The sequence below is a fragment of the Ornithinibacillus halophilus genome, assembly GCF_900129485.1.
In the GTDB taxonomy this organism is placed as follows: Bacteria; Bacillota; Bacilli; order Bacillales; family Amphibacillaceae; genus Ornithinibacillus; species Ornithinibacillus halophilus.
On the sequence record NZ_FQVW01000021.1, the window covers coordinates 1 to 51,935 of the forward strand.

A 51,935-nucleotide genomic window follows, 5' to 3' on the forward strand; every position below is an offset into this window, starting at 1 on the left:
CCCCCTCGAGGTCTTAAGTCAATCCTCTCTGTGGCAAAGAACGCCACGCCGAGGCTCGACTTAAGCTTGTCGGGGGTGACCAAGGCGCTTGCGCTTTTCTTATTTGTTCAACAATTTGTCAAAAATGACACAAAGTGTATCAAATATCACACTATAATGTGATTTGTATCACAGGACTGAAATTCATTCTCAATTATTATGTAGTTAAGAAATCATTAAGGGGGTTAAACAAATGGAAAATAAAAAAGTTAACCGTGAAGAAGAACAAGTAGAAGAACATTCTGCAAAAGGAGCATTAGCTTCGTCATTGATATTTGTCGGAGGTTTTATCTTTGCATTGTATATAGCAATCTATTGGTTATTTATGGTTAGAATTGACCTTTAAAAGGGAGGAAGAGGAAAATGCATCGTCATGAAAAAATATGGCTAACATTAAGTAGTTTAATGATTATTGGATTTTTAGTTTTAGCAGGGTACCAAGCATTCGCATTAGAATTGGGACCACCAAGTCACAAGGAAACAATCGATCCACAAAAAGTGGATGAAACTGCTCCATTTAATGAACCAGGAGTTTACCAAACTGGAGAAAATGAATATGAAGTAGTTATGATTGGTCAAGTATTTAGTTTCAATGCTGGAGGAGATGAACTAGTATTTCCGGCAGGATCAACAGTTACTTTTACAATGACATCTAAAGACGTGGTACATGGATTCCAAATAGCAGGTACAAACGTTAATACGATGGTAATGCCTGGATATGTTCAAAAAGTTACACAAACCTTTGATTCACCAGGTGAGTACTTAATTTTATGTAACGAGTATTGTGGCTCAGGTCACCAATTAATGGCAAGCACAATTACGATTGAATAAGGGAGGGAAATTAGATGGCTTTAGCACAAACAATTAAAGAGAAAGCAAATAACGCATTGGGGGTAAATCCTCTAGATGCTAAAATAACGAAATCATATTTTATAGTAACATTTCTAGCATTATTAATCGGTGGTTATTTAGGATTAATCCAAGGATTAAACCGTGCAGGAGTATTTGAATTACCATCCTGGTTAGACTACTATCAAGTTTTAACAGCACACGGACTATTACTAGTATTAGTATTTTCATCATTCTTTACAATTGGATATTTCTATGCAGCAATGTCCAATACACTAGGTGGATTACTACCTAAGGTTAGAAAGATGGTATGGATCGGCTTCTCAATGAAGATTGTCGGTTTTGTTATCGCAGTTATCCCATTAATTATGGGTGATGCAAATGTAATGTATACTTTCTATCCACCAATGGCAGCATCAACATGGTATTATGTAGGATTAGTATTTATCGTATTAGGTGTATGGATGGCAGCTTTCGGAGCATTTATCCAAGTTGCTAACTGGAGAAAGAACCATAAAGGGCAACACCTTCCAATTCTTTCATATTTCGCAACAGGTGTATTCGTACTATTATTCTTTGGTACGTTACCAGTAGCAATTGAAGTATTTATGATTATTCCTTGGACACTAGGATGGATTGAAACACTTAACTCAATGTTAGCACGGACGCTATTCTGGGCGTTTGGTCATACATTAGTTAACATTTGGTATTTAACAGCAGTATCTGCATGGTATGTAATCGTACCAAAAGTTATCGGTGGTCGTCGCTTCAGTGACGTATTAACTCGTGTAGTAGTTATGGTATTAGTAATTCTAAACATTACAGGTGGATTCCACCACCAAATCGTTGACCCAGCAATTTCTGAACCAGTTAAATTCATGCACGTATTCATGAGTTTATCAATCGGGTTCCCATCATTAATGACTGCATATGCAATGTTTGCAGTATTTGAAAGAACAGGTCGTGCCAAAGGAGCAAAAGGATTATTCGGATTCTTCAAGAAGCTACCTTGGGGAGATGTTCGTTTCCTTGCACCATTTATCGCGATGGCAGCATTTATCCCAGCCGGTGCTGGTGGTATCGTTCAAACAACATACCAGTTAGACCAAGTAATTCATAACTCATTATGGGTTGTAGGGCACTTCCACTTAACATTAGGGATGTCAGTAGCATTAACATTCTTTGGAATCAGTTACTGGTTAATTCCACATATCTCTGGAAGAGTTCTAACGAAGAAAATGAACAAAGTTGGTGTCATTACAACAATTATCTGGACAATCGGTATGTCCACGATGTCAATAGCAATGCACTTAGTAGGATTATTAGGATCACCAAGAAGAACATCATATACAACTTATGGTGATAACGCAACAGCTCTAGGATGGGACCCATATCTTATCTTCCTAGCAGTTGGTGGTACATTCTTAATCGTAGCGGTAACAATGCAAGCATACAATGCGTTCCACTTAATGTTCCTTGCACCTAAAGGGGAAGAAGAATTCCCAATCGCTGAAGAAGAAGAGAATGCAAGTAAAACACCATTCTGGACTGAACGTTGGAGCCGTATCATCCTAATTATGCTTGTTGTAGTTGCAATGGCATATGTAATTCCATTAGTAGACTTCATCGGTGACCCAGGATCAATTCCTTGGAGAACGTGGTAATTTTGAAAAATAAATAGCAGTGAGTAATATACTAGGGCTATAACCCGGACTCTACTGTCATGTTAACAAAGAGATAGCTCCAACGAATGAGCTATCTCTTTTAATTAACTGTACTTTCTAAGAACAAAGTCAAATGTATGTTAGGACGTGATATCCGTGATCAAAAATAAACATAATACAATAGCAATTATTTTCGTTATCCTCTTTGGTTTCAGTCTATTTTTCTTTGGTACGGATGGATTTCAGGCTTTTACTGCTGAATCAGCAAGAACAAATAAATTGATAGAAGAAAAACCAAAATTTCCAGAAGTAATACTTGAAGATAGTAATGAACGAACATATCCAATTTCTGAATTTGAAGGAAAGTATATATTTATTACTTTTATGTATACTGCCTGCACAGATGTTTGCCCAGAACTAGAAATGAATATGTTAGGGGTTTATAAACAAATACCTGAAAAATATATTGGGGAAGATATTGTATTCTTAAGTATTAGTTTTGATCCAGAACGCGATGATCCAGCTACATTGACTAAATATAGAGGGTACTTCGAAAGTGATGGGGAAACGTGGCGAATGGCAAGAATCAATGACCAAGAGCAACTAGATGAATTATTAGAAGAGTTTGGTGTCATCGTCATTCCTGATGAATATGGGAACTTCGCACATAACTCGGCATTTTATTTAGTTGATCGTGAAGGGTATTTAGAAGATGTCATGGATTATAAAAATATTGATGAAGCTGCAGATAAAGTGAATCGTATTCTTGAAAAAGAAGCGGGGGAATAAATGATGACACAACCAATAATTGGATTAATTACCTTACTATTTATGATGATTCCCCCAGTGGCTGAGATAATGGAATCCATTATGATTTTGCACATGCATATGCAAATGCCAATGATTGTTATCGCAGGATTTTTAATGGCACCATTTTTTACGAAGAGATTTCCCAACTTTTTTAGTAAATGGAATCAAACTGGAATACCAGGGATGTTACTTTTTATTATTGTTATGTCTTACTGGTCTATACCAAGGGCGATGGATGATGCTTTAACGTATCCTGCAGTAGAATTATTTAAATTTATTAGTTTAGCATTCTTAGTTGGGGTTCCATTAAGGGATAGTTGGAAAAAAATATCTAATCGCTGGCAAAATGGTGTGTTAATATTTTTCTTCCTTCAATTTACAGGATTAGGAATTCTATATATTGCTGCACCTGGTCAATTGTGTAATAACTATATCCAAAGTGAACAGGTTACACTAGGTTGGGGCTTCTTAACGATTGCTATAGCTATACTGGTTTATCTCGTTCAATTAATTTTTATTAATCCGGCAGATTATGAATAATACAACAAAAAAAGAGTGGTCCAATTTAATGGGGCACTCTTTTTTAAATATTAGTTTTAAATTCAAAGATTTCTAGCTCTTAACGTTCTAGGCTATGCATTTCCTGTCATGTTCTGGTCACTTATATCTGGATCAAATGGATTTGTGGAATTGATTCCAGAATTCGTATTAATAAAATCACCTGTATTTAGTGCTCCAGAACCTGCATTTGTTTTTGACGTACTTTTTGGAGATAAATAGAATGCATCCCCAAAGTTGACAACGCCGCCTCCAACACTATTTATTTTAATTGGTCCAACAATGGATGGCATATGAAAACACCTACTATTAATTAGTATATAATACAATATGAATGAACCACGTAACTTGTGTGTGAACATTACTCCTCTTCTTGAATCCATCGAAAATGTTTAATTCGTGCATCCGCATCAATTTTTCCAATACTACCAATTTGAACGATCGATGATTGACTAGCAGCTATTACCGACACATTTTGAACATTAATATCTCGGTTATGGTGGTAATTTTGTAGATTAACAGAAGAGGGCTCATTTATCCATTTTGGTTGTAATTTAAAAATACGATAGTCATCAAATTGTAAATCATCTTTACTGTTAAAAAGAGCTCCTTCTTTTTGCATTGCAATCGCTCGATTTGTAGGGGTTGCTATTGCTGTATCACCAATATTTATTATGGAAGAAAACGCAAGAGAATTAAGGCGAAATCGATCCACATTTGCTAGCCTTTTCTTCATTTAATCTACCTACTTTCTATGCAACTGGTGGAGCTAATGGAATTAGATTACCAACAGTATAAGATTCAGGAGGTGTATCATAAAATGATGAAAGTTTAATTTCTTCATTGTCACCAATCAAAAAAATGGATGAGGAGCCGATTGCATCTATTTGTACATTTTCGACATTTAATCCCCAGTTGTGAACTTCTAAATTCATTGATGATCACCTTCTCCACCATTATTATTTTTCATATACGTTTCAATAGAGTGGGTAACTTCCTTTTGTATGTGTTCAAAGATATAATTTGGAACATTATTATTAGGAATCTTTTGATCATGAGCACGTGTTTCATAAAATTGTATTCTTTGAGGAAGTTGTTTTTCCATATCTTGTATTAATAATTTCTCAAAATCAGAATCAACCGGGTGGTTATTCTTTTTTGCTAGGTTTTGTATGAGCTTCGGTCCATCTTCGTGTAAATATTTGTTCAACCGATTGATTAACGAAGGGTGTCTTCCAGCAGCCGGAGGGACTGGTGGAATTTTGTGAATAGGGTTTGAAAAGGCGCTATTTTGTTGTCCTAATCCTAAATCCTCTATATTTGCTAAATCACTTGGTGAAAGTCCCACATGAAGAGTGCCTTCTAAATGCTCCACTTTTAACTGGTCAAACTTGTATTCTATTTTTTCGATATTCGTTGACTTATTTTCCTCCAATTTTTCTTCCATTTCGTTTATACGATTCTCTAATTCTTGTATCTTTTGTAATAGGTACTGATTCGATTGATTGAGTTCGTATAAATAATTATTCCAATCATACATACTCATATAAAATGGCTCCTTTACATGGGCGAATACCTAATCTATTGTATGCAGGAAGAATGAAGGTGTTAACGTAATGGCTGTGTTAATGTAATTACAGGTGGAACTTCTGCACCAATGGCTTCGGCCTCTTGGGCTGTTTCTGTAAAACCACCAGTATTTTGCAATTCTGTATGAGCTTGAATACTTCCAGTTGTACCAATCTGAAGAACAGAAGAGTTTGTAATGGAGCCGACTTTTAACATATGAATGGCTATTGTTTGATTTACCGTGATATTCACGTTTTATCACCTCATTAGGTAAGTGGTTGATCTATTTTATCTGCATCATGAACAAATGTGTGGGAATGGTCTAATTCAATGTGAATTTTATCCCCCGTATTGAAGGAACCACCACCAGCATAGGTTTTTGCACTACTTTCTGGATTCATTGAATAGACGTCACCAATATTGAAAATACTGGATGCGGATACACTTATCACTTTTACTGCTCCTACTTTTGCTGGCATTTGCACCCTCCTCATCATAGTTTATGTAAAATTTGTGAATTGTTGAAAAAGATATAAGAAAGTATGGTATTTTAGTGGTATGGAAAAGGAACGGAGGATTACGTATGAATAAGAATAAACTGTCCGAAGAAGGCAAAAAGTGGGTCGCAAAAGATATTATAACGGATGATCAACTTGAACAAATCCTCGGACTATATAAGAAAAAAGATGCTAATTATATTATTATCTTATTTGCTGTTTTGTTGACAGGGATAGGAATCCTAACTTTTATTATGTCAGATTGGGCTAGAGTTCCTCATTTCTCACGTGTACTAGTTATTATAGGTGCTTTTATTGGGTTATATATGGTTGGTGATTTTCTGCACCGAAAGCGTTCGGAATTAATGGGGATTAGTTTTATTATATTGGGTTATATCGTGTTTGGTGCTGGCATGTTATTAACGATTTCAATTTATTCTGTTGAGATTTATAGTGCTTGGCCATTTATCATATGGTCACTTGTTGGATTGGCTCTTTATTTTGTTTATGAACACAAATTAATATTCGTGTTAGGTATGATCGTTACAACAGTGGGACAATTTTATAATGGATTAGAGTTTGGTTCATTTAACTGGATTATATGGATTGTATTGTTGGTAGGGTATCTTCACTTTGTGTATCATCATGCTAATTATTTGTTTGGCTATTTGTTTGGAATAAGTATTTCCTTACAGATGATTGTACTAGTGATGGCTAATCAGCAGGAATACTATTGGCTTGTGCTTTACTTTTTAATTTTTTATCTAGTAGCTGGTTTGTTACCAAAAGAGTCTTTAAAAATTTCACTGAAGTATACAAGTTTAATTAGCATTTTTATATTTAGTATGTATGAGACCTTTTTCTTGCAAGAGGAATTTTGGCATGGAAACATTGAACACCAACTTAGCTTTATTATCCTTTGGGGAGTATTAATCGTAGCTGGATTGATTATCAAAATTCGTACGAAGAACACAATAGAGACAATTGATTTACTCTTATTCTTGCCAATATTTTATTTGCCTTTTTCTTCACTTGTAAGCTTAATTAGTATGTTTTTATTCTCTTTGTTGTGGCTACTTATTGGATATCGTAAAGAGGATAATGAAAAAGTATTGCTCGGTACAGTTGCCTTTTTATTAACGACATTTACAGCTTACATTCAATTTGCATGGGATGCCATGAATAAATCATTATTCTTCCTTGTAGGCGGATTATTGTTATTCATTTTAAGCTTCTTCCTCGAAAGACAAAGACGTTCGATGTTGGAGACGAATAAAGGGGGAGAGGAATGATGAAACGAATCCTTTTTTATAGCATTCTTGTAATCCAGGTTGTCGTCGTTGGGGTAATTGGTTGGCAATATTATTTAGTTGAGGATTTTGGAATGGAGATTAAACTACTTAGAGAGAAGCCCGAACTAGGTAAATATGTGCCGTACTATGAGTATGGGAACATGCATGTTGACTATGAAATTAATGCGATCGATGAAGATAAATGGGAGGCTCCAGATTCCATTCATTATAAGGAGAAAGTATATGTACTTCTAGAAGAAGGGGATGATGGAATCTATCATGTTGTAAGGGCATCTGATAAAAAATTAGAAGAGGATTCCGGTCAAGTCGTGTTAAAGGCAAGGTATCGATATTCTGCCGATCATATCAAGAAGTACTATGTGGACTACGGCATTGAAGATATTCGAAACGGTGAAGATTATAGATACCTAGACGCTGAAAAACAATGGATAGTTACCGTGAAAATTGCACCATGGGGGCAAAAACGGATTATAAATATTGAAAACTAGAGGGTTCAATAAACAAACACACGAGCTTCAATAAGAAACTCGTGTGTTTTCTATTACCCTTTTAAAACGTCTTTAATATGGCTTAATGCCCAATCTAAATCTTCTTTTTCAATGATTAATGGAGGAGCAAATCGGATGACATTCTCATGTGTTTCTTTACATAATAATCCTTTTTCTTTTAATGCTTCACAGTAAGGACGGGCAGATTCTGTTAATTCTACACCAATAAATAGTCCTCTTCCACGAATCTCTTTAATTTTTGGATTATCAATTTTGCTTAGTTCATCCATCATGTAATTTCCTAGTTCTAATGAACGGTCAGCCAGTTTTTCATCGACAAGAACATCTAAAGAAGCAATCGAAACAGCACAAGCTAGTGGGTTTCCTCCAAATGTTGAACCGTGAGATCCAGGATTGAATACACCTAAAACATCTTTATTAGCAACAACACATGAAATTGGCATAACGCCTCCTCCAAGTGCCTTTCCTAGAATAAGCATATCAGGTGTTACATCTTCCCAGTCACATGCAAACATTTTTCCAGTACGGGCTAATCCTGCTTGAATTTCATCAGCAATGTAAAGGACATTATTTTCCTTACATACATCGTAAGCTTCTTTTAAAAACCCTTCTGGTGGGATGACGATTCCTGCTTCCCCTTGAATTGGTTCAAATAAGAATCCCGCCGTATTCTCGTTGATTGCGGCTTTAAGCGCTTCCACATCACCATATGGAATTAATTTAATCCCAGGTAGCATTGGACCGAATCCACGCTGGTATTCTGCTTCAGACGATAAGGAAACTGCCGTCATTGTACGACCATGAAAGTTCCCTTCACATGCAATTATTTCTGCTTTGTTCTCAGGAACGCCTTTTACATCGTAAGCCCACCGACGTGCAGCTTTAATTGCTGTTTCTACAGCTTCAGCTCCAGTGTTCATCGGAAGAGCCATCTCTTTGTTGGTAATCTGGCAAATCTTTTCATACCATGGACCTAATTGGTCGTTATGAAAGGCACGAGAAGTTAACGTTACATTATCAGCCTGTTGTTTTAAGGCATCAATTATTTTAGGGTGACGGTGACCTTGGTTAACTGCTGAGTACGCACTAAGCATATCCATATAGCGATTTCCTTCAGGGTCCTCAACCCAAACACCTTCTGCTTTTTTTACAACCACTGGTAGTGGATGGTAATTCTTCGCTCCGAATGTTTCTGTTTGATCAATAATTTGTTGACTATGTACCATAAAATCCCTCCAAATATTGAAGTATAATTCATACCAATTAATATAAATAATTCGTTACCGTTATTATAACAGTTTTTAAGAAATTTGTTAGGGTGTGGTGTCGCTTAATTATGTGTATTTTTTTGTTTTACGTGGTATGATGTGGTATATGTTATGATTTTAGTTACATTTTAGGAGGAATTACAATGAATACACATCTTCATATTACATCATGGGTGTTGGCTTTTGTGTTATTTGCTGTTGCTGTAATTTTACATAAAAAAGGAAATGCAAAAGCTGGTAAAATCGTTCAAATGATTTTACGTCTTGATTATTTATTAATTTTATACTCTGGAGGGCACTTACTTGGAGGATACCTTGGAAATGCTACAGGTGGCACTTTAGGAGAAGTTATTGTTAAAGGGATTGCAGGTATTTGGGTAATTGCAGCGATGGAAATGATTGCAGTTAAAACTGCCAAGGACAAGCCTACAAAAGGCTGGTGGATTCAGTTTGTAATTGCTGTTTTATTAACATTAATTTTAGGATTTATGCGCCTTGGATATGGTGTATTAATTTAAATTCAGTAGAAACGGGAAGCTGATTCTGGAACTACTCCTGAAAAAAGGGGTAGTTTTTTTGTTTTTTACTATATTGACTTTGGAAATATGAAGTATTTTCAACAATCTTTATAAATGCATTGACTATTAGTATGAAAGGGTAATAATAGTACAAGAATGATTAAAAAAGCATGGGGGTATAGCATGAGAAAGATTGGATTTTTATTAGGAATTATTATGATCTTGATATATACATATTCCGTACCGAATGTACAGGCAGAAACGGAATCTGTGATTAACCAGGAAATCATGTATGATATGCTGATTGATCGCTACAATAATGGCAACTATGAGTTGGATAGTCAAGTAGATATTGATGATCCATTTGCCTATCATGGTGGAGATATTGAAGGAATTACCAAAAAATTAGATGACATACAATCACTTGGGATAACTACGATTATTTTATCTCCAATTATGGAAAACACGGATAATGGCTATCATGGGTATTGGATTGAAGATTTCTATCAAGTTGAAGAACAATTTGGAACGATGGAAGACTTGCAAAACTTGGTCTCTGAAGCCCATGAGCGTGAAATGAAGGTTATACTAGAATTTGTTCCTAATTATATTGCAACTACTCATCCATTTGTAGAGGATAACTCGAAGACCGAGTGGATCGACGATAGTATTGATTTTAATAGTATCGACGAGCCTTGGGTAGATCATGTCGTTAAGTTAAATCAAGCAAATGAAGAGGTTGTAAGCTATTTAATAGATGTAGCGGAGTTTTGGATTAATGAAGCCAATATTGATGGTTACCGAATTCACCATGCGGACCAAATGTTGCCTTCGTTTTTAGAGACTTTTGCTGCACAAATAAAAGAACAGTATCCTGATTTTTATTTAATTGCTGATCTAGTGGAAGATGATAATGCTTTGATTTATGATAATCCTAATATAGATATTATAGAAAATGAAAAATTAAATGAAGCTATTGCTGAAGTGTTCAAAAATGTAGATACACCTGTTTCAGATATCTATGAGGTATGGGAAGAATCAGCTAATAAAAATTCAATTCTTTATGTAGATGATAAATGGACGAAGCGCTACACACAAGTATTTTCGGAAAATGGTCGAAATGCTCAAACGGTTTGGCAACTGGTAATGACATATATGTATACAACTCCAGGTGTGCCAGTCATTTTCCAGGGTTCGGAAATACCGATGTATGGAGAGTTTCCTCAGAACCAAAGACTGGTTGACTTTAACAGTGGTGAACAAGATCTAAAAGAATTTTATACTAGAATATCTTCATTAAGACAAGAATTTCCAGTCTTACAATTTGGAGATTTTGAGCTGGTCGATTCGGATAGAGGAATGAGTTTATTTAAAAGAACGTATCAAGATGAGACAATATATATCGCGATAAATAATGATAGTGAATCTCGTATTGTTTCAATTAATGATTTAGAATCGGGATATCAGCTTAGAGGGATACTAGGTGATAATATTGTACGAGAACTGGATAATGGGGAATATAGAATAGGGATTGATCGAGAAGCAGCTGAAGTATTTTTCATTGAGGAAAATACGGGCTTGAATTGGGCCTTTATTTTACCAATCGTTGCTGTATTTATTATATTTGTAGTTGCTGTAATCTACATGACTAAAAAGCAAAAGAAAAGAGAGCAAGTTGAAGGGGAAAAATAAACCCTAATAATACAAGTAGAGAAGCTATAAGCAAATTAATAGCTTCTCTATTTTTCGTTTAATACTTTTCAACTTTTCTAAAAGTAATGGATACTTCATAAAATACTTATGGTAAAATGATGGTAAAAGATGATGCTTAATTAGGGGATTGTTCAATGAAGATGAACGTTTCAGAGTTAATAATAAGAAAATTGATGGTAACCTTTGTAACGACATTAGTTGTTTCTTTAATATTGTCAGTAATTTATGTAGGAATACCAGAGCATCCATATAATCTGGGGAACCAATTTATTGGGTGGTCATTTTTTTACTGTATGTATGTGGGCGCAATAATTCTTATTTATGGAAATTTCGTATCAGTCATTCTGGAATTTGCGATGAATAAGTGGTTTCCTGGACGAAATTCGATTTATGTCTTGCTCCATGGACTATTCGGAAGCGCTAATATCATATTATTTATGGGAATGTGGAGTTTGTTAATTAGTGGTGTGTTTGCGGCAATATTATATGCATTGATTGACCGATGGATCCATTATCGATTTAATCAACAAAAAGGTGTAAAAGTTTTAATAGCTTCCCCAGTTATTATTTATGTTCTGATGTGGGGGACATTGCAAATACTATCTCCTTCATTACCACCATTTACGGAGGAGGATGCTGTCGAGTTTGCGACTTCTGGAGAAGGGACTGTAATTGACAATTTTCCAGAAGAGATTGATACTTGGTCTGGTCAAAGTGGTGACTACCAAGTTGTAAGGGAAACATCCGTAGAAGAATGGAAAAAAGAGGAATATATAGTTACTTTCACAGAATCCTGGAAGAACAACAATGAAAATGGCTCATGGTATCTGTCATATATTGTTAAAAGAGGATCATCAACATTATATGATCAAGGTGGAGAGGCACCACTATATCAAAAATAACGAATGGAGGGGAAATAACATATGTATCTATATCTAGGTTTAGCTCTTGTTAGTGTGGTTTTTATAATATATTACATTGCAAGTTCTAATAAAGATAATCCTGGCCAAAAAGTACTGGCATTCTTGTCTGTATGTGTACTTTTAGGATCTGGTGCATTTATCCTGTTATTTATTATTCTGTTTACGGGTCAAACGGAATTTTACTTGCCATATCTTATTTTTGTTACTCTAGGTATTCTATTCTTTATAAGTAATGCTATTTTTCGTTTTTTAAAATCTAAAGTATGGAAGATTAGTTTTTTGGTCTTTTTAGGATTAAGTATTATCTCTGTTGGGGTTTATGAAGGATTCCAGATATATGAAAGATCAATCACAATGGATAATCATGAAGTAAATCTAACTGAATATCAACCTTTCACTGATAGTGATAAAATAGCTAGATTAAATGATTCTGCAAGCTATAGAATGGAAGGGGATTTGCTACGCCTAGATGGAGCTACAGCATTATACCCAATTTATTCTGCATTTACTGAAGCTACCTATCCAGAAGGAGAATATCAACCTTATGATTTTGGATATGGGAAAGTTATCTCTACGAAAACACCAAATGCATATAAAAATTTACTTGACGGAGAAGTAGATATTATTTTTGCTTTAGGGCCATCCGAAAGGCAACTTGCAGATGCAAAACGAAAAGGTGTTGAGCTAACTATGACACCGATTGGGAAAGAAGCATTTGTATTTTTTGTTAACTCTAAAAATCCAATTGAAGATGTTAAGCTAGATGAGATAAAAGGAATTTACTCAGGAAAGATTCGCAACTGGAAAGAAATTGGAGGAAATGATGAAGAAATTCAAGCCTTCCAACGTCCGGATGATAGTGGTAGTCAGACAGCGTTAGAACAACTTATGGGTGATACACCAATCATGGATGCACCGACTGAGGATATAGTTACTGGAATGGGTGGAATTATTGAAGAGACTTCAGATTACCGCAACTATAAAAATTCGATAGGATATTCTTTCCGTTTCTTTTCTATGGAAATGGTCGAAAATAATGCTATTCGTCACCTAGCAATCGATGGGGTTTATCCTGATAAAGACACAATCCGTACGGAGGAATATCCAATAACATATGAATTCTATGCAGTTACGGCTGGTAGTGATAACCCTAATATTGAACCTTTCTTAGACTGGATCCTCTCTAGTGAAGGACAGGAGCTAGTAGAAAAGTCAGGTTATGTACCAGTACAGGATTGGGAGTAGAAAAGGAGTTTTTATTAATTGAGAAAACTAATAGTTCTAGCAGTATTTTTAGTAATTCTTACAGCATGCCAGCAGCAAGAAGAAACATTTGACGCTGTAGCTAAAGAAGCTGAATTAATAGATTTTGAAATAAGCATGGTCGATATTTCAAGTGATAGTAGTTTTGTTTACGACCTTGAGTTAAACAATGAAGCAATTAATAGTCTTCATAAAACAGTAGAGTACTATGAAAATGGGGAATTAGTTAAGACAATTGTCGACAGTAGTACAAGAATAACTGATTATGATAAGGAAGATGACTATAGAGTAGTTGTGTTACAGAATAATGTTACAGAAAAACAGCAAAACTGGACTTCAGCCTTCTTTTCTAATAGTGGTTCTGCAGTAACAAAAGCTAATCTGGTTAGAGAAAGTGAATTCAATTCTAGTTTACACAGTGGGGTGTCTCCAGAAATCAACCTCACTATAGGAGAAAAAACACCGATAGCTTTTATTATTGAGACGAATAAAAATAGTATCTCTACAAACTCCGAACAACCTATTAATCATTATATTGATCGCTATGAAGCAGTTTATGTCTTTTCGATTGAATTAAATTAAGGTGGGAGTGGTGAGCAGTTGGCTCCTTGAGAATGCATTATCATTTGCATTTTTGCATGCGATTTTTCGCTGTCACAGTCTTCTGGTCTGCGAGAAAAAGTATGTGTCTTTTACACCAAACCTAAACTCGAATAGATATTTGAGTTTAGGTAATGGGGTTTTAGTATGGCCACAGCCCAGTTAACGCTTCAAATACAACGGAAAAGTTATTACCCATTAACAATTGTCCCACCATTAACGTGAATAACTTGCCCCGATACATAACTCGCATCTTCACTTGCTAAATAAACATAAGCAGGAGCTAGTTCCATAGGCTGGCCCATTCGTTTCATCGGTGTGTTAGAACCAAATGTATCCACTTTTTTAGCATTGAATGTAGATGGAATCAACGGCGTCCAAATAGGACCAGGTGCAACTGCATTTACTCTTATTCCTTTTCCTACTAGTGATTCTGATAAAGAACGAGTAACCGTAGTAATAGCTCCTTTTGTAGCTGAGTAGTCTATTAAATCTTTATTCCCCTCATGAGCAGTAATTGATGAAGTATTAATAATTGAACTTCCTTTTTGTAAATGGGGAAGAGCTGCTTGTGTCATATAAAAAGTACCAAAGACGTTTGTTTTAAACGTTTGTTCTAATTGCTGTTGAGAAATTTTTGTAATATCACTTTGTGGATGCTGTTCAGCAGCATTATTAATTAAAATATCTAGTTTCTTAAAATGATCCATTGTTTCCTTGACCGCTTTCTTACAAAATTCTGGGTCGCCAATATCTCCTGAAATTAAAAGGCACTTCTGCCCTTCTTCCTCCACTAATTTTTTTGTTTCTTCAGCGTCTTTATGCTCTTTCAAGTAGACAATAGCAACATCAGCACTTTCTTTTGCAAAATGGACACATATTGCTCGTCCAATTCCGCTATCGCCTCCTGTTATTAGCGCTACTTTATTTTTAAGTTTGTTACTGCCTTGATAATTTTTTCGTATGTATTCTGGTTCAGGATACATGTTGGATTCAATTCCGGGTTGTTGTTTTTGCTCCTGAGGTGGTGGGGTATTAGGGGTTTTTGAATCTGACATTTTAATATCCTCCTTTTAGAAAAGGTATGAGAGTATAAAATTTAAAGTTGTCTAGCTCCGAGTGCCTGCGACTAGCGAGACTTCCTTCGCCTCCGTACGTCGCAAAGCGGGCACTCAGCGCTTTTCCTTAGTCTAACCCCATTTTTCCCATTTCATTAAAAATCATTAGCCAAAAAGAAAAAAGCCCATAATGGACTTTCATAATTAAACATATTCATGAGCAGAGGTTGCCCCTTGTTGGTGAAGAAAATCATAAATTTCTCGGTAATCTTTAACATCAATTTCACCGGTGATGTATTTTTTTTGGTAGTAATCTAGTAAGTCATTTAATGTATTTGGTTCTTGGTTTCGTTCTCTTTGATATTCTGTTACTAATTTTTGTATTAGCATGTAGAACCTCCTTCATATCGGTTAGGTACATGTACCATTTATAAAACTATATGATAGGACTTATCTAAACATGCTAATCATTTTTTTCGGAGTAAGAGACCCATAGCACAACTATACTAAGTAACAAAATACCACTAGCTATTAAAAGCAAATGAAAATAATAGGGAATCATAGCTAAGTTTAACCAGTCTAATAGGGTTTGTATAAATAAAAGCATTTCATTCAACATAAATCCAATGAAAAAAACAATTAGACCGACTTTACTCATCATACTATTTTTTAATAGGTTCGTCATTAAGTATTGGGTGAGAATGAACATACTAATAAATCCTAATAACGTTAAATGCAAATAGCCAATGATTACTGTTCTAGTTTCATAAACTAGTGTTGCTAGGGATGGAATGATTAGTCCTAATTCCATAGTGCTTTTTATAATTAAAAGGAATAACGTAATCCAAAGCATAGCCTTTGTCGTGTTTGAAAAGTATTGTGTTACCTCTCTCCATAAACCTTTCACTGCATAGAGTAGTAAAACAACAGCAATCCATTGCCCAATACTACCAAAAGCTGCTAGTACTTCACCAGTTGGACCAATATTTGCCCACTGGACGTTTGTAAAATAGCCAGGGAATAAGGAAATAAAGTAGATCCAAAAACTGATTTTCAATAAAGGCTGTGAAATCGTTATGTTTTTATAATGTAAGATCATTAAGAAAGTTCCTACTAATAATAAGTAGAGCCATCCATTATATTGAAAATGCAAATAAAAATAGATTGCCATATCGAAAATAGCATGTTCTTTTAATCCATTAGCTGAAATAAATCCAAGTGCATAAGGGCCAATAGAAGATATTATTAAGACAACTAGGGCTCCCTTTATATAGAGAGAATGTAGATTGTAGTCATTCTGTGTTTTTAGTTGTTTGTAGATAAATACAGCTGTCCAATATTCAACAAATATATGTAGGGTGGACATGACAATGGAAAAAACTGCATAGCCTTGATAGAAAAACGCGATAAACATAACCAAAGAAGTAATAAATAATGAAACAACAATTACAATGGCTTGTTTCTTAGCCCTTATTTTTTTCCAGTTAATTGAAAGGAAAATAACGAAGGCGCCAAGGAACGTCCATCCTAAAAGAGCAAGATGAGAGTGTCCATGTAGTACGTTCTCATATGGGATTGATGTATTTGAATTAAAAGGAAAGTATCTCATCCATACCCCTGATAATGCCGTTATGATGAAAAAGAAAAATGTAAAATGAATAAAAACTCTGGGCATCCTGAATCCCTCCAAAACTATTTCTATTTTATCATGAATGGAATTTAGGATAGATTCAATAGGGGAAGTACAAGTGTCAAAAAAAGATAATAAAAATGTGACAGATTTATTAATTAAATAGGAAGTTATGGGGTGAATATGGTATTATATTCTATATATTAAATTTTCAGAAAAAATAATAAGAGGTTAAAAGGAGAATAGTAATGAAACGGATTATTTTTGCACTCCTAATCATAAACTGCATCATTTTACTATCTGCATGTCAAGCGACTATAGATGAAATAACGATAACAGATGATTTGAAATTAACGATAGATGATTATCTAAGTAAGGAGATCATTACTCCTGGCTTTGATGGAGAATTATTTGTAGCATATGACATATTGGATCATCATACAGATGAGGTTTATGTTTGGGCTTATATTAGTGAGTATTATTTAAATGGGAAGCAATTAGAGCAGGGGACGGCAGTGTCATTACCAGTTGTATTAATATTTGGTTTAGATGAAAGGGAGAATCTAATCATAAAAAAGCATCAAATCCCTCGAGATGGAAGCTTTTATACAGATGATATTAAGAAATTATTCTCAAAGAAAGCTCAGCGAAAGATTTTTGACATATCTAATGTAAGGTTACAACAATTTACAGGTGAAGTAGAAGAGAAAGCGAAAGAAAAATTAAGAGATTAATAAGGGAATTGTACTGTAGTAGACAAATCACATAAAGATAGCAAGCGTCTAATAGTGAGACGCTTGCTTATTACTTGTTTTATTAATAATGTCTTTGCATTCTTGGCAATTCGATTTGTTCTAATACTGATTTTCGATCGACATCATAGACTTTTATTTTATCAAAAGAAATGGTGTAGATTTGGTCTCCGATAGAAACAATTCTCTTGATTTCAGATTCCCAATCTGGGTATTCTTTCATTTGTTCTTGGTGTGTAATATTGTCTTGGAATGTGATACCACTATCTGGTGAAATTTCATACAGTAGAGCACCTTCAAATAAGAGTTTTTGATCTTCATAGGTCATGTCGCCACGTTTCACCATTGTTGTTTCGAATAAGGTTGCCGGAAATCCGAATAAGTTACGGTTCGGATGTTTGTATAAGGCCTTATGGTTGTGATTTAATTCTGTATAAGAGAATCCTTGCCCAATCACTTCACTATATTTTTCAATCGGGTTGGTTAAGTCAGTTACATCAAAGACAGATATTTTCAAGCCATCTGAACGGACAATCGGTTCAGAACCATGTGGGTTTTCCTCTAATTTCGTATTTTGACCAAATCCAATCAAATGGTTTTCATCAAGAGGATGCAAGTAATTGCTAAAGCCTGGTATCTTTAATTCACCGAGTACTTTAGGTTGGGTTGGTTCTTTTAAATCGATGACAAATAATGGATCAATTTCTTTAAAAGTAACCATAAACGCGGTGTCTTCCATAAACCTTACACTATAAATTCGTTCCCCTTCTGCAAGGCCCTCCACTGAACCTAATGGATTTAGATTAAGATCAAATGTGTACAAATTATTAGTCGAAGGTTTATCATCATCCCATGCGGATCCTTTTGTTGTTGCTACACGGAATGTATCCTTTTGTTCATCCATCGCAAATTGATTAATTAATGTCCCGTTCACTACTGTTGATGAATTGTATGTGATTTGCCCCTGGTCTACTTTAAATTGTGTTATTTTTGTATTTGCTGCCTGTGGATTCCAAATCATCAGTTCTGTATCACTAGCATTAGAAGTGTTATCGCTATCATAATTTCTTACGGCTACATATAAATGCTCTTTAGACATGTAGATTTCATTGGAAGCCCCGAGATAGGTGTCTACAGATGCTTCTTTTTCAAGGTCATTAAGGTTTACTGATGCTAAGATCATGAATGTTTCATCCTGACTCTCTGGAAAAAAGTACATATCCTCAAAGTCAACTGGGATTCCTTCAGTGCTTACAGCTGAGTCTTTTACAAATGGTCTTACCTCAGTTTCCTCCTCTTCTAAAATTCGGTAGGGTGGACGCTCATTGGCGATTAAATATAGATAGCCGTCCATTAGTCGTGAAGAGTTATAGGAACCTTCAAAGGATATTTCTCTAACGTGTTTAGGTTTCTTACGATCAGAAATATCATAGATGTGTACAGCTGTTTGGCTAGAGTATATTGGTGGATAAATAGCAATATCTTCAGTAATTCTTTCCTCTGGTTCCTTCGTTTCTTTTAGGTCCCTTATAGGTTCATTTGAATATCCAATACTGATTAGTAAGTCATTATGAAGGTAAATTTCGTTTGGAAAGAAATTCTTTTCTTCTATATGACTTACAATGGTACTGTTTTCTATTTCAGTTGAAGCAATAATTATATCTGTATCCCTGGCGAAATAGATGAAATTCCCATCTGTCTTTACTTGATCGCCTTCATCAATGCCTGCAACTTGCACATTTGTTTCTGACGTATCATTTCCTGATGACTCCGTCGTTACAGCAGAGTCATCAGCTGCTCCATCCATATCGGATGCTTCATTTTGCATAGAAAACAGATTACGTTCTTTTTCTTTCTTTTCCATGCGTTCCTTTAATAAAGTAACTAATTGTTCTTTGTCATTTATTTTCGGTAGCTCATCTACTGCAGTAAATCGATGTGTGAAGGCTTCGGATAGATTGCTTCCTTTTGCAGTTTTAGCGGATGAAGAAACAGAAATTTTATAGTCTTGATTTAGTTGATATCCGTCAACTGGTGAATGTAGAGTGAGAATGGTTTTTGATTCATTCCAAACCAATTCGATCGGTACAGTGTTCCCATCCTTATCTGTTACCTGAACGATGTCAGGAGTAAAACTATCCGGGTCCATTTTCTCTGAGAAGTAAATTGACCAATCTTTAAACGTAGGTGCAAAACTGGAAGCAGATGGTATATCAGCAGTTATTTTATTATTATTAAACAAGGTAAATACGATTACGGCCAAACCTATTGTTCCAAGAATACTAATTAACCCTAATTTCTTTTTCACTTTTTTCACCTCATAGAAGGATTATTTGTAAGTAAGACGTAGGATACGTAAAAGTTGTTTCAGTAATGGAAAAATAACAACCGGGACCCCACCATTTCTCCATAAAAAAACTGATTCAACAATTAGTTGAATCAGTTCGAGTTTCTTATTTAGAGATGTCTAGCTCCAAGCGCCTGCGTTTTTTTTAGAAATCCTTATTTAAGAAGAATAGGGAGATGGTTCCTGGTCCAGCATGTGCACCAATAGCAGAACCAACCATTTCAATTTCGATATTTTTAGGACCAAATTTCTCGTTAATCATATCTGCTAGTTGTTGTGCACGCTCTAGGTCATCACCGTGACTAATCCCAATGGTTTGATTTTCAAAGTTGCCACCACGTTCTTCCATTAGTTCTAGCATGCGTCCGAATAATTTTTTGGAACCACGTATTTTTTCTAGTGGGATTAGTTTTCCGTCTTCTACATGTAGGATAGGTTTAATTTTAAGAAGTGTTCCAACAAATGCAGCTGTTTTTGTTACACGACCGCCACGACGTAGGTATTCTAAGTCATCTACTGTAAAAATATGTTCCATATGTTTTGCACGATTAGTAGCATCAGCTATGATTTCATCTACCGATTTACCTTCTTTGGCCATTTTTGCTGCTTCTAGTACGACTAATCCGTACCCAATGGATGCGCATTTCGTATCAATAACGTGAATGTTTGCGTCTGGGTAGGTTTCTTTTACTTCTTGTTCCATCATTTTAGCCGTTTGATATGTACCAGATAGCTCTGAAGAAAATGCTAAATAGATGAGGGGTTGTTTGGATTCTGCATACTCCGTGAAAATATTTTTAAAATTTTCTGGTGAGACTTGTGAAGTTTTTGGTGCTTTTCCTTCTCGCATAGCATCATATACCACTTTAGGAGAAATTGTTTTTCCGTCTTTATAATCTTTTTCGTCTAAATGAACAGTTAATGATACCATTTCAATGTCATATTCGTTATAATGAGTTTCTGACAAGTCGGAAGCTGAATCAGCAAGAATTTTAATTGTCATTTCTTCACCTTCATTTCTATTAATAATTCTATTATGTTTAGTTTATAGCTATAAGGGAAGATAGTCAAAGTATAATTCTTAAATATTAATAAAAGTTTGGAAATATTTAGACCGTTCTTTTAAAATAAGTGTTTGATTATTTTCGATTATTTTAGAAATCATATAGATAACAGGTATGTTGAGGGAGGTAGCCATGTTTTTATTTGAAGCAAAACGTATTGCAATTGTTATATTTGGCGCATTATTAAATGCTATTTCACTGAATTTCTTCCTAATTAGTGCAAATGTATATGCTAGTGGTTTTACTGGAGCAGCACAGTTAATTTCAAGTGTCTTTATTGATTTTCTTGGCATTGGTATCAGTACAGGGATTTTATTATTCCTACTTAATATTCCAGTGGCAATACTAGGTTGGAAGAAGGTAGGAAAAGGATTTACGATTTATAGTGCCATTTCTGTATTATTTACCACCATATTTTTAGAATTTATTCCTGTTATTGCATTATCAGAGGATATTATACTAAATGCTGTTTTTGGTGGGGTAATCGCTGGTGTTGGAGTAGGGCTTACACTGAAGTTAGGTGCCTCTACTGGAGGGATGGATATTGTAGCGATGGTATTATCGCGAATGAAGGATAAGCCAATTGGTGTTTATTTCTTATCATTAAATGCAATTATCATTTTCCTGGCAGGTATTTTATATGAGCCAGAAAATGCGCTTTATACGTTAGTAACTTTATATGTGACGACTCGTGTAATCGATGCAATCCATACTCGTCATGAAAAACTAACTGCCATGATTGTTACAAGAAAACCTGATGATTTGCAAAAAGAAATACATAATACGATGGTGAGAGGTATTACAATTATACCTGCAAAGGGAGCTTATACGAAAGAAGATAAGCATATGCTCTATCTTGTTATTACACGATATGAATTGTATGATTTAGAACGAATCATTAATGAAGTGGACCCACAAGCATTTACAAATATCGTGCAAACAACAGGCATCTTTGGCTTCTTTAGAAAAGAGTAGAGCTATCAATCAAAAACCGAACCATTCAACTTAGTGAGTGAATGGTTCGGTTTTATTTACGTCGTGATGCGGGCAATCATCAGAGATGTCTAGCGCAGAGCATCTCTAGCTTTTCTTATGTATTAATATCCGTATTTCTCGAATATTTCCATGACTTGTGGGGTTACGTTGTCCCACTCTGCATCGAATTCTTTGTTTACGGTAATGAAATTCTGATAACCGAAAACTGTATCGACACCTTCTAATTTCATTAGTTCATTTAGTATCTCATGTTCACTAGTTTCTCCAGCTCTAACTGAGATACTGTTTGTTCCTTCAAAAATCAGTTTATCTGTTGTAAACTTTAAAGCATTTGGATTTGGCGTAGCTTCAGCTCTAACTCCCATTGCGATTCCTCCTTATAGCACTTATACCCTCATATTAGCAGATTTAACCTAAATAAAAAAGCAAAACGAAATGTAAGAGGACGAACTAAGAAAAGAGACTACCCTAAGTGGGTAGTCTCTTCACACTATGCATGCTTAAAGCAATGCCGTTTCATTAGTAAATGAAGTGGTCAGTTCCCATCACATACATAGTCCGCTCGTCTTAGAAATGTGTGCGGAGGTTTTAATTAGCTAAGTTGATGTTGTTGCAATTGTTGCTCAAGCTGTTGTAATTCTTGCTTTTCCTCAGGGGTAGTCGCGTCATTGTATGCTGCTTGAATCGCATTTTGTGCTGCTTGTTTGTCCTGGTCACTAGCTTGGTTGTTGTTCGTTATACGATTCATTGCATCTTTTGCTTGTTGCATTAGGTTATTTGCCATGTTCGCCATCTTAAAACCCTCCTAGCGTGTGGTGATCTGCTTCTTCTTGTTTACGTTCAGCATCTGAAAAACGTGAACGATACGGGAATTTCTCATCATGTTTCTTTACAGAATCGGCACTTTGCTGACTAAATCGTCTAGATTTACTCCTTTTGCCCAAGATGATTCCCTCCCAACAAATAAGTGAACGTAATGGATACGTTCACTAAGTAGTATGGGTAGATTAAGTTTATTTATTGAAGGAAATATACGGTATTATAGGATAAAAAACTTATATTAATTTTGATTTTAGTTGAAGGTATTCCTCTAAGAATGTACCTATTCCGCTTTCCTCATTTGATACGGTTACATGTTTGGCAATGGATTTTAACTCATCAATGGCATTATCCATGGCAACACCAACACCTGCATATTCAATCATCTCTAAATCGTTATCTTCATCTCCAAAAGCAATAATACGTTCTTTTGGTATTTGATAGTAGTGGGCTATTTTTTGTAATCCAACCGCTTTGTTCATTCCTTTTTTAACGATTTCAATGATGTTCCATGGCGCACCCCATTTACGATGCTCAATTAACTCAGCATGAAAATCATCTAAGTGTCCACGAACTTCAGCGATATGTTCTTCTCTAGGATAAATTAGTAAAGATGTAGGGTCATCTTTTAATTGTGATTTAATACTACCAATTGTAAATGGATTACTGTCATTATTATGGGCAAATATCTCCATAATTTTTTCGTCATATTTGTCTAAGTAGACATTATCCATAACTTCGGCCATTAAATTTTGTACATCCAAATCATAGCAAGCTTCAGTAATTGATAATGCTGTTCGTTTTGGCATTGGATTATGCAATGCATCCCATTTCTTGTCGGTTGGGTGGTGAATAAGTGCTCCATTAAAATTAACCATAGGGGTTTTTAAACCTAGCTGATGATAATAGTAGATACTGGAACGGTGTGGGCGACCAGTTGCAATTACAACTATATGTCCTTGTTTCATTGCTTGTAATAAAATGTTCTTATTCTTTTCACTTATTTCTTTTTTGTCGGATAACAATGTGCCATCCAAGTCTAAAGCTATTAAATGTTGTTTATTTTCCATCTATTTCACCTCGTATTAATATAGTGTATAAGGAATGAAAGAAGTTGTAAAGGACAAATTATTTTGCCAATTATTAAAAACATACTATTATATAGTTAGATACAGAAAATGATGAGAGGATTTTCGATATGATCGGTATTTATAAAGAGAAGATTGCTTCTATTCCTTCTTTAGTTGTTGTTGATTCAAGAAAGAAAGAGGAGGCACTTCCTACAGTTACTTATTTTCATGGATTTACTAGTGCGAAGGAACATAACTTACCGCTTGCGTTTCTTTTGGCTGAAAAGGGATTTCGTGTCGTACTACCAGATAGTCAATATCATGGTGAGCGAGAAGCTGACGTACCAGAAATTAAAAAACAAGTTTCCTTTTGGAATATAGTAATGCAAAATGTCAATGAGTTACAGAAGATAAAAGAGGCTTTAGACAAACAGGGGTTAATTGAACAGGATAAGTTTGGGGTAGCTGGTACGAGCATGGGGGGAATAACAACCTCTGCAGCATTGACACAATACCCTTGGATAAAAGCTTCGGCAATCCTAATGGGATCACCTAAAATAACTACGTATGCTAAAACATTGGTAGCTAGCTTCAAGAAAACTGGGAATTTACCAATCACTGATGAAGAAATTGACCAATTGTATGGGTTGTTAGAGGACTATGACTTATCAAAGCAACCTGAGAAATTAAATAATCGCCCACTCTTATTTTGGCATGGTGATAATGATCCAGTCGTTCCGTTTGATCATTCTTATACGTTTTACGAAAGCTCAATGGAATTATATAAGAATAAAGAGGATCTTCGCTTTATTAAAGAAACAAATCGAGGGCATAAGGTTAGCCGTTTAGCAATATTAGAAACAGTAGAATGGTTTGAAAAATACCTTATAGGTAAATGATACATGGAAAAACGTGATTTAAATCATTTCAAAACGAGTAAAAATATGTTTAAATAAACATATAAGATAGAGGGAGGTATATATTCATGGCTGATGAGGCTTTAAAAGAGAATTTAATGGGTGCACTAGAGAATGTAATTGACCCTGAGTTAGGGATCGATATTGTTAACTTAGGTTTAGTATATGATGTAGACATAGAGGACGAAGACGAAGGGTTATGTGTAGTTACAATGACTCTAACTGCAATGGGGTGCCCATTATCAGCACATATTGAAGCAGACGTAAAACGTGCACTATCAGATATTCCAGAAGTAAAAGATACGAGAGTTGATATCGTATGGAACCCACCATGGAGTAAAGATAACATGTCTCGTTACGCAAAAATTGCTTTAGGAATTCCAGATTGATCAAACAATCTTATATATGAAAAAAACCGAACCTTGGTTCGGTTTTTTACGTTTTTTAAAAGAAAGAAAGTATTAACTTTCAGAGCTGTCTAGCTCCGAGCACCAGCGACTAGCGAAGGAACTACATAGAATTACTTCTCTGGCCTTTGTGCCGAGTAACCGCCAAAAAACTACGTGGAGAAACTTCGTTGCTTTTGTGCCGAGTAACCGCAGGCACAAGACTTCCTTCGCCTCCGTACGTCGCAAAGTCCGCGCTCTGCGTTTTTCTTAAGCAAATCCAAGCATTGCTTTTGCTTTATCACTCATTTTTGCTGGGCTCCACGCTGGTTCCCAAATGATATTTACTTCTACTTCATGAACTTCTTCAATTTGTTTTACACGATACGTCACACCATTTTTAATACTATCATGCATCGGACAGCCTGGTGTCGTTAAGGTCATTGTAATTACGACATTATTGTCTTCATCGGCTTCTATCCCATAAACCAAGCCTAAATCCATAATATTGACACCTAATTCAGGGTCAATTACTTCAAACAATGCTGCGCCTACTTTATTTTCTAAGGACAAAAAAAACACCTCTCTCTAAATGTCGCTAATTTAGACAAACAAAATGCGAATAACTGCTAACGTATATAATAGGGTTGTTATCGTTAATAACCCTTGGAAAATCCAGACGAGGATTCCTAACTGTAATAATGCAGAAAGGACTAGTCCTAGTACACAAATGATAAATAAGGAGAATAAAATCAAATTCCATCTTTCATTAATCATATCTTTTAACAATGGAACTTTTTCTTTCCCTACATGATCTGCGTATTTATAGGTCCACCAGAGTACGGGGACAATTTTATTTAAATATCCTAAAATACTAAATACAATCCAGCCCATAATGTATAAAAAGATTAACCAGCTCCAAGTTGCTTGATCAGAAATACCAATAAGGGAGACTACGAAAGCAACGACATGGATTCCTAAACCTATAAAAATGGCTAGAATAGCAAAAGCAAATGATTTATCTAATTTCTTTTTTACACGTTTAGCTAAAATTTCTTTTACATCAAAGAAGAAAAATAAAAATCCAATCATTACGATAAACCATCCGATTGTCTGAATCAGTCCGTTGTTTAACCAAAAGGATAGGATTAGACTAATTAGACCTACTACGTATGTTACGAAAGCAGGTTTTGCCCACTTCATGGAAAACCCGTGGGACAAGCTAAACATTGGTACTAATTTATACGAAAAGCCAAATATTAATAAAGTAAACCATCCTGCTACACCTAATAGTACATGGGTTGCCAATATCGTATTATGTTGATTAATACTTCCAAAAGCAATATTCCACGCTAATAAAAATCCAGCTATTATTGTTAGGAAGAAGCATGAGATGGCCCCCATAACAAAGTAGGTCATCATATTCCTTTTTTCTTGTTTAGAAATCGTAATGACCATTTGTAAAATAAACATGAGGACTCCAATAACGACGACGGCCCCACCATATACAGCAATATTTGGCTTTACGCCAAGCAATATAGCGAATGCAGTTACACCTATTGCTGTTACGAAGAATTGGATAAACCCAAATGTTTGACTCCATATAGGTGTTAAGAAGGCAACAGGAACGAGTTGGTACATCGCTCCCATTGCAATCATGACGGCAAAACCTAAAAGTAGAAAATGCGCGCCCATCCAAATATCTGGTTGTCTAAATTGTCCTGCTACTAATTCACCACTGGAGAAGAATAGGATAATTTGAGCAACAACAAATGCAATTAAGGCAAATAATATAAACGATAATGGTAATTTTATATTAGTATCAATTTTCATGTTTGCTCCAGGCATCATAACTAATCACCCGTTTTCGTAATTGTAATTTTGAAGCTTCCATCCTCCTGTGGTTCCGTTTCGTGCAAATACCCTCTGTCATTCAACTCTTCATATAAAAACATTGGTCTACGGTCATTAATAATGGCAAGCTTCTCACCATCATTCATTTTTTCTAGGGCTTTTAACGTACGCATCATCGGTTGAGGTGGTTCTAGGCCACGGTTATCGATTGTATTCATTCGGACATCTCCTTTTTGATATAGGTAACCTTCCAATGTTTTTTCTCGATTTTTTCTGCTTCATATGAAAATCCTTTACGTCCTAATACTTTGTGTAATGGAACTGGGTTAAATGGGGCATGAAGAATAAACGCTTGACCGTCTTTTAATCCTTTAACGGTTCCCATTATTTTATCGAATGGTTCTTTCTTCAGACGCAAATCTTCTCTTACGTCTAATTCTACAAATGGCTCATTATTCATGTAATCACCTCTAATTTTTCGTTATACATACATGATAATGATTTTCAATTAGTAGAGTAGTGACGATTGTCACACATTGCAATTGTTTATTTACAATAAAAAAGAGAGGCAAGACTAATTGTCTTACCTCTCTTGGTTATACAATTTCACCATGAAGTTCTTCAAAGTCAATAATGAAATAGCCATTCTCATCTGTTGAGATTAAATCTTTTTTCTTTAATTGAGTTAATGTACGACTGACCGTTTCGCGGCTGGAACCGATCATATTTGCTAATTCACGATTGGTAAACTGTGTTGTAATCCGGATTGTTCCATCTTCTAATTCTTTTCCATAATTCTTTGTTAAGCGTAGTAACAGTTTTATAATTTGTTCATATGTGTTTAGGAGTATTTTTTCTTCCAATCTTCCCTGCAAATCTACGATAATGTCTCCTAATACGCGAAAGAGTTTGACGCAAATTTCTGGATGAGTAATTAAGAAGTTTTCAAACATATGAATTGGGATATAAATCAAAATTGCATCCTCAACGACCTCAGCATGTGCTGGACAATCATCTTGTCTGAAAAATCCTTGGTGAGGAAACATATCGCCACGTTGTAATACGTTAACAATCTGTTCTTTCCCATTTAAATCTGTTTTATATATTTTAACCTTACCTTGGTGAATAAAATATACATTCGTTAAAGGGTCACCTTGCATAAAAATATGAGAACCACTGCGATACATACGATGTTTTGCTAATTCTAATACTGGTTCCATTTCTTCTTCTGTAAGTCCTTTAAATATCGGAAAGCGTTGTAAAAGCTCCTTAATTGCTTGAGTATTCATTAGTTATGCCCCTTTCAATTACACACTTCCTTTAGTAAGGGTGCTTCAAAGATTTCTAATAACATTTTATCACGAGAGAAACAGAATTAGTTAACAATTTGTGACTAATTATTGGAACTGTGATGAAAATCATAGGTAAATGGTGCTTCTTATCACATTATTTTTAAGTTAGGCTATCTAAGATGAGAGTATAACCATTAAGGAGGAATTTAACATGAGTGAAATTACTTACGCAGCAAAATTGCATGCTCCAGATATTGAACCTAGAATTAGACATCCAAGAATCTTTGAAGTATTTGAATCATTAAAGCCAGGTGAATTCATGGAATTAACAAATGACCATGATCCAAAACCTTTAGAATATCAATTCATGATGGAGAGACCAGGTACTTTTACTTGGGAATATTTAGAAGAAGGGCCATCCATTTGGAGAGTGGCTATCGGTAAAAAATAGTTTTTCAATAGATCCTCTATTTGGAGGGTCTATTTTTGTTCTAAAACTTGAAACAGCTGTTTATGACCAATTGTTGACGCTTTTTAAAAGAGTGATAAATATCACATCTAGTCATCCGAGATTGTATTAAAGTTTATTTATACACAGAAATTGCTGGAGGGATATTATGTTTAATCGAGACTATAATGAAAACCCATTTATCGTAATATGGGAGTTAACTCGTGCTTGCCAGTTAAAATGTTTACATTGCCGTGCCGAAGCACAACATCATCGTCATCCATTAGAATTAACATTTGAAGAAGGTAAAAAACTTATTGATGATATATATGACATGGATAATCCAATGCTAGTTTTTACTGGAGGTGATCCATTAGAGCGTCCAGATGTATTTGACATTGCGGAATATGCAGTGAAAAAAGGTGTACGTGTTTCAATGACTCCATCAGCTACACCAAATGTAACAAAAGAAGCAATGCAGAAAGCGAAAGATGTAGGACTATCAAGATGGGCTTTTAGTGTTGATGGTCATTGTGCAGAAGTTCACGATCACTTTAGAGGAACTTCAGGTTCATTTGATTTAACGATGAATGCGATTAAATATTTGCATGAATTAGACATGCCATTGCAAATAAATACCGTTATTTCACGCTATAACTACGATTACTTAGATGAAATGGCTAAAATGGTAGAAGATTTAGGGGTTGTATTATGGAGTGTATTCTTCCTTGTACCAACGGGTCGTGGGAAAGAATCTGATATGATTTCACCAGCTGAACATGAAAAAGTATTTCGTTGGTTAAATAACTTATCAAAACGCGTTCCATTTGACATTAAAACAACAGCAGGACAACATTATCGTCGAGTAGTTATTCAAGATAAAATGCGTGAAGCAAAAGGGTTAAGCGATAAAGATCATATTTTTTATGAAGATGCATTATCAAAAGGAGCAACCGGTTCAATTGATGGTTTAGGTCGTGCGCCTAAAGGTGTAAATGATGGGAACGGCTTTGTGTTTATTTCACACACTGGAGACGTTTATCCGAGTGGATTGTTACCAATTAAAGCTGGTAACATACGCCAAACACCACTTGCTACTATTTATCGTGAGTCGGAAGTATTCCAGAACTTAAGAAATCCTGATAAGTATAAAGGGAAATGTGGAATCTGTGAATTCCGTCATGTCTGTGGAGGATCACGTTCAAGAGCGTACAATGTAACTGGTGACTACATGGAAAGCGAACCATACTGCGTTTATATTCCACGTGCCATGCGAGAACAGAAAAAAGCAGAAAGAGCAGCAGCGAAATAGATAGTGTGATACAAAAATCCAATTTATTATCCCAAAGCAAAACAAGCTCGAAACCATATGGGTTCCGAGCTTGTTTTTTACATGAATAAAATAACCAAAATACCAACGATAAAGCAATAAAAAGCAAAATATTTTAAGTTACCACGAGCCATTACATTCATAAACCATTTTAACGCATAGAACGAAGCAATAATGGAAGCCATGAATGCTAATATATTTGGAATAAGAAGAGCATTAAAGTTTTCATCATTAACTATATCGCCAACAGAAAGGATGGTTACACCCAAGCTCACTGGAATATATAATAAAAATGAGAATCGAAGTGCTGTTTCTTGTTTCATCCCTACGAGCATGGCAGCAACGATAGTCGCACCTGAACGACTGATACCTGGAATGAGTGCAACTGATTGGGCTAGTCCAACAATTAATGCGTCTTTTACCGTAATCTGTCCATCGTTTTTCTTCCCACGTAGATTACGAATGACCCACAATGCAACCCCAGTAACTAATAATGTAATACCAACAGTTGAAGCAGTACTAAGGTCACCAATTTTATCTTCAAAAAGAACTCCGATAATGCCGGTTGGAATCGTTGCAATAACTAAAAAGAGAATAAATTGAAAGTCACTTTTTGCATCCGGATCTTTGGAGACGATAAAACGAAAACCATTCTGAATAAGACGGATGATATCTTTTCGATAAATTAGTAAAACAGCAATTAATGAACCAAAGTTAACCATGATTTCAAATGTTAGTCCATCTGGTCCAACATCAAATAAATCTCTTAATAAAACTAAGTGACCACTAGATGAAATGGGAATTGGTTCTGTGAAGCCTTGTACAAGACCAAGAAATATATATTTAATAAGGACCCATAATTCATTAATAAATTCCAAATTCTTTCCTCCTAAAAAATACTAATTTTCCCATCTGATTCTGTCACTCATTACTAGGCGTGTGAATAGTCTAGTTGGTGAGGAGGTTATAAAATGCATCATAAACATAAAGAAATGTACGAATTATGTAAGACCCATATGCATTCATATGTGCTTGCAGAATTAACAGATGGTTCACAATTTGACGGTATCGTTACAGGCTTAGATGATGAAAATGTCTACTTCGCCGTTCCAACTGAAGTCCCAGAAGGTGTTCCATCACAAGGACAAATGCCAGTTCAACAAGGTGTTACGGGGCAAATGTCACTCCCACAACAAGGTCAACCAATGCAATATCCAGTCCAACAGGGTCAACCAATGCAAATGCCTGGAAACCAACAAATGCCAATGTTTGATCAAGGGCAACGCGTATTTGGTTGGGGTTATCCAGGTTATGGGTATGGCTATCCAGGATATGGTTATGGTTACGGGCGTCCTAGATTCCGTAGACTAGTTTTACCTCTAGCTGCACTTGCAGCATTAAGTGTACTACCATGGTATTAAATTACCACAGTAAATATTCATTTTCAAAACCAATCTAATCCTGTCAAGTCCTTCGAAACGATATTATTTAATGTAAATCAGCCAATCAAAAACCCTTGCCTTATTAACCAAGATGGCAAGGGTTTTTACACTAATATGTAAATTATTGCTCTTTCTTTTGTCTTAATACACCATCACCTAAAATAAAGATAGCGATTGAGAATACAGCGGCTACAATTAGAGTATCAACTAATAAGAATTCTGCTCCACCCATACTAGATAATACATAGGATAGTACAAACGTGATTAATACAGCCCAAATAATTGTCCATAGATAACGCATGATTTACACCTCTTTTTCTATATGTGTTGAATTTTTAAATAATTAATGGTTTTGATTTTGTGTAAATATAAATAAACAAACTCCTCATATAGTTTACCAAATGAAACGATAAATTTAAAGTGTTTTATAAAACGTTTGAATAGAAATAATTGGTTACTTTTATTATCTAGAGGGAGGAATTGTATGTCTTTATTAATTGTTAATTGTTTTCATTGGATTGGTTTTCATCTAGTTGATCATTTATTGGAGGAAGGGTATGAAGTTTGTGGCATGGATGACCTTGGTTCTGAGAAAAAGGAGAACCTATCGATGTTTTTTGGTCGAAACGATTCTTTTAAACTCATTTCTGAAAAAGAGGAATCTGAATTTGACACAGTAATCGTAGTGGATGATGTTTTCCCTGCGACAATTTCTTCTAAAAAGACGATAGAGATAGGGTTTAATTCGATAGAAGGCAGGGAAGGACAAATAATACAGGTAACTGTACCTATTCTATTTGGTGAATGGATGCCGATGTCGGAAGAAGGTATTATTTATAATGATCGACTAATACCTTTTGAATCGGAAGAATTTTTAACAGAGGCAATCTATATAAATGACTTCATACAAGTGTTCTCTCAGTTAATAAAAGCAAGCAATTTATCTAATAATATTATGGTATGTTCACAAAAATGTAGAGATTCTAAAGATGTATCACTTGAAAACTCTATCTATATTCGTGACAATGTACCTATAGAGGAAAAAGTAGAAGAAGTTAAACGACATTATCAGCGATATAAAGACTTCTATGGTAGTTGAAAGAACGGAGTGTACGTAACTTGAAAAAATATCTGGTGCTATTCATTTTTATTATCCTTTTTCTATCGGGGTGTTCCAATTCTTATAATGAAGGAGACATACAAAAAGTTGGTATGTTAACAGAAGGTAAAATTCACGACCACCCATGGATCGAAAAAGGATATGAAGGTCTAAAAACAGTTGAAGAAAAATTTAATGTAGAGGTCGTCTATAAAGAGAATATAGCACCTGGAGAAGAAACTTCAGATGTTGTTGAGGAACTAGTTAATGATGGAGTTAATTTGATTTTTGGTCATAGTAGTAGTTACGGAAAAAGTTTCTTTGAAATAAGTAAAGATTATCCTGATGTCCATTTTGTTTATTTTAACGGAACGTATTATAACGAAAATGTAACTAGTCTTAACTTTAACTCTCACGCTATGGGCTTTTTTGCAGGTATGCTAGCTAGTGAAATGAGTGAAACAAATGAAGTAGGGATTATTGCTGCCTATCAATGGCAACCTGAAATTGAAGGGTTTTATGAAGGTGTTAAGTACCAAGATGAAACTACAAATATTCAAATGAATTTTATATATGACTGGAATGATACTTCGATTGCCTTAGAAATGTACGAACAAATGAAAGATAAAAATGTCGATGTATTTTATCCAGCAGGTGATGCGTTTAGTGAAACAATTATTCAACATGCAAGTAAAGATCAACTATACGCAATTGGGTATGTCTCGGATCAATTAGAAATTGACCCTAGAACAGTGTTGTCTAGTACAGTACAGCGTGTTAATGAATTGTATGAGATCGTTGCAGAAAGATTTAATAAAGGGGAATTAGAAGGCGAGATTATAACCTTTGATTTTAAAGATGAAGTGCTGTCGATAGGAGAGTTTAGCCCGGATGTACCAGAAAGCTTTAAGAATGAAATATTAGAAGCGGTTGAAGAATATAAGGAATCAGGATTATTACCTAATCAGTAGATTGATTGGGTAATTTTTTTGGTTTAAATGGCGTGGTCTTGTTGTTCTGGTTGTCTCGACGCCCATTTGACGATTTTTCTATCCCAAAAGGTAATTGATAGGGCTCCTCGATTTTCTTAGCTTTTTATCATCTTGTCCACAGTAGTAATGAACTTCGATTAGTTCAAACCAGACTGAATTTAACGCGCCCAAAATACCTCATCGTGAGAAATGGAACTTGCATCTGAATTCATTATGCATTAAAATTAGTACCAAGTCATAATATTTGATAATAAAAGTTAGTAAGGGGATGTCTATATGGGAGTAGGCGTATTAGGAACAGGTCATTACATTCCATCTAATGTGGTTACAAATAAAGATTTAGAAAAAAGAGTAGATACAAGTGATGAATGGATTCGTACGAGAACTGGAATAGAAGAGAGAAGGATAGCTGAAGACGATATGGATACTTCCGACATGGCCTTTCATGCAGCTGTTCATGCATTGGAAGATGCTAATGTGAAAGCAGAAGATATCGACCTAATTTTGGTTGCTACCGTAACTCCAGATACTCCTTTTCCGTCTGTGTCCTGTATGCTGCAAGATAGATTAGGAGCAGTTAAGGCTGCTGCGATGGATGTTAGTGCTGCGTGTGCGGGTTTTATGTATGGAATGATTACTGCCAAGCAATTTATTGAAACAAAAGTTTACAAACATGTTTTAGTTGTAGGAACAGAGAAACTTTCTAAAATCACCGATTGGAGTGATCGCAATACTTGTGTCTTATTCGGTGATGGTGCAGGTGCTGCAGTGATGGGAGAAGTACCTGAAGGAAAAGGAATTCTGTCATTTGAATTAGGTGCTAATGGTGCTGGTGGAGAGCATTTGTATCAGGATGTTGACTCTGGACATTTACAAATGAATGGGAGAGAGGTTTTCAAATTTGCTGTTCGTCAAATGCCTGAATCCTCAGTTAAAGTAATTGAAGAAGCTGGTTGCAAACGAGAAGATGTTGATTACCTAATTCCGCATCAAGCGAATATACGAATTATGGAAGCAGCAAGGGAGAAGTTAGGAATCTCTGAAGACCGAATGGCTACTTCAATTAAAAGATATGGAAATAATTCTTCGGCTTCTATACCTATGGCTTTATCAGAGAGTGTACAGAATGGTAAGATTAAAGATAATGATTTAGTAGTTTTAGTTGGATTTGGAGCAGGTTTGACGTGGGGCGCTATTGCTTTACGTTGGGGGAAATAATAAAGAATACGTAATAGGAGGAGTACCATAATGGAGGAAAGAAGAGTTGTTGTTACAGGACTTGGAGCTGTGACCCCAGTTGGTAATGATGTGAATACTATGTGGGAAAGTCTCATTAATGGAAAATCCGGAATAGATTATTTAACTCATGTAAATGCAGAGGAATTTCCAGCGAAAGTTGCTGCACAAGTGAAAGATTTTGACCCAACTTTATATGCAGATAAAAAGGATGTACGTAAAATGGATCCTTTTACCCAATTTGCTGTTGCAGCTTCAAAAATGGCAGTAGAAGATGCTGGCTTGACGATTGATGATAGTAATGCTCATCGTGTTGGTGTATGGATTGGTTCAGGTATCGGTGGCATGCAAACCTATGAAGAGCAATTTAGAAAGTTTTTAAACAAAGGATATAAGCGTGTTAGTCCATTCTTTGTCCCAATGATGATCCCTGATATGGCTGCAGGTCAGGTAGGTATCCAATTGGGAGCGAAAGGAATTAATTCATGTACGGTTACAGCTTGTGCTTCAGGGGCTAACTCTGTAGGAGATGCTTTTAAAGCTGTTCAACGTGGTGATGTTGATTATATTATCGCAGGTGGAACAGAGGCACCTATTACGAATATGGCTGTAGCAGGGTTCTCTTCTATGAAGGCATTATCTTTTTCTGATGACCCTAACACGGCAAGTCGACCATTTGATAAAAACCGAAGTGGATTTGTAATGGGAGAAGGCGCAGGAATTCTAGTACTAGAGACACTAGAAACGGCACTAGAACGTGGTGCAACGATTTATGCAGAAATCGTAGGTTATGGCTCAACAGGGGATGCCTATCATATTACAGCTCCTGCTGAACATGGTGAAGGTGCTGCACGTGCCATGCAACATGCGGTAAAAGATGCAGGTATCGAATTGACTGATGTTGATTATATTAATGCTCACGGCACTAGTACCGAATTGAATGATAAATATGAAACAGAAGCTATCAAAACAGTTTTTGAAGATCATGCTTACAAATTAGCTGTTTCCTCTACCAAGTCTATGACAGGGCATTTACTAGGTGCAGCAGGTGGAGTAGAATCTGTTATATCAGTGAAAGCAATTAAAGATGGCATTATACCACCAACAACGAATTATGAAGAACCAGACCCAGATTGTGATTTAGACTACGTACCTAATACAGCTAGAAAGCAAGATGTAAATGTTGTAGTTAGTAATTCACTAGGATTTGGTGGACATAACGTATCATTGATCTTTAAAAAATATGAATAAGAGAGAGGCTGACTGCAGTAGTGGTCAGTCTTTTTTTTGAGGGCCGGGTGCTGCTGATTTCCCGAAGATTAGTGAAATTTACTCGAAGTTACTAGAAAGTCCCCGGAGTTCTCTAGAAAGTTCCCGAAGTTATTGATAAAGTCCCCGAAGTTATCAGTAAAGCCCTCGGGGTTATCGGCAAAGCCCACGAGGTTATCGGCAAAATCCTCGGGGTTATCGGTAAAGCCCTCGAGGTTATCGGTGAAATCCTCGGATTTATCAGTAAAACTCCTAAAAGCCACCCCTGACAAACAACCACCACAACAATCCTTGCAAAAATATATTTTCCCCTTCTAAACAATCAATCATTTTATAAATAAATCTAGCATATACTCTATAAAAAATAGTGGACAAGCGTGGGTGAAAATAGATGGGGTATGTATTTTTATTTTTGATAGGATTTGGACTAGCTGTTACAGGTGGGGTATCGATTATTGGATATATGAATTTTTTGCCAGCAGGTGTGTCTTGGGCAGAGTATTTTATTTTTATTAAAGGCAGAATAGAGTGTTACTTCCTGCCAATTGGTATTATTATCATGGCCTTTGTCATTTATCAATTCCCCAATCGATTTTAACCAACAATCACTCGAATAAAATTTTTTAGGATGGTCATAATGTATGTTAAATGATTCATTCAAAAGTGAGGGGTGTTGTATGTTATATTTACACGATGTTTGGGTGAACTGGTTTGAAGGTGAAGAAAATGGCTATAATGTCTGTTATTTTCATGAATGGCGTAAAGAAGATGGAATAGAGTTACTAGATCAAGTGCCTTTACTATACATAACTGAGAATTTATACAACTATATTGAAAATGATATGCATGATTTGCCAAAACCAATGTTAGATGCTATTTATAAGCGTGCATTCGTACGTAAAGGGCAAGAAAGAACAGGTCTTGAATATGCTTGTGTAGTGACAGATGGAAATGAAATCATTGCGTTTGACACGATTGGATATCAAATTCCAATACGTAAAAGCCGGCTAATCCCAAGACAAGAACAATTAGTATTTGACATGATTGAAAATGCGAAACAACAAAACTTTGATTTTGACGACCGTAATTATCAAAAAGAATATCATATGTTATCTATGTCACCAGATTTGGTATTTGGGTTAACTAGAAGAGAAAGACAATTAAAGCAATTATTAATGATGGGATTGGATCAGTTACGTACTACAAATAATATCGGAGAATTACGATATTGGTTAACAGAATGGGATCCAAAGCAATATCCGTTTATCCGATATATGGATGAAGAAAAAGTATGGGAAGCTCTTTATGATGGAGTGAAAGATGGATGGAGCAAAGCACATGAAGATTTATGTGCAAAGCTTATTAAAGGACAACCATTCCTAGAAAAAATGTGGGAAATGGAACACAATTACCAACATAAAACGCAAAGGCAGAAATCAAAAAATCAGTGAGCGTAATGCCTCACTGATTTTTTGCATTTTCTTATTACTTTTTCACTCTACCTAATCCAACAGCTTTCTTTGCTTTTCTTATCGTTTTATTTGCAACGAAGGAAGCTTTTTCTGCACCTTCATCTAAAATTTCATCTAATTCTGGTGAAGCAATTAATTCATTGTATCGTTCTTGAATTGGTTGAAGAACTTCAATGACAGCATCTGCAACACCCTGTTTGAACTCCCCATACCCTTTTCCTTCATAACGTTTTTCGATGGTTTCAATTGATTCACCAGTACAACTTGCATAAATTGTAAGAAGGTTAGAAACACCAGGTTTATTTTCTTTATCATATTTAACAATACCATCGGAATCGGTAACGGCACTCTTAATTTTCTTTTCAATTTTCTTCGGAGTATCTAACATAGAGATAAAGCCTTTTTCGTTTTCATCGGATTTACTCATTTTCTTTGTAGGCTCTTGTAAACTCATGATTCGGGCACCTACTTCAGGAATACGAATTTCCGGAATCGTGAAGATATCATTAAATCGATGGTTAAAACGTTGTGCTAAATCTCTCGTTAGTTCTAAATGTTGCTTCTGGTCATCTCCTACAGGAACTAGGTTGGCATTGTACAATAGAATGTCTGCAGCCATTAAAGAAGGGTACGTAAATAATGCCGATGATACCGCATCTTTTCCTTCTGACTTATCTTTAAACTGAGTCATTCTCTCCAATTCACCCATATAACTTATAGATTGTAGAATCCATCCCAATTGTGTGTGGGCAGGAACTTCAGATTGAATAAATAATGTTGATTTTTTTGGATCAATTCCAGATGCTAGATACAGTGCTGATAGGGACCGAATGTTATTTCTAAGTTCTAGACGGTCTTGAGGAACTGTAATTGCATGTTCATCAACTACACAAAAATAGCAATTATAGTCCTCTTGTAGCTCCACAAATTGTCTAAGTGCTCCTAAATAATTTCCTAACGTTAGTGTTCCACTAGGTTGAATACCTGAAAAGATAGTTTGCATGATAGTCACTCCTTAATAATTTTTCAAAAGTGCATACGCCCGGTTAGCGATGACACGGGCAACTTTTTAACGTGAATCTTCAATCAGTTGGGGTCAAAAGTCCGTTAAATGCGGGATAAATTCCTAAGACGCAAAAAAAGCCCATTCATTCCCTGTAGAAAGGGACGAATGAACCGCGTTGCCACCCTAATTATCTTAAACTTTAAGATCACTTCATTAGTACTAGCTCCAAAGTCCAATTCCAATTCACCTTGATGCTTGTTTTCACCAACCACAAGCTCTCTAAAAATCAGAGGGTTATTGTACTACGCCTTTTTCATTGCCATTCTTATTTATTTAGCCTTATTATATACGAAATAACTTAAAGAAAGCAAGCCAATTAACGGCTTTTAAACGATATTATTTAGGTTCTAAGAACAATACAACTTTTTGACAATAAAACAGCCTCAAAGCTATAAAATATACGGTTCAAGGCTGTTTAATCTTCTTTCACCCGAATAGGTAGGATAATTATTTAAGTTGTTTATTATTTTCCAAAGTCTATTATATCATTTTTTGATTGAATAAATTGGGCAAGGAAACCTTCAAAATCTTGAGGTTTCAAATTTTGTAATTTTTCACGTGATTCGAGTATCTTTAGCTTTATTTCTTGTTGCAAGTCCTCTTGGTCCTGTAATTTGGTATTACCTAATGATTTTTTAATTTTAGGAGTTAAAATTTCAATCAATTTGAGTAAATCATCATTGCTTAATCTTGTATTCATAATAAACATCTTTTCTTAACATGAAAAATCACCTTTACAATTTGTGTTTTGTAATGATTCCCTTAACCTTTTAATTAATACTTTTTTTATATTAGATATATTTTGAGGGCTTTCTTTAAAATAATCTGCTATTTCTTTGTTTGTCAATCCATTAAAAATAAAAAGCTTAAGCACTATTTGTTGCTTCTTGGTTAGTTTTTCTAGTGCTTTTGAAAGCTTTTTATCATGCACTAGGGTTGGTAAATGATAAAAAGCTATCTGTTCTTCATAATTCACTGTATAGGATGCCATATTATCAATTAAACTTCTTTCGGTTTCCGCTTGAATTGGTTGATCTAAAATTAAATGATTTCGGCTTCTCCTTTTTCTTTGTCTCTTATCGAAATCTATAGAATAAAAGTAAATTAATGAGGTTAGATACTTGAATACCTTAGATTTATAAAAAAATCTTTTGAATGTGTCATTTAATTTTTTTGCATTGTCTTCGGAAGGACTAGTATAAAAGTCCATGAATACCCTGTAATTATCCTCATCATTTAAGAATGTTTTTATGATTGGCTCATCATAAAAACTGCTATAATAGTCAAGTGCATTTTTAATTGAATGAGGTGTACGAAATACATCCCCCAAATAATCCCCTCCTTTATATTTAAAGAGAAACTAGAGCAGAAATCTTAAATTAAAATGTATTATTTCAACGTTTTAACCAATTTTGTAATATAGTAAGATTCTAAAAAATGTAGAGTTAGTTGTATCTTATGTGTGAAAATCGAATAGAGGGTGTATTAATGTTTAGATTGACTGTCCAAAATTAATAAGAGGATTAAATTTATTGATTCACTGAGGGATTATAAGAATGCAATTCTAGCCGAATTATGATTTATAATTTAAATGTTTTTTAGGGTAACTGATTACAGTCATCCAATTGAACCAGTTGTGCCATCTTTTTAATCCACCTGTGACAATAAAATGATCCAATTGTGACAAAGGTGATCAACCTATAGGAATATAATGCTATCTTAACCACAGCTTTAGCTGTTTGCCCTTGACCGCCGAGCCACTTCTTAGTGATCGCTGGAAGGGGTCGGGGCCCCACCAGCGGAACTTAGAAGTGATTGTCCGTGGTACGCTGTTGATGCGAATGGAGCCTCAAGGGCTTTATTTCTCCTATTCGCCATCAAAACCACTACCACGGACACAAACAAGGTCAAGGGTGGTGGCGGTTGTTGCTAAACACGGAAGTTTGTATACTGGCTCCCACTTGGCAATGGTGGATCAAAATTGTGTCCTAAGTGGATCAAAAACATGGCAGAGGTAGGGCTAATCAATGTCTTTCTTCAGGGTAAAAGGAAAAACTATCCAAAATATAGTTCTTTGTTGAATGACACTGAGTAAAACTTGGACTCATAGCATTTTCAGTGCATATTTTCAAGGTAGAAAGAATTGTGTTAGAATAATATTTGTACTCAACGACAACGTATACGAGGGGATACTATGAAAAATATCAAACGTACGATTGTTATACTTTTATTGATTATACTTATAGTAACAATAGCATGGCTTTTTATTAGGAAAACATTCTTTCCTGAACTCGAAGCAGTAAACATGATTAACACATATTATCAATCTATCATTGATGAGGATTATGATGAGGCTTTTGAACAGTTATATTTATTCGATTATAACGAGCCTGATGAAAATGCAAATATAAAAGCTGGGACAAATTTACGAAAATCTGAAGCAAGAGAATTTTACTTAAAGAAGATAAATTATTTAAAGGATAAAAATTATCGTTTAAAAGACTATGAGATTGTAGAAGTAGAGTATGCGGACGGCCATTCTTTTTGGCACCATATTGAACTAGAAGTAGAAGTTAACGGAAAACTATACAATTGGCATGAAACAGCGTCAATTTACGAAGGTAAACTAATGATTGGAGAAAGAGAAGATCAATTCGCTAAGTATCGAGATGGAAAAATGAATATCTCTTTAATTGATTAAATAAAAAGGTCTGTTTTTACAGTTTGTAAAAACAGACCTTTTGTTCTCTTCTTATAACACCTTATGCGATAACAATGTCGCTATTAAAGTATCGATCAATACCAAGAGCAATGTCATGTGCTAAAACACTTTTATAAGAATCTCTATCCCAATCAACGTCTGCGATTGATGCCATCTCAACTAATACTTTTGCTGCAACGTCATTTGTATCACGTAAAATTGCGAAGTTTCCAGTTAAAGCACCGTAGTGTTGAAAAGCGGCACGACTGATTTCTAAGGCTAATTGTTTAGAAATCATTTTCTCATAAGATGAAGTTTGACTTCCATTGTAATAGAAGGAGCCTGAACCGCCCCATGGTGAATTACAATGCAAACTTACCAAAGCATCATAGCCACCGGGATATCCTTTATTAATATATTCTACTCTTTTGTTAATGTCATCATCAATTGTGGTACCACCATAATCTCTATCCCATAATCTGATTTGAAAAACTGTAGCACCTAGTCCGATAAGATGGTTTCTTACACGATTTGCCATATCTAGAGTGATTTCTTTTTCAATATTATCTCCCCAAGTAGCTCCTTCGTATTCACCACCATGACCCGGGTCAAGAAGTATTACTTTTCCTACTAAACTCATATACAATCCTCTCCTAACATGTTTAGTAAACTAGTAAGGAAATAGTCCGGACTAAATTCACCTTACAACTTATAAAGAGGATTGTAGCGGGAAATTAACAACTAAAATTTATAAGATATTTTAATTTAGTTAAGATTACCTAATATTAGAATTTGCATCAAGATTCTATACAACAGTTTTCCTTAGTAAACAACTTTAAAGTTTGAAGGGCATTTAAAAAGCAGATAACATTTGAGTTTTCTAGTATAATTTCATTATATTTTAAGAAATTAGGATTGAGTTACTTGGTTTAAAAGAATTTATAAATTAAGATTTAATGTGGAAGAGAAAAGCATCTTCATGTAGTTTGGTAAAAATACTCAAATAAGATAACTTTAAATTGGGGAAATGGTGACTTCCAAATACTCTGGTGAGATTACAGAGAATCTCTATGCTGAAACTAAGATTTCAATTAGATATGGTAAACAAACTATCATAGGAAAATAAGTAAATTGTAGAAATAGAAAAGGTATAATCGTTTTAGTAACAAAATAAAAGAAAAGCCACCTAATTAAGGTGGCTTTATTCATAGTTCATTGTCTTGGCAAGGATTTAAGAGTTTAAATGATATAATTAGTCTACTAGTAAATCTACCCACTCTTAATTATAAATTCTAAAGTAATATAGTTGAGACTATCTTCTTTAACTAAAAAGTTATGAGGTTTCATGACACACGCCCCGCGGTGCCACCCTAATTATTCTGCAAATGCAGAATCACTTTGAATGTTTAATTAGCTCGAAAGTCCAATTCCAATTTACCTTGATGCTTGTTTTCACCAACCACAAGCTCTCTTAAAATCAGCGGGCAATTGTACTACGCCTTTGTCGTTGCTAATGATATTGAGTTTTTTATATTATATATATACTTATTGTAAATTGCAAGTGGTGGACGTCATTAAGTAAGTTAAAGTAAGTGTTCAAAAGGAGGATAAAAAGGACGGAGAAGTTCGAGGCGGCGTAGCTTTGAGCATAAGGAAAGCTTCTCTGAATCCACATCGCACGAAGGAAAAGTGTACTTCTTTTCCAAGGAAGCCGACTTCTGCGTTTTTTCCTTTTAAATAATTTTACCTTGGTATTGATTACACGAAGTAACTCAAGGGGGAATTCATGTTGAAACACATGATGTTACTTCACTAAAGGACGAGCGAATGCGAGTTTTTCTAAGATTGGCTATATATGCAATATATTTCATAAAAGTATTACAATTTAAAATGAAAAAATATCTTCAATTGAAAAATGAACGTATGAAAAGTAGGTGGAGAAAAAAGACTGATTTTCATTGGAATAGATGTCTTCTAACTTTAGAAATCCATTCTGAAGCACATATTTTTCAATGTAGCGATTATGATAATCAACAATTAAATATTCTGTCACGCCTGTTTTCTCATAATAATTCTTTTTTAATAGCCGGTCATTCCGTCCCGTACTTGGGGATAAAACTTCCGCAACTAAATCAGGTGCACCATAACATCTGTTATTCCGTAGTTTATTTTGATCACAAACAATAGAGAAATCAGGTAATACAACAACATCATCTTTTCCCTTTTTCTCATTGTTAAATGGTAAAATAACTTGAAGATTACTTGCAAACATAAAACAATGACTGCCTTTTAGTGCATTTCTGAATTCCCCTATCAGGTTTGCTATGACATTCTCATGTTCAAATGATTCTGGTGCCAAAAAACAGGGGTGCCCTCGTATAATTCTGCACGTTCTTCCTCTTTAGCATAAATTAAAAATTCATCTAGGGTATACGTTTGATTTTTATCCAATTGAGACATCAGCTAATCTCCTTTTATCACATCATTAAATTTTCCTTAATAATAGCCAAATTCAGTTATTAATTCAATTAATAATGGGAGAAAATATGAGGATTGGTTCATCTAACAATCAATGGGGATAGGGGAACACAGACTAAAACCGCTACATCCTGTGGCAACATCTCAACGTCTGCATGACCTACATCCTGTAGGCCCAAATCCCTCCACTGATTGAAGATTCACTTTATTGTCCATGATCAAAAGCTAGTGGAAGAGGCTGACCGAATCCTGTTTCAGTAGTCAATAATCGAGCCTTATGGTGTACAGGTATTAAGAAGTAATTGTGGTTAAACAAGTGTAGAATGTTTAACAAAACATGGTAGAATAAATATAATTGGCAATTTAGAAAAAGAGGAGTAAGAATGTGATGAATCAATATCGAAAAGATCCTGTATCAGTAGAAGAGTATTTTCGAATACGAGAAAGCTCTGATGAGTTACTAGAATACATTGACGGGTTTGTTTACATGTCGCCATCACCATCAACAGAACACCAACGTATATCTAGAAAGTTGGAGTTGGGAATTGGGAATTTTCTTGAAGGAAAGTCTTGCGAATTATTTCATGCGCCATATGACATTGAATTAATAGGAAAGGAGAAGCAGGATACAAAAATTGTTATTCCAGACATCAGTATCATTTGTGATAAAAGTGGTTTTACAGATGCTAGATATGTAGGGGTGCCAGACCTAATTGTTGAAATCTTAAGTCCTTCCAATCAATCACATGATCTCATTACAAAATTAAATCTTTATATGAACTATGGTGTTAAGGAGTATTGGATTGTTAATCCGATGCTGAATTCAGTAACGGTATATGCTTTAAATGATGAAAATATGTATGAACAATATGACATGAAAATAGATACAGGTGAAGTGAAATCTAAATTGTTTAATGGTTTACGGATTGATATATCATATGTTTTTAACTGAATAAACAAACAAAGGAGAAATAACCTCCTCTCATTACCTTAATGGTTTTCGTGTTGATATAACAGAGATATTTATAGATTGATACCTTATAATATATTTAAAAACAAATAAAAGTGGGCGAATCCCCGCTTTTTGTGTGAATTCTTTTATATCATTCTAGTTCTTTTTAAGAGAGAACTTTAATGGCTCGATATTTTCCCATGTGTTTCCAACCTGGAGTAGAAGTTTTTCAGAAAGATGATTTCCAATAAATTGCATGCCTGCAGGTAGTCCATTTTGGTCTAATCCCATTGGTACTGCTAGACTAGGGACTCCTGTTAGATTAATTGGAACGGTGTATGGTATACAACGTCTAACTACATCTAGATTCTGTTCAATCCAGTTTTTAGAATAGGCTGGGGTAGTAATAGGTATCGTCGGTGCTACCATAATATCAACATCTAAGAAGACCTTATGAAACGCTTCTATCATTTTTCTTCTAGCTTGTTGTGACTGAAGGTATTGTGGTGTATTAGTAAGTGTCCCTGCTAGAAAGAAAGATCGTATATCAGTAGAATATTTCTCAGAATGATTTTGAAGCCATTCGTAATGAGTGATAGAAGCTTCTCCAGTGACAATACTGTACCCTGAATATGTTGACATGGATAATTCAGGAATTGAAACTTCTTTAATTTCAGCGCCTAAGTCTTGTAGAGATTGGATCGCATTGTTGAAAAGATGTTCAATATCTGGATCCAATCCCTCTAAATAATAAGTAGGTATACCAATCTTTAATTGACTAATCCCTTTATTTAAATCCTCATAATAATTAGGAACAGAAACTTGAAGACTTGTTGGATCATTCTCATCGTATCCAGCCATATATTGAAGCATCATAGCTAAGTCTTTAACTGAACGCGCCATTGGCCCAACAGTATCTAATGAGACAGCTGTCGGGAAAATACCATGTGTACTAATAAGTCCATAGGTTGGCTTTATTCCGTATACGCCACACATAGCTGCTGGTAACCGAATAGAACCAAAAGTGTCTGTACCAGTTGCAATGGGTGTCAAACCTGCTGCTAAGGATGCAGCTGCTCCACTGCTTGAGCCACCTGGCATGTGATTCGTGTTCCAAGGGTTTCTAGTATTTCCGAAAAAAGGGTTCGTACCGGTTGACCCTGCAGCCAACTCGTGCATGTTTTGCTTCCCTAACATAATTGTTCCTGCCCCAAGCAGTCTATTTATGACTGTTGCATCTTCATCAGGAATAAAATCTGCAAATAGCTTAGACCCAACTGTAGTTCTAATCCCTTTTGTGTACATATTATCTTTTATCCCAATTGGAATGCCGTGTAGTGGTCCTTTATACATCCCACTCATAATTTGGTTTTCTGCCTCTCTTGCTTGAGAGAGAGCGATTTCTGGTAACGGAGTGATGTACGTATGCAACATGGGGTCTATGTTATTTATACAATTCAGTAGACGCATCGTTAATTCTACTGGAGACAATTGTCTTGATTTTATTAACCAACTTAGTTCTGTAGCATTCATTAAAGTAATATCTGTCACTGTAATAACCCCTTATCTACAATTGTTACTGGTATGGTCATATTAAGATGAGGAAACTTATCAAGTGGTTCTTTCGAATGATACATCACGTACATGATTTGTTGTATATATGGAATGTCTGTTTGGTAGACGGGGAATTTTTGTACTTGAAGTCCGTTTCTAATGATACTTGTATCAATCATAAAATGTACCTCCTTTTAGGTATTATTACTATATGAATTGGTAAAACTAACGTGCAAATGTAGGTGGACAGTTCTAAATTCAGAGTTCCTACATAGGTATTTAAATGGAGTAAAATCAAAAAACATAGAATGGGTGATTACATGGATGAAAAGTCATCAAGAAACCAAAAGCCTGTTAATAAAGATATTAAGCAACAGCAGTTAGATCAATATCGAGTAAAGAATACTGGCAAACCTATGACAACAATGCAAGGGAAAAAACGCTCACAAGACACCGATCAATTAAAAGCAGGTGTACGTGGTCCTTCCTTACGTCAGGATTATGAATTCTTTGAGAAAATGTCGCATTTTAACCATGAAGAAATACCGGAAAGGGTCGTTCATGCAAGAGGATATAGTGCACATGGTGAATTTGAATGCTATCAGTCTATGAGGCAGGTAACAAAGGCAGGATTCTTGCAGGAAGCAGGGAAAAAGACTCCGTTAACAATCCGTTTTTCAACGGTACAGGGACCTAAAGGATCGTATGACACGGCTAGAGATTTACGTTGTCAAGGGGTAAAACTGTACACAGAAGAAGGCAATTACGATATGACCACAATTGCCATGCCGGTACTTATTAACCAAGATGCGATGAAATTTCCTGATGCGATGCATGCTTACCAAGCGAAGCAAGATGATGATATCCCAACTGCATCTGGAGCACATGATCACTTTTGGGATTACGTAGCGAATAATCCAGAGTCACTTCATATGGTGCAATGGATTATGTCAGATCGTGGAATCTTGAGAAGTTATCGAATGATGGAATCTTGGTCAATCAATACGTACTTATTTGTTAACGAACAAGGAAAAGCAACCTTTATGAGGTATGTTTGGAAGCCTGTATTGGGTGTCCATTCGTTACTTCAAGATGAAGCGTTGAAAATAGGTGGTCTGGATCCTGATTTTCACCGAAGAGACTTACGACAAGCAATTGACATGGGAGCTTATCCTGAGTATGAACTAGGGGTTCAATTGATTCCAATGGAGGACGAATTTAAATACGACTTTGATATTTTAGACCCAGCTAAATTCTGGCCTGAAGAATTAATTCCTGTTCAGATAATTGGTAAGATGACCTTAAATCGAAATATCGATAATTATTTTACGGAATCTGAACAAGTTGCCTTTAACCCGGCAAATGTAGTTCCAGGGATTGATTTTTCCAATGACCCAGTATTGCAAGGTAGATTAATGGCCTATCGTGATACGCAACAGTATCGTCTTGGTAGTGCAAACTATGATCAGTTACCGATTAACAAAGCGGTATGCCCTGTCCATAATAATATGCGAAGAGGAGTTATGAGGGATCGAATCGATGTTGAAGAGGTAGATTATCATAATAACTCATTGGCGAATAATACACCATACACGGTGCCACCAGAACAAGGTGGATATCAGGACTATCCAGCAAAAGTAGAAGGTTATAAGATTAGAGCAAGAAGTGACTCGTTCAAGGATTATTTTACTCAACCAAGAATTCTTTGGAATAGCATGAAACCAATTGAAAAACAGCATACAATTGAAGGATTTAGCTACCAACTTGGAAAAGTAAAAAGCAAATCGGTTCGACAACAAAATGTCAATTTATTAGTAAATGTGGATAAGGAAATGGCTAATATTGTGGCTGACAATATTGGTGTTGAACGGCCAAGTGGAACTCATGTACCTGTTTCTACAAGCTATCCGTCATTAAGCCAATACAATACACCTAAATATGCATTAACCCAAAAAGTAGGAGTACTAATTGGAGATGGTTTTAACGGTGCAGAGGTTATCAGTGTACTAAATCACTTGAAACAAAGTGGGGTCAATGTAGTTATTATCAGTGACACACTTGCACCGAAAACAGGTTCAGACGGCAGTACATTAGAAGTAAATGAAACTTTCTTAACATCAAGTCCTTACCTAGTTGATTCACTGTATGTCGTAGGTGGTAATGCGAAAAATCCACTTAAATTTAAACAAGATATGACTCACTTCGTACAAAATGCTTATTCTCACTATAAACCAATCGGGATTGCTTCAACAGGACAGTCTTATATACAAACATCCAATGAAAATAATTTAGCTGGAGTTGTCTTCCAAGCAAATACACCAAATTTTGGCGAGGAATTTGTAAAGGCAATTGCGACTCAACGTTTCTGGGATCGAAAATAACTGTAACATTTAAGGAAAGAGCATTGTGATAGTGCTCTTTCCATTTATTTATTGATAAGAATGTATAAAATTTCAGAGATGTTTTCACTTTATGTTGAAGAAATGGTTTTCACTAAAAATGAGTAGAAAAGAGTGTTTTAAATGATATGATTTATTTTATCTATTTTTTAATTGTCGTTACTTTTATAGATACGTTCTCTCAACTCCCCATTATAAGTCCTTATGCACAAGAATTAGGTGCCTCCGCGTTATTAATCGGTTTAATTATTGGGATATATTCATTTACCAATATCATCGGAAATATCATTTCAGGTTATTATATTGATCAAAAAGGAATTAAGAAGATTGTTAGTCTAGGATTAATGGTGACTGGAATCATTTTAATTACCTATTCATTTGCTGAAACACCTACCCAATTATTCGTGGTCAGATTTTTTCACGGTTTAAGTGGTGGGCTATTAGTACCGGCTGCATTTACTTATTTATCAAATAAGGACCCAGGTGAAAAGAAAGGTAAAATCATGGCTTTTTCCGGAGCTTGCGTTGGGATAGCTTCTATCATTGGTCCTGCCTATGGTGGAATAATGAAGGAAACACTTGGTATCAATTTTGTATTTTCTTCGATTGGAATTCTAATGATTATTATGTCAATCATAAGTTATTTTATCTTACCGGAAGTACAAAGATCTCATGAGAAGAAAAATACAAAAACATCCGGAATTACTATTGAACTAATAAAGCGCCCACTATTAATCTATGGTTATGTGGGAGCATTTTCACTCATGTTTTCACAAGGGATATTGGCATATATGTTGCCATTAAAAGTAGAAATACTAGGATTTGATAGTAGTTTAAGTGGGGTATTGATGAGTACATTTGCCATTGTTAGTACTGCTATATTTATTTTACCGACAAATCGTCTCTATGATAAAGTACCCTATTCCATAACAATGATTATCGGTTTATTTATTCTCTCGATTTCACTATTTGCCCTTGAATTTATTGTAGCTAGATCATTACTCTATATAATAATGGGATTGTATGGGGTAGGATTTGCTTTAATTTTTCCTTCTATGTCAGCACTTGTAGCGAAGAATTCAAATGTGAACGAACGTGGTAAAGCATATGGTTTGTTTTATGGGTTCTTTTCATTTGGGGTTATAGCGGGAGCACTCATGACAGGGTTATTTACAGATGTCTTCAGTCCATTTCTCATTGGAGCTATTGTGTTGTTTATAAATTCTTCTCTATTGCTTATATTTAAAGATTTAAAGGTGGTACAAGACACGAACTATTTATCTGTTAAAAGAGCATCTCAAAAGTAAATTATATAAGGTTGTTAGGATATGGTAAAATAGAATAAATATTAGATGAACATTTTGATAGTGTTTATACTCAAGAAAAAGGATGAAAACATGAGTTATACGAGAATCGAACAAAGAATACAGCAAGAAGCCCCAGTATTATTGGAGGAGAAAGGATACATTAGTCCTATTGATTTGCTAATAAAAATGGATAAACTGACGGCAAAACAAGTAGAAGATTGGCGACATAATAGAATACCATATTTAGAAAAAGTAATTAGTGGAAATCTAAAAAACTTAAATCATGTTCTATTAACACTAAGGACATTCGCAAGTAGAAAAAACTTAAAATCTTCCATTACAGTTTACAAATCTTGGGGAAAAAAACCTAAGAAGAAACTTAGATTTTCTAAAACCGGTAATCCTTACATGGAAAAGTTGTACTCTACTCACTATGTTAAGTAATATATAAATAAATAAGGAGAATGGGGTAAATGGCAAATATAACTAAAATAAAAATTCCAGATTTGAAAAAGAACTTAAAAGAATATGATCAAAAAGATCTTATCAAATTAGTAGTAGAACTCTATAAACAAAATAAAGATATACAGAATTATTTATCCGTTAAATTTTTAGGTGATGAAGTAATGCATGAACTATTTATTAATGCTAAAAATGAAATTAATGCAGAATTTTTCCCAGATAAAGGACATGGAAAATTGCGTTTGGCTAAAGCAAAAGATGTCATCACATCATTCAAAAAGTTAACGAACGACCACACTAAATCAGTTGACTTAATGCTTTTTTACGTAGAAGTAGGAACTAAATTTACAAGTACATTTGGAGACATTGATGAAAGGTTTTATGGAAGTATGTATTCGATGTATGCCAAAGTAATTGATGAATGTGAGAACGATGAGGTGTTATTTCAAACATTTCAGGACCGATTGTATGATGTAGTGTGGAACTCGGATGGAATTGGTTGGGGCTACAGCGATGGTATAGCAGATTTATATTATTCTTTAAGTTATATAGAAGAATGAATCAAGTACCACTAGTAATGTGGCTACCTATAAGAAAGAGACTGGGGCACAACTAATTATGCGAATTCTAAAACGAACAATTCTAGTCAGAAATGTTGTAAACGTTAGGTGTTTATTAGATTGATTGATTTTTATAGTTATTAAAAACTTAAATAGTAATATTTAAATTGATGTTGATACCAAAACTAGTGAAGGAAATACACGAAGACTCCTGCGGGAGCAGAGGCATAGGTGAGACCCCACAGGACGAAAGTGAGGGCACTGAAAAAGTCCCTTTATAAAATTTTGTGTAAGTTAGTATTATTTTGTGATTAATGTAAACGATTCTATTATAATAAAGGTAACAGTTGGAAAGTGGTGAGTTCGTTGTTACAGAAACAAGAATCGTTTACGTTAAGTTCATATACAGATCTGTATGATCTGGTTGTTCCTGAAGATAATTTATTACGTCAAATGAATGAACTAGTTGATTTTTCATTTATCTTAGATGAATTAAAAGAAAAATACTGTTTAGATAATGGTCGTAATGCAGTTTCTCCTATTAGAATGTTTAAGTATTTATTATTAAAAACTATCTTCGATATATCAGATGTTGACGTGGTGGAACGTTCTAAGTATGATATGTCATTTAAGTATTTTTTGAACTATGCACCGGAAGACAAAGTAATTCATCCCAGTTCATTGACGAAGTTTCGTCGAACACGATTAGTTGACATGGATTTATTGGATATGTTGATTCATAAATCAGTTGAAATTGCTCTTGAACACGGATTAATAGAGTCGAAGACAATCATAGTTGATGCAACACACTCTGCATCACGTTACTGTGCAAAAACAGCGAAGGAGTTCCTTCAAGAGAAATCAAAACAATTACGTAAAACAATTTATCA

General features: G+C 35.1%; 63 protein-coding genes and 1 other annotated feature. Of the genes, 32 read left to right on the top strand and 31 right to left on the bottom strand.

From position 1 onward, the window contains the following. Window positions 1–232 precede the first annotated feature (232 nt). The 5 genes from BUB12_RS17675 to BUB12_RS09680 all read left to right on the top strand — a co-directional run bounded on the left by BUB12_RS17675 (window position 233) and on the right by BUB12_RS09680 (window position 3,902). Window positions 233–385 (top strand): hypothetical protein, encoded by a 153-nt coding sequence (locus BUB12_RS17675; protein WP_159431565.1) that lies wholly within the window; start codon window positions 233–235, stop codon window positions 383–385. Window positions 386–402: 17 nt separating this feature from the next. Further along, window positions 403–870, top strand: a complete 468-nt coding sequence (locus tag BUB12_RS09665) for a cytochrome c oxidase subunit II (protein ID WP_072890433.1) — start codon at window positions 403–405, stop codon at window positions 868–870. Between the two features lie 14 nt (window positions 871–884). Further along, window positions 885–2,552, top strand: a complete 1,668-nt coding sequence (locus BUB12_RS09670) for a cbb3-type cytochrome c oxidase subunit I (protein ID WP_072890434.1) — start codon at window positions 885–887, stop codon at window positions 2,550–2,552. A 156-nt stretch (window positions 2,553–2,708) separates the two neighbouring features. Beyond that, window positions 2,709–3,341: an SCO family protein gene (locus BUB12_RS09675; protein WP_072890436.1), complete on the top strand. Its 633-nt coding sequence runs from the start codon at window positions 2,709–2,711 to the stop codon at window positions 3,339–3,341. A 3-nt stretch (window positions 3,342–3,344) separates the two neighbouring features. After that, window positions 3,345–3,902 (top strand): hypothetical protein, encoded by a 558-nt coding sequence (locus tag BUB12_RS09680; RefSeq protein WP_200801049.1) that lies wholly within the window; start codon window positions 3,345–3,347, stop codon window positions 3,900–3,902. 92 nt (window positions 3,903–3,994) lie between these two features. On the opposite strand, the gene BUB12_RS09685 is transcribed toward BUB12_RS09680, so the two are convergent. The 6 genes from BUB12_RS09685 to BUB12_RS09710 all read right to left on the bottom strand — a co-directional run bounded on the left by BUB12_RS09685 (window position 3,995) and on the right by BUB12_RS09710 (window position 5,968). Next, on the bottom strand, window positions 3,995–4,213 hold the full coding sequence (locus tag BUB12_RS09685) for a spore germination protein (protein ID WP_072890440.1): 219 nt from the start codon (window positions 4,211–4,213) through the stop codon (window positions 3,995–3,997). A gap of 68 nt (window positions 4,214–4,281) precedes the next feature. After that, a complete protein-coding gene (locus BUB12_RS09690) occupies window positions 4,282–4,656 on the bottom strand; it encodes a spore germination protein GerPE (RefSeq protein WP_072890441.1) in 375 nt (124 codons plus the stop codon). A gap of 16 nt (window positions 4,657–4,672) precedes the next feature. Next, window positions 4,673–4,855, bottom strand: a complete 183-nt coding sequence (locus tag BUB12_RS09695; protein WP_072890443.1) for a spore gernimation protein GerPD — start codon at window positions 4,853–4,855, stop codon at window positions 4,673–4,675. Then, a complete protein-coding gene (gene gerPC, locus BUB12_RS09700) occupies window positions 4,852–5,466 on the bottom strand; it encodes a spore germination protein GerPC (protein ID WP_072890446.1) in 615 nt (204 codons plus the stop codon). Before gerPC ends, BUB12_RS09695 begins: the two co-directional genes overlap by 4 nt. Window positions 5,467–5,528: 62 nt before the next feature. After that, complete coding sequence (locus tag BUB12_RS09705; RefSeq protein WP_072890447.1) at window positions 5,529–5,741, bottom strand: spore germination protein GerPB; 213 nt, start codon at window positions 5,739–5,741, stop codon at window positions 5,529–5,531. 14 nt (window positions 5,742–5,755) lie between these two features. Further along, the gene (locus BUB12_RS09710) at window positions 5,756–5,968 is read right to left on the bottom strand and encodes a spore germination protein (RefSeq protein WP_072890450.1); all 213 of its coding nucleotides are present in this window, start codon (window positions 5,966–5,968) and stop codon (window positions 5,756–5,758) included. A gap of 104 nt (window positions 5,969–6,072) precedes the next feature. Here BUB12_RS09710 and BUB12_RS09715 point away from each other — a divergent pair, with 104 nt between their 5' ends. Both BUB12_RS09715 and BUB12_RS09720 read left to right on the top strand, forming a co-directional pair. Further along, window positions 6,073–7,278 (top strand): DUF2157 domain-containing protein, encoded by a 1,206-nt coding sequence (locus tag BUB12_RS09715; RefSeq protein WP_072890451.1) that lies wholly within the window; start codon window positions 6,073–6,075, stop codon window positions 7,276–7,278. Next, window positions 7,275–7,787 (top strand): GDYXXLXY domain-containing protein, encoded by a 513-nt coding sequence (locus BUB12_RS09720; RefSeq protein ID WP_072890453.1) that lies wholly within the window; start codon window positions 7,275–7,277, stop codon window positions 7,785–7,787. The genes BUB12_RS09715 and BUB12_RS09720 overlap by 4 nt, the downstream gene beginning before the upstream one ends. A gap of 53 nt (window positions 7,788–7,840) precedes the next feature. On the opposite strand, the gene BUB12_RS09725 is transcribed toward BUB12_RS09720, so the two are convergent. After that, entirely contained in the window at window positions 7,841–9,034 is a 1,194-nt protein-coding gene (locus BUB12_RS09725) for an ornithine--oxo-acid transaminase (RefSeq protein ID WP_072890454.1), read from the bottom strand. 185 nt (window positions 9,035–9,219) lie between these two features. Here BUB12_RS09725 and BUB12_RS09730 point away from each other — a divergent pair, with 185 nt between their 5' ends. The 5 genes from BUB12_RS09730 to BUB12_RS09750 all read left to right on the top strand — a co-directional run bounded on the left by BUB12_RS09730 (window position 9,220) and on the right by BUB12_RS09750 (window position 14,075). Further along, window positions 9,220–9,594 carry a YisL family protein gene (locus BUB12_RS09730; protein ID WP_072890457.1) on the top strand — a complete coding sequence of 125 codons (375 nt, stop codon included), beginning with the start codon at window positions 9,220–9,222 and terminating at the stop codon, window positions 9,592–9,594. A 183-nt stretch (window positions 9,595–9,777) separates the two neighbouring features. Further along, the gene (locus tag BUB12_RS09735) at window positions 9,778–11,286 is read left to right on the top strand and encodes an alpha-amylase family glycosyl hydrolase (RefSeq protein ID WP_072890460.1); all 1,509 of its coding nucleotides are present in this window, start codon (window positions 9,778–9,780) and stop codon (window positions 11,284–11,286) included. A gap of 155 nt (window positions 11,287–11,441) precedes the next feature. Then, window positions 11,442–12,209: a hypothetical protein gene (locus BUB12_RS09740; RefSeq protein WP_072890461.1), complete on the top strand. Its 768-nt coding sequence runs from the start codon at window positions 11,442–11,444 to the stop codon at window positions 12,207–12,209. A gap of 21 nt (window positions 12,210–12,230) precedes the next feature. Continuing rightward, window positions 12,231–13,475 carry a PstS family phosphate ABC transporter substrate-binding protein gene (locus tag BUB12_RS09745; protein WP_084063293.1) on the top strand — a complete coding sequence of 415 codons (1,245 nt, stop codon included), beginning with the start codon at window positions 12,231–12,233 and terminating at the stop codon, window positions 13,473–13,475. A gap of 18 nt (window positions 13,476–13,493) precedes the next feature. After that, on the top strand, window positions 13,494–14,075 hold the full coding sequence (locus BUB12_RS09750; RefSeq protein ID WP_072890464.1) for a membrane lipoprotein lipid attachment site-containing protein: 582 nt from the start codon (window positions 13,494–13,496) through the stop codon (window positions 14,073–14,075). A gap of 209 nt (window positions 14,076–14,284) precedes the next feature. On the opposite strand, the gene BUB12_RS09755 is transcribed toward BUB12_RS09750, so the two are convergent. From BUB12_RS09755 to BUB12_RS09765, 3 genes are all read right to left on the bottom strand, one after another. Further along, window positions 14,285–15,151 carry an SDR family oxidoreductase gene (locus tag BUB12_RS09755; RefSeq protein WP_072890467.1) on the bottom strand — a complete coding sequence of 289 codons (867 nt, stop codon included), beginning with the start codon at window positions 15,149–15,151 and terminating at the stop codon, window positions 14,285–14,287. Window positions 15,152–15,355: 204 nt separating this feature from the next. Continuing rightward, on the bottom strand, window positions 15,356–15,541 hold the full coding sequence (yppF, locus tag BUB12_RS09760; protein WP_072890468.1) for a YppF family protein: 186 nt from the start codon (window positions 15,539–15,541) through the stop codon (window positions 15,356–15,358). A gap of 73 nt (window positions 15,542–15,614) precedes the next feature. After that, window positions 15,615–16,826, bottom strand: a complete 1,212-nt coding sequence (locus BUB12_RS09765) for a hypothetical protein (protein ID WP_072890469.1) — start codon at window positions 16,824–16,826, stop codon at window positions 15,615–15,617. Between the two features lie 203 nt (window positions 16,827–17,029). Here BUB12_RS09765 and BUB12_RS09770 point away from each other — a divergent pair, with 203 nt between their 5' ends. Further along, window positions 17,030–17,515: a hypothetical protein gene (locus BUB12_RS09770; protein ID WP_072890472.1), complete on the top strand. Its 486-nt coding sequence runs from the start codon at window positions 17,030–17,032 to the stop codon at window positions 17,513–17,515. 82 nt (window positions 17,516–17,597) lie between these two features. On the opposite strand, the gene BUB12_RS09775 is transcribed toward BUB12_RS09770, so the two are convergent. Together BUB12_RS09775 and BUB12_RS09780 are read right to left on the bottom strand one after the other, a co-directional pair. After that, window positions 17,598–19,841, bottom strand: a complete 2,244-nt coding sequence (locus tag BUB12_RS09775) for a beta-propeller domain-containing protein (RefSeq protein ID WP_072890473.1) — start codon at window positions 19,839–19,841, stop codon at window positions 17,598–17,600. Window positions 19,842–20,025: 184 nt separating this feature from the next. Continuing rightward, window positions 20,026–20,883: a DegV family protein gene (locus tag BUB12_RS09780; protein WP_072890475.1), complete on the bottom strand. Its 858-nt coding sequence runs from the start codon at window positions 20,881–20,883 to the stop codon at window positions 20,026–20,028. Between the two features lie 193 nt (window positions 20,884–21,076). Here BUB12_RS09780 and BUB12_RS09785 point away from each other — a divergent pair, with 193 nt between their 5' ends. Continuing rightward, on the top strand, window positions 21,077–21,919 hold the full coding sequence (locus tag BUB12_RS09785; protein WP_072890476.1) for a YitT family protein: 843 nt from the start codon (window positions 21,077–21,079) through the stop codon (window positions 21,917–21,919). A 122-nt stretch (window positions 21,920–22,041) separates the two neighbouring features. Here the strand turns inward: BUB12_RS09785 and BUB12_RS09790 are convergent, their stop codons facing one another. The 4 genes from BUB12_RS09790 to BUB12_RS09800 form a co-directional block, all read right to left on the bottom strand. Then, window positions 22,042–22,305: a NifU N-terminal domain-containing protein gene (locus BUB12_RS09790; RefSeq protein WP_072890479.1), complete on the bottom strand. Its 264-nt coding sequence runs from the start codon at window positions 22,303–22,305 to the stop codon at window positions 22,042–22,044. 227 nt (window positions 22,306–22,532) lie between these two features. Then, window positions 22,533–22,724: a DUF3813 family protein gene (locus BUB12_RS09795; RefSeq protein WP_072890540.1), complete on the bottom strand. Its 192-nt coding sequence runs from the start codon at window positions 22,722–22,724 to the stop codon at window positions 22,533–22,535. 10 nt (window positions 22,725–22,734) lie between these two features. Continuing rightward, window positions 22,735–22,884 carry a hypothetical protein gene (locus BUB12_RS17855; protein WP_200801050.1) on the bottom strand — a complete coding sequence of 50 codons (150 nt, stop codon included), beginning with the start codon at window positions 22,882–22,884 and terminating at the stop codon, window positions 22,735–22,737. A gap of 111 nt (window positions 22,885–22,995) precedes the next feature. After that, complete coding sequence (locus BUB12_RS09800) at window positions 22,996–23,829, bottom strand: Cof-type HAD-IIB family hydrolase (protein ID WP_072890482.1); 834 nt, start codon at window positions 23,827–23,829, stop codon at window positions 22,996–22,998. A gap of 128 nt (window positions 23,830–23,957) precedes the next feature. Here BUB12_RS09800 and BUB12_RS09805 point away from each other — a divergent pair, with 128 nt between their 5' ends. Then, the gene (locus tag BUB12_RS09805) at window positions 23,958–24,728 is read left to right on the top strand and encodes a prolyl oligopeptidase family serine peptidase (RefSeq protein ID WP_072890484.1); all 771 of its coding nucleotides are present in this window, start codon (window positions 23,958–23,960) and stop codon (window positions 24,726–24,728) included. Window positions 24,729–24,814: 86 nt separating this feature from the next. Continuing rightward, on the top strand, window positions 24,815–25,135 hold the full coding sequence (locus BUB12_RS09810) for a metal-sulfur cluster assembly factor (RefSeq protein WP_072890486.1): 321 nt from the start codon (window positions 24,815–24,817) through the stop codon (window positions 25,133–25,135). A 267-nt stretch (window positions 25,136–25,402) separates the two neighbouring features. Here the strand turns inward: BUB12_RS09810 and BUB12_RS09815 are convergent, their stop codons facing one another. The 5 genes from BUB12_RS09815 to BUB12_RS09835 form a co-directional block, all read right to left on the bottom strand. Then, on the bottom strand, window positions 25,403–25,705 hold the full coding sequence (locus tag BUB12_RS09815; RefSeq protein ID WP_072890489.1) for a metal-sulfur cluster assembly factor: 303 nt from the start codon (window positions 25,703–25,705) through the stop codon (window positions 25,403–25,405). A gap of 30 nt (window positions 25,706–25,735) precedes the next feature. After that, entirely contained in the window at window positions 25,736–26,983 is a 1,248-nt protein-coding gene (locus tag BUB12_RS09820) for a hypothetical protein (RefSeq protein WP_072890490.1), read from the bottom strand. 2 nt (window positions 26,984–26,985) lie between these two features. Then, entirely contained in the window at window positions 26,986–27,204 is a 219-nt protein-coding gene (locus BUB12_RS09825) for a DUF2249 domain-containing protein (RefSeq protein ID WP_072890492.1), read from the bottom strand. Then, window positions 27,201–27,446 carry a DUF2249 domain-containing protein gene (locus tag BUB12_RS09830; protein ID WP_072890495.1) on the bottom strand — a complete coding sequence of 82 codons (246 nt, stop codon included), beginning with the start codon at window positions 27,444–27,446 and terminating at the stop codon, window positions 27,201–27,203. Before BUB12_RS09830 ends, BUB12_RS09825 begins: the two co-directional genes overlap by 4 nt. A gap of 136 nt (window positions 27,447–27,582) precedes the next feature. After that, window positions 27,583–28,275, bottom strand: coding sequence for a Crp/Fnr family transcriptional regulator (locus tag BUB12_RS09835; protein ID WP_072890496.1), 693 nt, complete (start codon window positions 28,273–28,275; stop codon window positions 27,583–27,585). A gap of 214 nt (window positions 28,276–28,489) precedes the next feature. Between BUB12_RS09835 and BUB12_RS09840 the strand changes: the two genes are divergently transcribed. Both BUB12_RS09840 and BUB12_RS09845 read left to right on the top strand, forming a co-directional pair. Further along, entirely contained in the window at window positions 28,490–28,729 is a 240-nt protein-coding gene (locus tag BUB12_RS09840) for a DUF2249 domain-containing protein (RefSeq protein ID WP_072890499.1), read from the top strand. 166 nt (window positions 28,730–28,895) lie between these two features. Further along, window positions 28,896–30,038 carry a TIGR04053 family radical SAM/SPASM domain-containing protein gene (locus BUB12_RS09845; RefSeq protein ID WP_072890500.1) on the top strand — a complete coding sequence of 381 codons (1,143 nt, stop codon included), beginning with the start codon at window positions 28,896–28,898 and terminating at the stop codon, window positions 30,036–30,038. Between the two features lie 77 nt (window positions 30,039–30,115). Here the strand turns inward: BUB12_RS09845 and BUB12_RS09850 are convergent, their stop codons facing one another. After that, the gene (locus BUB12_RS09850) at window positions 30,116–30,925 is read right to left on the bottom strand and encodes an undecaprenyl-diphosphate phosphatase (protein ID WP_072890541.1); all 810 of its coding nucleotides are present in this window, start codon (window positions 30,923–30,925) and stop codon (window positions 30,116–30,118) included. Between the two features lie 102 nt (window positions 30,926–31,027). Between BUB12_RS09850 and BUB12_RS09855 the strand changes: the two genes are divergently transcribed. Then, window positions 31,028–31,477, top strand: coding sequence for a hypothetical protein (locus BUB12_RS09855; protein WP_072890502.1), 450 nt, complete (start codon window positions 31,028–31,030; stop codon window positions 31,475–31,477). 142 nt (window positions 31,478–31,619) lie between these two features. Here the strand turns inward: BUB12_RS09855 and BUB12_RS09860 are convergent, their stop codons facing one another. Continuing rightward, entirely contained in the window at window positions 31,620–31,799 is a 180-nt protein-coding gene (locus BUB12_RS09860) for a YjzD family protein (protein WP_072890505.1), read from the bottom strand. Window positions 31,800–31,982: 183 nt separating this feature from the next. Here BUB12_RS09860 and BUB12_RS09865 point away from each other — a divergent pair, with 183 nt between their 5' ends. The 6 genes from BUB12_RS09865 (at window position 31,983) to BUB12_RS09895 (ending at window position 37,545) form a co-directional block, all read left to right on the top strand. Beyond that, window positions 31,983–32,597 (top strand): hypothetical protein, encoded by a 615-nt coding sequence (locus BUB12_RS09865; protein ID WP_072890507.1) that lies wholly within the window; start codon window positions 31,983–31,985, stop codon window positions 32,595–32,597. Between the two features lie 20 nt (window positions 32,598–32,617). Continuing rightward, the gene (locus BUB12_RS09870) at window positions 32,618–33,568 is read left to right on the top strand and encodes a BMP family ABC transporter substrate-binding protein (RefSeq protein ID WP_072890509.1); all 951 of its coding nucleotides are present in this window, start codon (window positions 32,618–32,620) and stop codon (window positions 33,566–33,568) included. A gap of 297 nt (window positions 33,569–33,865) precedes the next feature. Further along, entirely contained in the window at window positions 33,866–34,807 is a 942-nt protein-coding gene (locus tag BUB12_RS09875) for a beta-ketoacyl-ACP synthase III (protein ID WP_072890511.1), read from the top strand. Window positions 34,808–34,837: 30 nt separating this feature from the next. Continuing rightward, window positions 34,838–36,076 carry a beta-ketoacyl-ACP synthase II gene (fabF, locus tag BUB12_RS09880; protein WP_072890513.1) on the top strand — a complete coding sequence of 413 codons (1,239 nt, stop codon included), beginning with the start codon at window positions 34,838–34,840 and terminating at the stop codon, window positions 36,074–36,076. Window positions 36,077–36,485: 409 nt separating this feature from the next. Further along, the gene (locus tag BUB12_RS09890) at window positions 36,486–36,692 is read left to right on the top strand and encodes a YuzI family membrane protein (RefSeq protein WP_072890519.1); all 207 of its coding nucleotides are present in this window, start codon (window positions 36,486–36,488) and stop codon (window positions 36,690–36,692) included. A 79-nt stretch (window positions 36,693–36,771) separates the two neighbouring features. Beyond that, window positions 36,772–37,545, top strand: a complete 774-nt coding sequence (locus tag BUB12_RS09895; RefSeq protein WP_072890522.1) for a YjbA family protein — start codon at window positions 36,772–36,774, stop codon at window positions 37,543–37,545. 34 nt (window positions 37,546–37,579) lie between these two features. On the opposite strand, the gene trpS is transcribed toward BUB12_RS09895, so the two are convergent. The 3 genes from trpS to BUB12_RS09910 form a co-directional block, all read right to left on the bottom strand. Next, entirely contained in the window at window positions 37,580–38,569 is a 990-nt protein-coding gene (gene trpS, locus BUB12_RS09900; protein ID WP_072890524.1) for a tryptophan--tRNA ligase, read from the bottom strand. Window positions 38,570–38,726: 157 nt separating this feature from the next. After that, window positions 38,727–38,898 (bottom strand) — a binding site (T-box leader). Window positions 38,899–39,095: 197 nt separating this feature from the next. Then, window positions 39,096–39,332, bottom strand: a complete 237-nt coding sequence (locus BUB12_RS09905; protein ID WP_072890526.1) for a hypothetical protein — start codon at window positions 39,330–39,332, stop codon at window positions 39,096–39,098. A 15-nt stretch (window positions 39,333–39,347) separates the two neighbouring features. Then, window positions 39,348–39,962, bottom strand: coding sequence for a sigma-70 family RNA polymerase sigma factor (locus BUB12_RS09910; RefSeq protein ID WP_084063294.1), 615 nt, complete (start codon window positions 39,960–39,962; stop codon window positions 39,348–39,350). Between the two features lie 864 nt (window positions 39,963–40,826). Between BUB12_RS09910 and BUB12_RS09915 the strand changes: the two genes are divergently transcribed. Further along, entirely contained in the window at window positions 40,827–41,333 is a 507-nt protein-coding gene (locus BUB12_RS09915) for a hypothetical protein (RefSeq protein WP_084063295.1), read from the top strand. A gap of 61 nt (window positions 41,334–41,394) precedes the next feature. On the opposite strand, the gene BUB12_RS09920 is transcribed toward BUB12_RS09915, so the two are convergent. From BUB12_RS09920 to BUB12_RS18015, 3 genes are all read right to left on the bottom strand, one after another. Then, window positions 41,395–41,973 (bottom strand): N-acetylmuramoyl-L-alanine amidase family protein, encoded by a 579-nt coding sequence (locus BUB12_RS09920; RefSeq protein ID WP_072890528.1) that lies wholly within the window; start codon window positions 41,971–41,973, stop codon window positions 41,395–41,397. Window positions 41,974–43,218: 1,245 nt separating this feature from the next. Further along, entirely contained in the window at window positions 43,219–43,692 is a 474-nt protein-coding gene (locus tag BUB12_RS09925; protein ID WP_234982644.1) for a Uma2 family endonuclease, read from the bottom strand. Continuing rightward, the gene (locus tag BUB12_RS18015; protein ID WP_234982646.1) at window positions 43,656–43,793 is read right to left on the bottom strand and encodes a hypothetical protein; all 138 of its coding nucleotides are present in this window, start codon (window positions 43,791–43,793) and stop codon (window positions 43,656–43,658) included. The genes BUB12_RS09925 and BUB12_RS18015 overlap by 37 nt, the downstream gene beginning before the upstream one ends. 406 nt (window positions 43,794–44,199) lie before the next feature. On the opposite strand from BUB12_RS18015, the gene BUB12_RS09930 reads away from it, so the two are divergent. Beyond that, a complete protein-coding gene (locus tag BUB12_RS09930; protein ID WP_072890530.1) occupies window positions 44,200–44,763 on the top strand; it encodes a Uma2 family endonuclease in 564 nt (187 codons plus the stop codon). A 156-nt stretch (window positions 44,764–44,919) separates the two neighbouring features. Here the strand turns inward: BUB12_RS09930 and BUB12_RS09935 are convergent, their stop codons facing one another. Beyond that, window positions 44,920–46,314: an amidase gene (locus BUB12_RS09935; protein ID WP_084063296.1), complete on the bottom strand. Its 1,395-nt coding sequence runs from the start codon at window positions 46,312–46,314 to the stop codon at window positions 44,920–44,922. After that, window positions 46,311–46,496: a hypothetical protein gene (locus BUB12_RS09940; RefSeq protein WP_072890531.1), complete on the bottom strand. Its 186-nt coding sequence runs from the start codon at window positions 46,494–46,496 to the stop codon at window positions 46,311–46,313. Before BUB12_RS09940 ends, BUB12_RS09935 begins: the two co-directional genes overlap by 4 nt. Window positions 46,497–46,625: 129 nt before the next feature. Here BUB12_RS09940 and BUB12_RS09945 point away from each other — a divergent pair, with 129 nt between their 5' ends. From BUB12_RS09945 to BUB12_RS09965, 5 genes are all read left to right on the top strand, one after another. Then, window positions 46,626–48,698 (top strand): catalase, encoded by a 2,073-nt coding sequence (locus BUB12_RS09945; protein WP_407668443.1) that lies wholly within the window; start codon window positions 46,626–46,628, stop codon window positions 48,696–48,698. A gap of 146 nt (window positions 48,699–48,844) precedes the next feature. Continuing rightward, window positions 48,845–50,023 carry an MFS transporter gene (locus BUB12_RS09950; RefSeq protein WP_072890533.1) on the top strand — a complete coding sequence of 393 codons (1,179 nt, stop codon included), beginning with the start codon at window positions 48,845–48,847 and terminating at the stop codon, window positions 50,021–50,023. A 90-nt stretch (window positions 50,024–50,113) separates the two neighbouring features. Next, window positions 50,114–50,467, top strand: coding sequence for a hypothetical protein (locus BUB12_RS09955; RefSeq protein WP_072890535.1), 354 nt, complete (start codon window positions 50,114–50,116; stop codon window positions 50,465–50,467). 29 nt (window positions 50,468–50,496) lie between these two features. Then, window positions 50,497–51,045, top strand: a complete 549-nt coding sequence (locus tag BUB12_RS17860; RefSeq protein WP_072890536.1) for a DUF6155 family protein — start codon at window positions 50,497–50,499, stop codon at window positions 51,043–51,045. A 366-nt stretch (window positions 51,046–51,411) separates the two neighbouring features. Beyond that, on the top strand, window positions 51,412–51,935 hold a 524-nt coding region (locus BUB12_RS09965; RefSeq protein WP_143155588.1), incomplete at its 3' end, for a transposase.

Excerpts from the sequence above, each read along its gene's own strand:
- BUB12_RS09670 (WP_072890434.1), top strand. The coding sequence starts at position 885 with ATGGCTTTAGCACAAACAATTAAAGAGAAAGCAAATAACGCATTGGGG.
- gerPC (WP_072890446.1), bottom strand. The coding sequence starts at position 5,466 with ATGAGTATGTATGATTGGAATAATTATTTATACGAACTCAATCAATCG.
- BUB12_RS09685 (WP_072890440.1), bottom strand. The coding sequence starts at position 4,213 with ATGCCATCCATTGTTGGACCAATTAAAATAAATAGTGTTGGAGGCGGC.
- BUB12_RS09855 (WP_072890502.1), top strand. The coding sequence starts at position 31,028 with ATGCATCATAAACATAAAGAAATGTACGAATTATGTAAGACCCATATG.
- BUB12_RS09715 (WP_072890451.1), top strand. The coding sequence starts at position 6,073 with ATGAATAAGAATAAACTGTCCGAAGAAGGCAAAAAGTGGGTCGCAAAA.
- BUB12_RS09720 (WP_072890453.1), top strand. The coding sequence starts at position 7,275 with ATGATGAAACGAATCCTTTTTTATAGCATTCTTGTAATCCAGGTTGTC.
- BUB12_RS09865 (WP_072890507.1), top strand. The coding sequence starts at position 31,983 with ATGTCTTTATTAATTGTTAATTGTTTTCATTGGATTGGTTTTCATCTA.
- BUB12_RS09945 (WP_407668443.1), top strand. The coding sequence starts at position 46,626 with ATGGGTGATTACATGGATGAAAAGTCATCAAGAAACCAAAAGCCTGTT.
- fabF (WP_072890513.1), top strand. The coding sequence starts at position 34,838 with ATGGAGGAAAGAAGAGTTGTTGTTACAGGACTTGGAGCTGTGACCCCA.
- yppF (WP_072890468.1), bottom strand. The coding sequence starts at position 15,541 with ATGCTAATACAAAAATTAGTAACAGAATATCAAAGAGAACGAAACCAA.
- BUB12_RS09795 (WP_072890540.1), bottom strand. The coding sequence starts at position 22,724 with ATGGCAAATAACCTAATGCAACAAGCAAAAGATGCAATGAATCGTATA.
- BUB12_RS09695 (WP_072890443.1), bottom strand. The coding sequence starts at position 4,855 with ATGAATTTAGAAGTTCACAACTGGGGATTAAATGTCGAAAATGTACAA.
- BUB12_RS09735 (WP_072890460.1), top strand. The coding sequence starts at position 9,778 with ATGAGAAAGATTGGATTTTTATTAGGAATTATTATGATCTTGATATAT.
- BUB12_RS09890 (WP_072890519.1), top strand. The coding sequence starts at position 36,486 with ATGGGGTATGTATTTTTATTTTTGATAGGATTTGGACTAGCTGTTACA.
- BUB12_RS09830 (WP_072890495.1), bottom strand. The coding sequence starts at position 27,446 with ATGAATAATGAGCCATTTGTAGAATTAGACGTAAGAGAAGATTTGCGT.
- BUB12_RS09755 (WP_072890467.1), bottom strand. The coding sequence starts at position 15,151 with ATGTCAGATTCAAAAACCCCTAATACCCCACCACCTCAGGAGCAAAAA.
- BUB12_RS09955 (WP_072890535.1), top strand. The coding sequence starts at position 50,114 with ATGAGTTATACGAGAATCGAACAAAGAATACAGCAAGAAGCCCCAGTA.
- BUB12_RS09765 (WP_072890469.1), bottom strand. The coding sequence starts at position 16,826 with ATGCCCAGAGTTTTTATTCATTTTACATTTTTCTTTTTCATCATAACG.
- BUB12_RS09825 (WP_072890492.1), bottom strand. The coding sequence starts at position 27,204 with ATGAATACAATCGATAACCGTGGCCTAGAACCACCTCAACCGATGATG.
- BUB12_RS09950 (WP_072890533.1), top strand. The coding sequence starts at position 48,845 with ATGATTTATTTTATCTATTTTTTAATTGTCGTTACTTTTATAGATACG.
- BUB12_RS09780 (WP_072890475.1), bottom strand. The coding sequence starts at position 20,883 with ATGACAATTAAAATTCTTGCTGATTCAGCTTCCGACTTGTCAGAAACT.
- BUB12_RS09860 (WP_072890505.1), bottom strand. The coding sequence starts at position 31,799 with ATGCGTTATCTATGGACAATTATTTGGGCTGTATTAATCACGTTTGTA.
- BUB12_RS09785 (WP_072890476.1), top strand. The coding sequence starts at position 21,077 with ATGTTTTTATTTGAAGCAAAACGTATTGCAATTGTTATATTTGGCGCA.
- BUB12_RS09770 (WP_072890472.1), top strand. The coding sequence starts at position 17,030 with ATGAAACGGATTATTTTTGCACTCCTAATCATAAACTGCATCATTTTA.
- BUB12_RS09905 (WP_072890526.1), bottom strand. The coding sequence starts at position 39,332 with ATGAATACAAGATTAAGCAATGATGATTTACTCAAATTGATTGAAATT.
- trpS (WP_072890524.1), bottom strand. The coding sequence starts at position 38,569 with ATGCAAACTATCTTTTCAGGTATTCAACCTAGTGGAACACTAACGTTA.
- BUB12_RS09920 (WP_072890528.1), bottom strand. The coding sequence starts at position 41,973 with ATGAGTTTAGTAGGAAAAGTAATACTTCTTGACCCGGGTCATGGTGGT.
- BUB12_RS09740 (WP_072890461.1), top strand. The coding sequence starts at position 11,442 with ATGAAGATGAACGTTTCAGAGTTAATAATAAGAAAATTGATGGTAACC.
- BUB12_RS18015 (WP_234982646.1), bottom strand. The coding sequence starts at position 43,793 with ATGTCTCAATTGGATAAAAATCAAACGTATACCCTAGATGAATTTTTA.
- BUB12_RS09845 (WP_072890500.1), top strand. The coding sequence starts at position 28,896 with ATGTTTAATCGAGACTATAATGAAAACCCATTTATCGTAATATGGGAG.
- BUB12_RS09680 (WP_200801049.1), top strand. The coding sequence starts at position 3,345 with ATGACACAACCAATAATTGGATTAATTACCTTACTATTTATGATGATT.
- BUB12_RS09665 (WP_072890433.1), top strand. The coding sequence starts at position 403 with ATGCATCGTCATGAAAAAATATGGCTAACATTAAGTAGTTTAATGATT.
- BUB12_RS09690 (WP_072890441.1), bottom strand. The coding sequence starts at position 4,656 with ATGAAGAAAAGGCTAGCAAATGTGGATCGATTTCGCCTTAATTCTCTT.
- BUB12_RS09730 (WP_072890457.1), top strand. The coding sequence starts at position 9,220 with ATGAATACACATCTTCATATTACATCATGGGTGTTGGCTTTTGTGTTA.
- BUB12_RS09875 (WP_072890511.1), top strand. The coding sequence starts at position 33,866 with ATGGGAGTAGGCGTATTAGGAACAGGTCATTACATTCCATCTAATGTG.
- BUB12_RS09835 (WP_072890496.1), bottom strand. The coding sequence starts at position 28,275 with ATGAATACTCAAGCAATTAAGGAGCTTTTACAACGCTTTCCGATATTT.
- BUB12_RS09710 (WP_072890450.1), bottom strand. The coding sequence starts at position 5,968 with ATGCCAGCAAAAGTAGGAGCAGTAAAAGTGATAAGTGTATCCGCATCC.
- BUB12_RS09745 (WP_084063293.1), top strand. The coding sequence starts at position 12,231 with ATGTATCTATATCTAGGTTTAGCTCTTGTTAGTGTGGTTTTTATAATA.
- BUB12_RS09940 (WP_072890531.1), bottom strand. The coding sequence starts at position 46,496 with ATGATTGATACAAGTATCATTAGAAACGGACTTCAAGTACAAAAATTC.
- BUB12_RS17860 (WP_072890536.1), top strand. The coding sequence starts at position 50,497 with ATGGCAAATATAACTAAAATAAAAATTCCAGATTTGAAAAAGAACTTA.
- BUB12_RS09800 (WP_072890482.1), bottom strand. The coding sequence starts at position 23,829 with ATGGAAAATAAACAACATTTAATAGCTTTAGACTTGGATGGCACATTG.
- BUB12_RS09805 (WP_072890484.1), top strand. The coding sequence starts at position 23,958 with ATGATCGGTATTTATAAAGAGAAGATTGCTTCTATTCCTTCTTTAGTT.
- BUB12_RS09820 (WP_072890490.1), bottom strand. The coding sequence starts at position 26,983 with ATGATGCCTGGAGCAAACATGAAAATTGATACTAATATAAAATTACCA.
- BUB12_RS09790 (WP_072890479.1), bottom strand. The coding sequence starts at position 22,305 with ATGGGAGTTAGAGCTGAAGCTACGCCAAATCCAAATGCTTTAAAGTTT.
- BUB12_RS17675 (WP_159431565.1), top strand. The coding sequence starts at position 233 with ATGGAAAATAAAAAAGTTAACCGTGAAGAAGAACAAGTAGAAGAACAT.
- BUB12_RS09930 (WP_072890530.1), top strand. The coding sequence starts at position 44,200 with ATGAATCAATATCGAAAAGATCCTGTATCAGTAGAAGAGTATTTTCGA.
- BUB12_RS09840 (WP_072890499.1), top strand. The coding sequence starts at position 28,490 with ATGAGTGAAATTACTTACGCAGCAAAATTGCATGCTCCAGATATTGAA.
- BUB12_RS09915 (WP_084063295.1), top strand. The coding sequence starts at position 40,827 with ATGAAAAATATCAAACGTACGATTGTTATACTTTTATTGATTATACTT.
- BUB12_RS09895 (WP_072890522.1), top strand. The coding sequence starts at position 36,772 with ATGTTATATTTACACGATGTTTGGGTGAACTGGTTTGAAGGTGAAGAA.
- BUB12_RS09725 (WP_072890454.1), bottom strand. The coding sequence starts at position 9,034 with ATGGTACATAGTCAACAAATTATTGATCAAACAGAAACATTCGGAGCG.
- BUB12_RS09810 (WP_072890486.1), top strand. The coding sequence starts at position 24,815 with ATGGCTGATGAGGCTTTAAAAGAGAATTTAATGGGTGCACTAGAGAAT.